Here is a 57,671-nt window from a genome sequence, read left to right as displayed (position 1 = left end):
CCGCAACACAAAGGGCATTTGGAAAAAATACAGTCCCAATTCCGGAGCGAATAAGCTATGAAAGAGAATGCCTTTCTGAATCGGCGAAAGTTCGTAAATATCCTCAATGTTTTCTACTTTCATGAATGTTTACCTGCGTTGGTTGATTTTCGCTAAGAAGCGATCGAGATCTTTTTGACTCAAATTTGCTTTTGGGAAGTCAGAAGGCGTGTAGGTTCCTGCTTCGACAGACTGACAGTGGGCAGCAAGCGATCGCAAATTAGCCACAAAATCTTTAGCTAGTTTTTCGATGGTGGTTCGCCGGTAGGCTGCTTCGCTATACCTCCACTCTAGTTGCAGCCTATTTTCTCGCACGCCGGAGTCAATTTCGATCGGATAGCGCCGATTTCCTAGCAGGCTGCTGCTCGCGCTTTCAACTAGCTCAAACGCAAAAGATTCAGGGACAATTGGATCGAATTGCTCGCGGTAGTTAAATCTAACCTGCGATCGCTCCAAGGCTTGCAGGTGCGCCGCTACTTCTGCGCCATCGCCCAAATAGCGCAGTACCCCAAAGCCAGCACCTCGATTGGGTACGCCCCGCACCTGCTCTTTAATCGCCTTTAAAGCTTCCCCAGGCCCAGAGATTCCCTTGAGAATGAGCTGCACCGGAAAAATCGCCGCAAAGCAGCCGATCGTGCGCGACAAATCGATATCTTTGGCAAAAATTTCTCGCCCCGAAGCCTCCAAATCCACCAGCAAGGAATCCGCTTTCGTCCATTGATTAAAAGTTTGCACCAATGCAGTCAGCAATACTTCGCTCGTTTGGGTTCCATAAGCTGCTGGCACTTTTTGCAGTAAAGTGCGAGTTTCTTCAACATCGAGCAAAACTAATACAGCGTTTGCCCGATCGTTGCTTGGAGAATCAACAGGCAGTAGTTTTGAGACTTCTTGACGCGCAGCGAGCCAGTAATCTCGCTCTTGCTGAATTTGTGGCGATTTGGCGTACTCTTGCAGAAATTCTGACCACCGTTTAAAAGTTGCTGTTGTGGGCGGTAATTCTATGGATTGCCCCTGACTCAACTGCGCGATCGCCGAGAAAAGTTCCTCTAGCAAAATTTGCCAAGAAACGCTATCTGCCACCAGTTGATGAATCGTTAATAGCAGGCTGTTGGGGCGATCGTTTCCCTGGTTAAACAAAGCGACTCGCCAGAGAATTCCCTCGACTGGATTCAAACTTTCTTTGAGTTCGGCTGCTGTTCGTTCTAAAGTCATTTCTCGTTCGCTTACTGGCAACGCCGATAAATCGATGTATGAGAAAGGTTCTGTTTGAATTTCCTCTAAACTACCGTACATTTGCTGCCAGCCCGATTCTGTATGGAGAAATTGCAGGCGAAGAATGTCGTGGCGATCGAGCAATTTTTGCACTGCTTGCTGCCATAGTTCAGGAGCGATTGCCGAGTCTGTTTTAAATAAAAAGCTCTGGCATTTACCGGAAATTTTTTCTTCTAAAAATTCCTGCTGTATTGGGAGAATAGGCAGTAGTTTTTCTGCCGTCTCAATTGTGCCTGCAACGGCTGCAAGCTCCGCCACAGTGGGACACTCAAACAGTTGTTTGGGCGTCACGCGCAAGCCGGCTTGATTGATTTTGGCGACGATGCGAATACTGGATATCGAATCTCCGCCTAACTCGAAAAAGTTATCGTAAATTCCTACTTTTTCGACCTCTAGCAGTTGCCCCCAAATCTGGGCGATTGTTTCCTCGGCAGGCGTGCGAGGTGCTGCGAAAGTTCCTTCTAATTTCGCTCTGGCACTGTCGGGTTCTGGGAGCGATCGCCGGTCTACCTTTCCATTAGGAGTTAAAGGCAAACTTTTGAGGGTTACAAAAGCCCAAGGCACCATGTACTCAGGCAATTTTGTCGCTAAAAAACGGCGAATTTCGCTGCTGTTTGGTGCTTGTTTCTGATTAGAAACAAAATAAGCCACGAGGCGCTTTTCACCAGGCGCATCTTCCCGCGCCACCACTACAGCCTGCGCGATATCTGGATGCTGCCCTAACGCTGCCTCAATTTCTCCCAATTCAATGCGGAAGCCCCGGATTTTTACTTGGTGGTCAATTCGCCCGATGAATTCGATGTTTCCGTCTGGCAAATAACGAGCCAAATCACCCGTTTTATAAAGATGTGCTTCAGGCGCACCGAATGGGTTCGGAATAAATTTTTCTGCCGTCAATTCGGGGCGGTTGAGATAGCCCCGCGCCAGACTGCTGCCGCCGATGTGCAGTTCCCCGGGCACGCCTACTGGCACTGGCTGCAAATGGGAATCCAGTAGATAAATCTGGGTATTTGCTATTGGTCTGCCGAGTGGAACTGTCTCGGAAATTCCTTTCAATTCCTCGCCATACACTTGATAGGTTAGTACGCCCACCGTCGCTTCTGTTGGCCCGTAGTGATTGAAAATAATGCAATCTGGATTGATTTTACGAATTTCTTCAATCAATTCCCAGCTTGCAGCTTCACCGCCTAAAATTAGCCGTCTTCGTGGCAAAATAGACTCGGCTTGAGAAGAAGTTAAAAGAGCAGCAAGGTGCGAGGGAACAATCTTGAGGCAATCGATAGAATGGCGGCGGAAATATTCACCCAGCGCTTCTGGATCGGTGGCGCGTTCTTGGGATACTATATGGAGGCATCCACCCGAACAAAGTGCCGGGAAAATCGCTGTATTGCCCAAGTCTGCCGCGAAGGTAGAAACGGTGGCGAAACTAGCACCTGATGGCAGGTTTAACTTTTCCTGAATACTGTGTAGGTAATTGAGCAGTTGCCCGTGTTCGATCGCTACTCCCTTGGGCGTGCCAGTGGAACCGGAAGTATAGATGACGTAAGCTAAATTGTCAGAAGAAGCGCGAGGCGTGTAAGAGGCAGAAACAGCGGGAATGTCTGTATCGATGCAAACAATATTTACCTGAGTTTTCGGCAAGCTTTCAGCGAGTCGCTGTTGCGTTATCAGCACCTGAACTCGGGCATCTTCTAGCATGAGTGCCTTGCGATCTGCTGGGGTTGCCGGGTCTATGGGTAAATACGCGGCACCTGCTTTGAGAATGCCCAGCATTCCTACGATTGTTTCTAAGGAGCGATCGAGGCAAATGCCAACAACTACCTCTGGTTCAACTCCCAAGTTTTGCAGGTGATGGGCGAGTTGATTGGCGCGATCGTTGAGTTCTCGGTAGGTGATTTGTTCACTTTCAAACACGACGGCAATGCTGTCTGGGTTGCGTTCTGCTTGTTCTTCAAAAAGCTGATGAACGCATTTATTTTTCGGATGATCTTTTTGAGTTTGGTTAAAGTCAATGAGAAGTTGCAGCCGATCGCGATCGCTCAGTATGTCTACCAGACTGATAGCGACTTCTGGATTTTTGACTGTGCTTTCTAAGAGCGCCTGAAAGTGTTCTGACAAGCGCTTTATATCTGCCGCACCAAATAAAGCGGAATCGTAGTGAAATTCAGCGCTTAGGGAATTGCACAGGCGGAGGCAGGAGAGCTTGAGTTTGAATGGCTGTAGGCACGCATCTTGCCGAACAAGGGAAAATGAAACGTCTGAATTATCATAGTTCTTAGGCTCTTCTTGGAACTCAAAGCAGACTGGCCAAAAGCTGCTGCTTTTTTCATTTTCTAAGCTTTCTTCCCAGCTAAAATATTCTTGCCAGTTGTACATCTCGTTGAGATTAAGCTCAACTTGCTGCCTCACTTGTGAGAAAGTCAACTCGTCTTGCACTGGGCACTGTAGGGGTAAGTATTTGCACAGCAGCCCCAGAGAGTGTTCTAATTCTTCATATTTTCTGCCGTCAATCGCTACGCCGATTATCGGGTTTGGCTCTCTGGTAAGCCGCCAAATGAGAATTTGCCAGCAAGTCAGCAGGAAGGCAGAAATATCGCTTTTGTGCTTTGGGGCGATCGCTTCTAGGCTGTTCAACAAATCACCCCGAATTTCCACCCTTTCTACTAGCGGCTGAAATTCTGCTTTGGAATTCTTATTTTCCCAAGGAAGCGTTAATAAATCCCCAGATTCAATGTTCAGCTTTCGCCAGTATTCTTGGCCGATTGCCGTTTCTTCTGATTCGAGTAACTCATTTTGCCACTCAGCAATATCGGCATATTGCATTGGCTCATCGGCTTGTTCTTCACGGCACGCAAAGGCTGAGTAGGAAAGACTGAGTTCGCGGGTAAAATTTTTCAGGGTGACGCTATCTGCAATTAAGGCAGAGAAGTTCGCCAACAATAGGTGCTTGTTTTGCGCCAGAGTGACTAAAGAGATGTGCCAAAGTGGGCCGCGCTCAAAATCAAAAGGAAGCAGACTTAGTTGCTGAAAAAGCGCTGCGATTTTAGCTTCTTGTTCTTCAGGATACAAACCGCTTAGATTGTATTCCGAGATAGGAACTTCACCTGTGCTGGCGATCGCTTGCAGGGGTAGTGTCATCCCAGGCAAGCAGTGAAAGCTAGTACGCAGAATTTCGTGCCGATTCACGACATTTTGCAGCGCCTTTTTAAGAATCTCTCGATCGAGGTTTCCTGTAATTAAAATTTCACCTCGAACGCGATAGGTCTGTTGGCGCTTATTTTGCTGTAATTCCCACAGGTGCCGTTGCTGTGGAGAAAGTCTAAACCCTTCGATTGTTTCCTTTTGCATATCTACTGTTCCTTTCATGGGTCTAAATGTCTTGACAGCTAAACGGTTCTGCCATCCCGACAACAACTCGACGCGAACCAGAAAATGGGGTGCGTCCGTGCGCGGCTAGCATATTATCTAGCAGCAAGACATCTCCTTCTTCCCAAAGGAAAACAATTGTTTCTTGCTGATAGCAGCGACGAATTTCGTCTAATATAAAATCTTCAATGGGCGAGCCATCGCCGTAATAAGCATTGCGGGGTAAATCTTCCTGCTTAAAAGAAGTTAAAAGCTCTTTGCGAACGACGGGTTCGAGATTGGAAATGTGGAATAGGTGAGCTTGATTAAACCACACCATTTCGTGGGTTTTTGGGTGCTGAGCGACAGCTTGACATATTTGGCGAGTTCTCAAGCGATCGTCACTTTTCCATTCTAACTCAATTCCCGCTTTTTGGCAATACTCTTCTACCTCAATTTTGCTATCAGTATTGAAGACATTTTGCCAGGGTAAATCTACGCCACCGCCGTAATTTCGCACATACATAACCTTTTTTTGGGCAAACTTTTCTCTAATCTTTGAATCCAAGCTTTCAAACACTTTGCGGCTGTTAGCAATCGGGGTTTCTCCTCCCTGTTCAGCTTTCTTGACGCAGAAAAAAGCGATTTTCAGCGGCCAATTTCGAGAATAAGCCATTTCATTGTGCAGTGGGATGAATTGCTCGGCAGGATACTCGGTGGAAGTGTAGATATTTCCGCTCACTTGGCTACGGGGAGTTGAGCGAAAAGAATATTCCAACAAGTCGCCAGCAAGATTTTGAATAAACTGCTCGAAACCATTCACCCCGCCGACTTCAAAGCCTCGAAAAAGTATTCCTCCGTGCTTGCATAACTGCGTTTCAATTGATGAGCGATTGTTCGCAGCCCAACCCGCGAGATTTAATTTTTCTACTGTGGGCTGAACAACTAGAGGTAGAAAGTTTTCGGGCTGGAGGTAGGCGGTTTTGACTAATTCCTCTGAGGACAGGCTGACGGCTTTTCGCCTAACTGCTCCTAACTTTTGGGAATTGAGATTTTTTGTTTCTGTATTTGTCATGATTTTGGCAAATTGGGTGAAAATTTTATCCTTTTTTTTCAAGAAAACATGAAAGATAGATCCATCACTTCACACTTTTCATAACTTGGCGTTTAGCCCTTTTTAATTTTTGAAGTCCAGAAAGATTAATTTGTTTTTCCTGCTCGATTTTGTGCTGCCTTTCTGCTTCGGCAATAATTTCTGCCAAGTCGTCGATCCTGATATCTGGCTGGGCAACCACTTGGTTGAGAAGAGTTTCCCAACCTCTCACGATTCGGGCAATAGTCGCAGCCTCAAATAAGTCGGTTTTGTAATCAAATAAGCCTTGGATTCCTTCTGAAGCCTCCCAGAGAGTGAGGCTTAAGTCGTGTCTCGACATACCGACATCGAATTCCAGAATGCTCAAGGTCAAACCTGCTAACTCCAGGGGTGGCATGGGTGCATTCTGGAGTACAAACCACACTTGAAACAGCGGGTTATAGCTGAGATTTCGCTCTGTCTGCAATTCCACGACGAGCTTTTCAAAAGGGACATCGGGGTGAGCGTAAGCTGCTAACGCTACCTCGCGCGTTCGACCGAGTAGTTCGCGGAAAGTTGGATTACCTGCCGTGTCAATTCGCAGGACTAAAGTATTGACAAAAAATCCAATTATTTCCTCTAATTCGAGGAGGTTGCGGTTGGCAATAGGAGAGCCAATAGCAAGGTTATCCTGCTTTATTTGGCAGTATAGCAAGGATTGAAATGCTGCCAACAAGGTCATAAATAGGGTGACATCTTGTTGCTGAGCGAGCGTTTTCAGCCTTTCAGTTAAAGAAGCAGAAATAACAAAAGATTGCTGCGACCCTCGGAAAGTTTGCACGGGAGAGCGCTGCTTATCTGTTGACAGCACAGCTAAAGTGCCTCCCAATTGCTGTTTCCAATAAGCGAGCTGTTTTTCTAATTTCTCTCCCTGGAAATGCTGCCGCTGCCAACTGGCGAAGTCGGCATACTGTAAGGGAAGTTCAGGCAGCGGAGAGGGTTTGTCAGTGGAAAAAGCTTCATAAAGTGCGGCCACTTCTCGCACCAACACGCCCATAGACCAACCATCAGAAATAATGTGGTGTATCGTCAGAAGCAACACATATTCTGCCGAACCAAGTTGCAGCAAAGTGCCCCGCAGTAAGGGCGATCGCGTTAAGTCAAAGGGGCGTTGAGCTTCTTCAAGAGTACGCTGCTTTATTTCAGCTTGCTGCTCAGTTTCTGGTAAATGTCGCAAGTTTACCACCGACAAAGCGAAATCCAATGAAGGAGAAATCACTTGAACAGGTTGCCCGTCCACTTCTGCAATAGCAGTTCGTAAAACTTCGTGACGCCGGACAATTTCATTGAGTGTTTGCTGCAGTGCCGACAAATTCAATTGCCCTTGCAAACGCACAGCAGCAGGAAGGTTATAGGCAGGGTTTTCGGGAGACAATCGATCGAGAAACCACAGCCGTTGCTGGGCAAAAGAAAGGGGAGCAGGATTTTGCTGCGATCGCCTGGGAATACGCTTAGATTGCTCAGCCTGTACTGCCTCTTTGCCTAATGCTTTGAGGAGGAGCGCTCGCTTCTGGGGCGAGAGGTTTTTCAGTCGTTCTGAACGATTAGTAGACATCATGATTCACCTCCTCGCAGTGGTCGCTGTTTGTGATAGTTAAGGAAAGCTTTGCTGCTATGTTTAGCTGGTCGTTTAAAACAACGTTGATATCTGCTTCAGTGGTGAGGGGGTTGGCAAGGACGACTCGAAAAGCAACAATGGGAATGGTTTTGCCATAACAGGTGTTTTGCACGGTTGTTCGCGATACGAAGGTTTGACCGGCTCGCCGCTGGACTTCCTGAAGGTGCTCGTTAAATTGATTAATGAAGTGGTTGTCTGCTTCGGCTAGTTGTTTTTTGGCTGCTTGTTCCCTGAATGTTTCTGGAATGTAGCGGTATAAAAGAATATTAATTTCTGGTTCTAGCAGCAATTCAAATGCTGGATTTTCCAGAATTAAATTAGCCAAGTGCTGCGTTTTATGGATGCCTGAATCTATCAAAAACTCATAGCCTTGATGGCCGATGATATTCAACGCTGCTTGCAAGAACAAACTCGCACCTGGTCGAGAGCCTTCGAGAGAGCGCTTGCCTAGATCGATGGAATCTTTTCGCACCGTGTAGGGCGCGTGTTTTTCAATAACTTTGGCGCTTTGGGGATTGCGGAATAAAACCATACCGATTCCCATTGGCAAATACATTTGTTTGTGTCCATCTATGGTGACGGAATCTGCTAGTTCAATGCCTGCGAATTTGTGCCGGTGACGTTCGGAAAAAAGCACGGGGCCGCCCCAAGCGGCATCGACGTGAAAGTGAGCGTTTGCTTCTTGCGCGATCGCCGCTATTTCTGGAAGCGGATCGATACTTCCCGAATCGGTGCTGCCTGCAACACCGATAATTGCCAGAATGTGCAGATTGCGATCGCGGCATTCGGCTACAGTTTGGCGCAGCGCTGCCAAATCCATGCGGTGATTGGCATCGGTGGGGACTTTTAGGAGACTGCGATCGCCAATGCCTAATAAACCGGCAGCCTTTTCAAAAGAGTAGTGCATCAAACGAGAGCCGATAATAACAGCTCCCTTGTAGCCGTAAAACTCTAAAGCTGCGTGCAAACCTTCTTTTTCAATGCCACTAAAGTTATTTTTTGGCCCTAAAGAAGCGTTGCGAGCGCACCACAGGGCTGTGATATTAGCTAGGGTGCCGCCCGTTACCATGATACCGAGCGTGCTATCACTTTTTTGAATGTGCTGGTTATAAAAATCCTCAGAAAAATCGTAAATTAATCGGTGCATCATTGCCAAAGTCTGGCGCTCGCAGGGGCTTAAAACTTTGGCAGTTTCCATCTTGACTAAATTTTGATTCATCGCCGTTAAAAGCTTCCCAATCGGGCGCACAAAATAGGGAAGCGCGCTCGTCATGTGACCGATATATCGGGGGGAAGAGGTGTGAATGGAATGGGCAACGAGGGTTTGGGCTAAATCATCGATATAATTCCCCACATCTGTAGGAAGGGCGGGAATTTTGTTTTCCCTAAACTCCTGAATAATTAACTCTAAGTCAAAATCTGTACTAGCGGTTTTTGCGTACAAAAAGTCTTGCACAAGGGCAGAAATTCGCTCCTCCATTGCTTCCTCAGCCAAAAACGACTTTTCTGAGGCACTGAATAGCTCCATTAACTTTTCTTCAAGTGGGGTAACAGAGGCTTTTAAGGGCTGCATTACATCTTGAGAATCTTTGGCTTTTACTGTTAGTTTACTCATCCGAATCAATCCTGTTAAATGGGCGTTTTTTATCTCCTGTCCCCCAAGAAAGCCTTAAGGAGAAAAGGTCTTTTTGTGCTTTTTTACCAAGCCGATATTTACTCAGTCAGCATCACAGTTTGTGCTGACTCTCCATCACTCTTTTCTAAGAGATCGAGCAATTCATCTATCTGGTTAGCATCGGCGTTTGCCAAAATTTCTTCCTCAACCAGTTCAGCTAAATTCTGAATGGTGGGAGCGCCAAAAAAATCGCACAGCGCTAACTCTACCCCAAAGCACGATCTCACTCGCGATATTAACTGTGTTGCCATCAGAGAGTGACCGCCGAGGTCAAAAAAGTTTTGGTTAGTTCCTACTTTTTCTAGCCCTAAAAGAGCAGTCCAAATCTCAGCAATTGCTTCCTCTGTGGGCGTTTGTGGCTCATTGAAGACTGTTTCATCAGAAACGTAATCGCACTTTTGAGATAAGGCGAGGCGGTCAATTTTTCCGTTGGGGGTTAGTGGCAGCGCATCTAATAGCACAAAAGCTGAAGGCACCATGTAATCGGGCAGTTTGTGCTTCAAGAATGAACGCAGTTCGGAAATAACTTCTGGGTACTGATTTCTGAACCCTGGGTTAGGAACTAAGTAAGCGACTAGGCGCTGACTGCCCGGTGCATTTTCCTGAAGCAAAACAGCAGCAGTGGACACAGAAGAATGTTGAGAAAGTGCTGCCTCTATTTCTCCGAGTTCGATGCGGAAACCGCGAATTTTTACTTGGCAATCGCCACGGCCCAGAAATTCTATATTACCATCCGGCAGGTAACAACCGATATCGCCTGTTTTGAACAAAACTTTTTGATGAGAATTACCGAGAAAATCTAATTTTTCTTGCCCAAACGGGTTAGAAATGAATTTTTCGGAGGTTAAGTCGGGGCGGTTTAAGTAGCCCTGTGCCAATCCATCGCCGCCGACGTAAATCTCGCCGGGACTTCCGATCGGAACTGGTTGCAAATTGCGATCGAGCAGATAAATTTGCGTGTTGGCGATCGGGCGACCGATTGGCACTTTCTCGACACAGTGAGTTGCATCGTACCACGTCACGTCCGCAGCTACTTCAGAAGAGCCATAAAGATTGATTAATACCCGTTGGGGCATCTGCTCTCGAAATTGCTGGCAAAGTTCCATCGGCAGAGTTTCTCCGCTGCAAATCCAATACTTTAATTGAGGCAAACGGCTGTCTAAATCAGGGAAGGAATTTAAGAGAGCGCGCAACAAAGAAGGAACCAGCACCAGTCGGGTTACATTTTGCTTTGATAAGGTTTGAAGGAATTGGTTAATATCTTTGACGGATCGATCGGGAATAATCACTGTTGGCAACCCATGCAGCAAAGGACCAAAGATTTCCCAAACCGAATCGACAAAATTTAAGGACGTTTTTTGACAGCAAATATCTTCTTCGATAAAAGGGTAGGGGTTCCAAAAACAGCGATTGACTGTGCCTCGGTGGGTACCGAGTACGCCTTTGGGAGTGCCTGTCGAGCCGGAAGTGTAGAGGACGTAAGCGAGGCGATCGGCTTCCACTTTAACAGCAGGGTTGCGATCGCTCTGCCGAGAAATTTCCTGACATTCGGCGTCGATACAGACGACTTTAGCGCTGTGTTCGGGGAGGGTTTCTAGGAGGTTTTTTTGAGTCAAAAGCACCGGAACTTTTGCGTCGGCCAGCATGAAGGATCGGCGTTCTTGGGGATAAGCAGGATCGAGAGGAACGTAAGCGGCACCGACTTTTAAAATGCCCAAAATGGCCACCAGCATTTCCAGCGATCGCTCTAAGCAAATTCCCACCAAAACTTCGGGTTTTACGCCTAGAGATTGCAGGTAATGCGCGATTTGGTTGGCTTTGGCATTCAATTCGCGGTAAGTCAATTGTTCATTTTCGCAAATTGCAGCCACTGCATCTGGGGTTCGCTCTGTTTGCGCTGCAAATAATTCGTGAATTGAGGAATTTTTGGGGTAATCCGCTTGGGTGTCATTCCACTTTATCAACAACTGACGTTGCTCTCGCTCGGAAAGAAGCGAGCGCAACTCGTAACGCTCGGATGACTCGCGCGCGATCGCTTCTAGGGTTCGGGCGTAATAACCTCCCATTGCCTCAACCTGTTCGTCGCAAAACTCTGCACTGTCGTATTCCAGAGACAAATGTACTTTCGCGGACAAAGCATCTAGGCTGAATTCGACAAATAAAGGAAAATTCGTTTCTAGTAAAAACTTTCCCCCTAGAACTTCAAGATTTTCTAGGGTTTGCACGGCCTGATAAACGTGAATATTAACGTAGTTAAACGCTGTCTCGAACAACGGCTGACCGCCCAAATCTCTCTGTATTTCTGCCAGCGGATAACGCCGATAAGGCAGCAATTCTCGCTCCGCCTCAAAAACCTGCTGCACCAAATCTATCCAAGTACCGCCGGATAGTTGCAAGCGAAATGGTAGAGTATTCAGAAAAAGTCCGCAAATTCGCTCTCCATCTGTCTCTTCAGGGCGTCCGTTCGCCACGAAACCTGTCAGCACGTCTGACTGTCCGCATAGCAGGCTTAAAACGCGCAAATGAGCAGCTAACAAAACGCTTTTAAGAGGAACTCCGGCCCTATTGGCTAGCTGTTTGAGCCCTTCGGAAATTTCCGGCCCAATCGCCACATTGTGGGTGCAAATTTGCCGGATTCTCGCCTCGCGCGGGTTTTTTTGCCAGCGCGGCAGCACCGCGATCGTGCAGTCGCTTAACTTTTCCTTCCAAAAGCGCTGGTGTTCCTCAGATGCAACGCTCGATCGCTCCATCGCCACAAAATCCCGGAACGCGCTTTGAGGTAGCGGAGTGGCAGAACCGCCTGTTTTCCCCAGCAGTAAAAAATATTGCTGAAACAACTCTGTCAACACCAACCCCACACTCCATCCATCGAGAATCACGTGATGAAATGCAAAAGTTAGCTGAAAAGTCTTCTGAGTATAGCGGTGAATCTGGAACAGCATCAAAGGAGGAGTTTTCCAATCAAAATGCCGATTTCTTTCTCCTTCAAGCCAAGCATTTAAAGCCGCTTCTTGCTGGGAATTGGAGAGGTGGCGCAAATCTTCCACCTGCAAGGGAATTTCAACTTTTTGATGAACCAATTGCAGGGGTTCGCTGAAACCAGTTAACTGAAATGAAGTCCGCAGCACGGGGTGACGCTTTACCAAATACTCTATCGCTGCCTGCAAAACCTGAATTTCGAGAGGAGCTTTTAGGTGAAAGCTAAAGATATCGTGATAGATAGCGCTTTCCTGGCTGTACTCGCTGTGAAAAATCATGCCCATCTGAAGGGCAGTTAAGGGATAGGCATCCTCTACATTATCAGGTATTTGCTGTTTGTCTGCTGGTAAAATAAAACTGAAAGCTTGACTTTTTGAAGGTTCTAATTCTTTAAATTCTGTTGCTTCGATCTCCCGAACGATCGCCTCAATCGTTGGATGCTGGAACAGTTGTTGCAAGGAGAAGCCCAAGCCTTGTTTTTGAGCTAAAGACTGCACCTGAATGCTGCGGATAGAATCGCCTCCTAATGCAAAAAAATTGTCACGGATGCCGACTTTTTCCACGCCGAGAATTTTCTCCCAAATTTCTGCCAATGCTTTTTCTTCGGCAGTGCCGGGAGCGACAAAAGCTTCCGCTAAATCGGGTCTAGCTGTGTCGGGAGAAGGCAGCGATCGCCGATCTACCTTACCGTTAATGGTCAGGGGCAAAGCTTCCAAAAGCACGAAGGCCGCAGGCACCATATAGTCCGGCAAGTTTTCCTTCAAGAAAACGTGCAATTCTCCAGTGGTGAGCGTTGTTTCTGAGTTCGCCACTATATAGGCTATTAACCGCTTGTCTCCCGGCGCGTCTTCCCGCAGCAAAACTGCGCTTTCCCGCACGGCTGGATGCCGGTTTAGCTGCACTTCAATTTCTCCCAATTCGATGCGGAAGCCTCGCAGCTTGACCTGAGTATCTATTCGCCCCAGATATTCAATATCGCCATTGGGCAAGTAACGCGCTAAATCTCCGGTTTTATACAGTCGCGCTTCTTTCTTTTCGCTAAACGGATTAGAAATAAATCGTTCGGCTGTTAAGTCAGGGCGGTTGAGATATCCCCGCGCCACTCCCGCGCCAGAGACGTACATTTCCCCGGGAATCCCCACCGGAACTAACTGACGATTTTTATCTAAGATATAAATCTGTAAATCGGGAATGGCACACCCAATAACGCTACCAGATCCGTTTAAATCAGCTAAACTCAGCGGGCGATAAGTGACGTGAACGGTGGTTTCGGTGATGCCGTACATATTCACTAATTGCGGAGTCTGATCGCCGTGTCGCTCGAACCAGGGTTTTAAGCTTGGCAATTCTAAGGCTTCGCCGCCGAAAATGACCCAGCGCAGACTTAAATTGTTGCCAGTTTGTACCGACTCTTCGGCTTGCATAAGCTGGCGGAAAGCTGAGGGAGTTTGGTTGAGTACGGTGACTCGCTCTCGACAGAGTAATTCATAAAATGCCATCGGCGATCGCGCTACGAAATAAGGCACAATTACGAGGCGTCCGCCGTAAATTAAAGCGCCCCACAGTTCCCACACTGAGAAATCGAAAGCGTAGGAATGAAACAGAGTCCACACGTCACCTTCGCTAAAGTTGTACCAAGATTGGGTGGCCGCGAACAGGCGAACGACGTTGGCATGGGTTACTAAAACGCCTTTGGGTTGACCCGTTGAACCGGAGGTGTAAATAACGTAAGCGAGATTTTCAGCCGTAGCGTGGCTGTTAGGATTGTCAGTGGAATTTTGAGCGATCGCCTCCGAATCGGCCTCTAAACAGACAACTTGGCCGCTATATTCGGGGAGAGTTTCTAATAGTGTTTCTTGAGTCAATAGCACCGATACCGAGGCATCTTGAAGGATGAAAGCCGTGCGATCGATTGGATTTGCCGGATCGAGCGGCACATAAGCGCCCCCGGCTTTGAGAATGCCTAAAATTCCGACAATTGTTAACAACGAACGCTCCACGCAAATCCCCACTAGCACTTCGGGTTTGACGCCTAGTTGCTGTAAGTAATGCGCGAGTTGGTTCGCTCGTTCATTCAGCTCGCGGTAGGTGACTTTTTGGTCTTCAAATACTACGGCAACCGCATCGGGAGTTCGCTCTGCCTGCTGTTCAAATAATTGATGAATACAGCGATCTTGGGGATAGTCAGCTTTGGTGCCGTTCCACTCAACAAGAATTTGCTGCTTTTCGGCTGGCGTTAGCAGCGGTAAATTTTTTAAAGGCTGGTGAGGGTTTGCCGCCATCCCTTCTAGTAAGACCTGCAAGTGTCCCAGCATCCGCTCGATCGCGCTAGGTTCAAAGCGGCTGCGATCGTACATAATTTTGAGCGCTAACTCCGATTGCGCGATCGCCATCAATACGATGGGGTAATTCGTGCTGTCAACCGATCGCACGTCGCCAATCTCTAGGCCACTTTTTCCTCGCTGCAATGAAGGATCGATGGGGTAATTTTCAAATACGACGATACTTTCAAATAGTGGCGTATTGAGAGGAATTTCGCTCCACCGCTGCTGAATTTCTACCAGAGGCGAGTATTCGTACTGGCGCACTTCAATGCTGTGGTTTTGCAATTGCTGTAACCACGAAATAATTGAGTCTTCAGCGGACACTGATACTCTGACAGGCAGAGTATTAATCAGCATCCCAACCATCGATTCCGCCCCGATTAATTCAGGCGATCGCCCCGAAACCGTTACACCAAAAATTATGTCTCCTTCACCGCTATATCGGCTCAAAAGTAGCGCCCAAGATCCCTGTACGAGAGTATTTATAGTCAGCTTGTACTGTCGCACCAACCCTTGTAGAGGCGCTAGATCGGGAAGTTTGATTTCAGCTTCGCCCCGGTTCCCTTCACCGCTTTTGCAACTCAATTTTCCACCGACAACAAGCGACGTGGGTGTCGTAAATCCTTGGAGCGTTTGCCGCCAAAACGACTCCGCCTTAGCTAAATCTTGCTGCTGCAACCAGGCGATGTAATCTCGATAAGAGCGAGGGCGCTTGAGTTGCAATTCCTCGCCCTGGCATTCTGCTTCGTAAAAGGCAAAAACTTCCTTGAAGACGATCGCCTGTGACCACCCATCTAAAACTAAGTGGTGGTGGCTCAATATAAACTGAAAAGTATCTGTTTCTAACTGCGCCAGTGCAATGCGAATTAAGGGAGCTGAGGTCAAGTCAAAGCCCTGCTCTCCATCGGCTTTTAGGAAGGTTTCTAGCTGCTGTTGTTGTTCGGAGGTCGAGAGCGATCGCCAGTCCATTTGCTGCCAGGATAAGGGAGCCTGCTTGCGGACAACTTGCACGGGTTCTTTTACGTTCTCCCACAGGAAACAAGTCCGCAAAATGGGATGCCTGTCTACAACTTTTTGCCAACTATTTCTAAACGCAGAAACATTGAGATCGCCGCGCAAGACGCACAGCAGTTGCCCGAAATATACGCCCGATTCTGGCTGGTAAAGGGAATGAAAGAGAATGCCCTGCTGCGCTGGGGAGAGGGGATAAAAATCTTCGATATTGCCTTTGCTCATCTTACAGCTCTCCCAAAATTGCGGTAATGTTGTCTAAATCGTCCTGGCCCCACTGGCTCCACTTAAACTCTGCAAAGTCAGAAGGAGTGCAGCCGCCGGCGTCGGGGGACTGACAGTATTGAATTAGCGATCGCAGCGATTCTATAAAGCCCGTTGCCAAATTTTCAATGCTTTCTCGTCGGTGAATGTTTTCGCTGTACGTCCAATCTAATTGCAGCTTGTTGCTGGCAATAAATCCGTTAATTTCCAGCAGGTAACGCCGATTTCCGCGCGGGCTGCGAATGGGGCCACTAGGCTCGGAGGACAGCATCAATAAAGAAGATTTTGGCAGCACTTGGTCAAACTGTCCGAGATAGTTAAAGCTTACCTCAGCTTGCGGCAATTTGTGCAATTTTTTAGCAGTTTCTGGGTTTAAATATCCTAGAACACCGCACCCAATACCGCGATTTGGCACTGCGCGCAACTGCTCTTTCACTGATTTGATCGCATCCCCTAAATCGGAATGTTTTTCTGAATTTAACAGGACGGGGAAAACTGCGGTAAACCAGCCAATTGTGCGCGACAAATCTACTCCTTCAAATATATCTTCGCGCCCGTGACCTTCTAAGTCCAGTAAAAGTGAGTTATTGCCAGTCCAGCGTTCAAATGCTTGAGCTAAAGCAGTTAGCAATACATCATTAATTTGAGTGCGGTAAGCGGCAGGTACTTCTTGTAAGAGCAGTTTGGTTTCTTCAACACTCAAAGCAACGGATACTGTCTTTTCAGATGCAACTAAATTAGCTGTTGTGGGGAAATCCACCGGCAAGCGAGAAGTTGGTTGGTGAGAAAGGGCGAACCAGTAATCGAACTCTCCCTGCAATTCGGGCGATCGCGCCCACTCATGCAAGCGTTCTGCCCACTGCTTAAATGAGGTTGTTTTGGGCGGGAGCGCGACAGTTTCGTCGCGGCTAATTTGCTCATAAGCTGTCTGGAAATCCTCAATTAAAATTCGCCACGAAACCCCATCAACCGCTAAGTGATGAATAACCAATAACAAGCGATTTGGCTGATGTTTGCCCAAGTCAAATAGGGCAGCGCGAAGTAATGGCCCCTCTGACAAATTCAAACTGGCTTGCAACTGAGTGGCGGCGGTTTGGAAAGCCGCTTCTCGCTCCTCTGAAGGTAGCGACGACAAATCAATGTAGGTAAACGGAGCAACCTCGTCGGGATTGGCGAGCTCCTGCTGCCAGCCAGATTCTCCTCCTGCAAAACGCAGGCGCAGCGCGTCGTGGTGCTTCAGCAATTCTTGCAAAACTGACTCAATTAATGCAGGTTCGAGAGGTTGCCGCAACTCTAAAAGCACCGCCTGATTCCAGTGGTGCGGATCGGAGAGATTTTGTTCAAAAAACCAGTGCTGAATCGGTGTCAGAGGAACTTCGCCAATGATTAATCCCTGTTCCGATTGTTGGGTTCCAACTGTATCGATGACGGCTGCTAATTGTGCAATAGTTTGGTGTTGAAACAGTTGTTTTGGAGTGAGCCGCAACCCCGCTTGATTGGCTTTAGAAATGACTTGAATGCTGAGGATAGAATCGCCGCCCAATTCAAAGAAATTGTCGTCAATTCCCACTCGTTCTAACCCCAATACTTGCGCCCAAATTTCTGCCAGGATTTTCTCAATAGCCGTGCTTGGCGCGGCGAATGCCTCTTCGAGTTCTGGGCGATCGCGATCCGGTGCAGGTAGTGCCTTGCGGTCGAGTTTTCCGTTGGGAGTTAGAGGCAGCGATTCCAGCATCACGAAGGCAGCAGGCACCATGTATTCTGGCAGCTTTTCTTGCAGGTAGGCACGCAGGTTGCTGATGCTGGGAAATTTGTCTGGGTTAAGCACTACATAAGCGACTAAGCGCTTGTTACCGCAACCGTCATCGCGCGCGATCGCCGCCGCATCTTGCACAGCGGGGTGCTGTCTGAGAGTTTCGTCAATTTCTCCTAACTCAATTCGATAACCCCGTACTTTCACTTGATGGTCGCTGCGCCCCATAAATTCAATATTTCCGTCGGGGAGATAGCGAGCCAAGTCCCCAGTTTTATAGAGGCGTTCTGATTGAATGAAGGATAAAGGATGAAGGATGAATGAAGCATATATTCCACCCTCTGCAAAGGGGTTAGGAATAAACTTCTCTGCGGTCAGTTCCGGTCGGTTTAGGTAGCCTCTGGATAAGCCAGCCCCCCCGATATGCAGTTCGCCAAAAACGCCAACGGGAACCGGCATTAAATAGCGGTCTAAGATGTAAATTTGAGTGTTAGCAATAGGGCGACCGATGGAAACTGATTCATCTTTGCGGTCAACCTGATAGACAGTAGACCAGATGGTGGTTTCTGTCGGGCCGTATAAATTCCACACGAAAGCGCCCCGCAACCGCAACTGATTGGCGAGCTGTTGAGGTAAAGCTTCTCCCCCGCACAGTATTTTTAATCGCTCGCTTCTCTGCCATCCCGCTGCTAAAAGCATTTTCCAACGGGCTGGAGTAGCTTGCATAATGGTTGCCCCAGAATTATTTAAGGTTTCTAACAGTTTTTGTCCGTCAGATGCCACTTTTCGGCTGGCGACAACGACGCGAGAACCTGTTGTAATAGGCAGGAATAGCTCCAGCGCTGCAATGTCAAAAGATAAGGAGGTGACTGCCAGCCAAATATCTCGGTCTGCAATCGCCAGTTGCTGGCCCATAGAAATCAAAAAGTTGACGACAGCAGCGTGGGAAATTTGCACCCCTTTGGGTTTTCCTGTTGAGCCTGAAGTATAGATGATATAGGCTAAATTGGAAGAATTTTGTAAGCCAGCCGCTGGCTCGGTACTGCTCGATATGGCTTCCCAGTCGGCATCTAAGCAGGCGACGCGGGCGCTATTTTCCGGCAGGGTTTCTAACAGCCGTTTCTGAGTTAAGAGAATTGGAATTGCCGCATCTTTTAGCATGAAGGCGAGGCGCTCTGGCGGATATGCCGGGTCGAGGGGAACGTAAGCGCCACCAACTTTGAGGATGGCAAGAAGTCCGACCACCATTTCTAGGGAACGCTCGACATAAATTCCCACCAAAACTTCTGGCTTGACGCCGAGTTTTTGCAGGTAATGCGCGAGTTGGTTGGCTCGTTCATTCAGCTCGCGGTAGGTGAGTTTTTGGTCTTCAAATACGACTGCAATGGCATCGGGAGTTCGCTCTGCCTGCGCTTCAAATAATTGATGAATGCAGCGATCGCCCGGATAATCGGCGCGGGTGTCATTCCACTCTACTAATAACTGATGCCGCTCTTTTTCCCCCAGCAACGGTAGCTCTTCAATCCGCCGCTCTGGGTTGGCAGCTATGCCCTCCAGCAACGTGAGAAAATGCCCCGCCATCCGCCTAATAGTGACCGCATCAAATAAATCTGTGCTGTATTCAAACTGACCGCTAATTTCTTCCTGCTTTTCTTCTAAATACAGCGTTAAGTCAACTTTTGCTGTCTGATTCTCAACATCTAAAAGAGTGAGATTGAGTCCGGCTATTGATTCCGCAGCAACAGGTGGAGTTTGCAAAACAAAAGCAACTTGGAACAGTGGATTGTAGCTCAAATTTCGCTCGGGTTGCAACTCTTCAACCAGTTTCTCAAACGGCAAATCCTGGTGAGCGTAAGCTTCTAAACTCACCTCCCGAATGCGAGCGAGCAATAGCCGAAAAGTGGGAGTACCTGACAAATCAGTTCGCAATACCAAAGTATTGACAAAAAACCCGATTAGCCCTTGAATTTCCGCTCGGTTGCGGTTGGCGATGGGAGAGCCAACGGGGATATCTGCCTGTCCTGTATAGCGATAGAGCAGCGTTTTAAAGGCTGCTAGCAGTGTCATAAACAGGGTGGCATTTTCCTGGCGGCTGAGCTTTTTGAGGGTTTCTGTTAGGGTTTTGGGGATGAGGAATGATTCTTTCGCGCCCCGATAGGTTTGCACCGGGGGGCGGGGGCGATCGGCTGGCAATTCCAGCAAGGGGGGAGCGCCACTGAGCTGCTTTTTCCAGTAGTTAAGTTGAGTTTGCAAGCGATCGCCCGCCAGCCATTTCCGCTGCCAAATAGCAAAATCGGCGTACTGGATGGAAAGTTCGGGAAGTGGGGATGGTTTGGCCATCAAAAACGCTTCGTAAAGTGCTGCTAATTCTTGCAGGAAGACTCCGATTGACCAGCCATCAAAAATAATGTGGTGTAGCGTCAGCAGCAATACATATTCCTCAGCCTCTAACTGTAGCAAACTAGCTCGCAACAGCGGCCCTTTGGTTAGGTCAAAAGGTTTGCTAGCTTCTTCAGCAGCCAGTTGTTTTACTTTTTCTTCTCGCTCAGTTTCCGCCAATTGTTGCAGGTCTAAAACTTGCAGCCCGAAATTAAAATTCTCACCAACCACCTGCACGGGTTGACCGTCTACAGTGGCAAATGTCGTCCGCAAAGCTTCGTGACGGCGCACAATTTCCTTGAAACTTAGCTCTAGCACTACTACATTTAGCCTGCCTTTGAGTAACACAGCCGCCGGAAGGTTGTAAAAAGGGTTTCCCGGTTCAAATTGATCGATAAACCACAGTCTTTGCTGGGCAAAAGAGGTGGGAAATGCAAATACTTCTTCTTCGGAAGCATTCGCAGAGTCGCGAGTATCTGTTGGAGGTTTTTCGGAAAAATGCACCGTCATTGGATTAGTAACTGGTAATTGGTAATTGGGATTGCAGCCGATATTTGGGGAGTGGTTATGAGTTATTGGCTGCAATCCCATGACTCATCACTGATTTGTGCTTAGCGCAAAGATGACAGCGACCTGCGGTACGCCGATCGCGAAACGGGCGCGATCGCAGGTTCTTCAACGGCCGCATTTTGGTTTTTGGCTTCAGAAATATTTTCTGCAAGTACGGCAAGCGATCGTCCTGCAAAAATATCGCACAAAGGCAATTCTAGGTGACAAGATTCTCGTACCTTTGCTGCTAATTGAATTGCCAGCAGCGAATTTCCTCCTAGTTCAAAAAAGTTATCAGCAATGCTTAACTGTTCAATGCCGAGAACGCCACAGCAAATTCTCGCCAGCATTTCCTCAACGGAGGTGCGCGGTGCGACAAAAATCTTTGCTTCGGGAATAGCGGCATCCGGTTCGGGCAGTGCCTTGCGGTTAACTTTGCCGTTCGCAGAAAGCGGCAGCGCGTCCAGAATTATAAATGCAGAAGGCACCATATAATCGGGCAGCTTTTCGCTCAGGAATTGGCGCAATTCTTCAACCGCCGGGGCAGCGTTTTGTTGTGGAACGATATATGCTACTAAGCGCTTTTGACTGTGCTTTTCTCCGAATGCGGTGACAATGGATGCCTTGACTGCTGGGTGTTCGTTCAAAGCAGCCTCAATTTCTCCTGCTTCGATGCGGAATCCTCGGATTTTAAGGCGGAAATCTTCTCGTCCTAAAAATTCGATGTTGCCGTCAGGGAGGAAGCGCCCTAAATCTCCCGTTCGGTACAAGCGATCGCCCGTGACGGGGTGCGTGAGGAAGCTGGCGCGAGTTTTTTCTTCATTCCGCCAGTATCCTTTTGTCAGTCCAACTCCGGCACAGCACATCTCGCCGGCAACCCAGACGGGAGAGTCTTCTAGCCTTTCATTCAAAATGTAATAGCGTGTATTGGCGATCGGCGATCCGTAGGGAATGCTCTTCCAAGAAGGGTCAACCGTTTCTACCGGATACCAAATATTCCAAAGGGTGGTTTCCGTTGGCCCGCCAACGCTGACAACGCGACACTCTTTGACGATCGCCCTTAACCTCTCAGGCAACGTTACTGGAATCCAGTCTCCGCCGAGAAACGCCCAGCGCAAGCACTCTGGCAACACCTCAGAACGTCCGCCAGCGTAATCGAGCAGCATTTCCATCATCGGGGGAACCGAGTTCCAAATGGTGACGCGCTCTTTTACCATCAATTGCGCCCAGTGAGCGGGGTCTAGCCGTTGTGCGGCATCGGTAATGACGATCGCTCCTCCGGCCGCTAGGATGCCGAAGATATCGTAAACCGACATATCGTGGTGCAGTGCGGTGAGTGCGATCGCGCGATCGCACTCGGTCACATTAAACACTTGGTTGGTCTGAGCGATCGCATTGACTGCACCTCGGTGCGCGATCGCCACGCCTTTCGGCAAGCCAGTTGAGCCAGAAGTATAAATCACATACGCTAAATCTTCCGGTTCCTGCACCGCCTCTAAAGCTTTGCTGCTTTCTGCAGCCAATTCGTCGGTATCGAGACAAATTCGCCGCACATTTTCCGGCCATTCCAATCGCTGATTTAACTGAGATTGCGTCAAAACAATCTCAACTTCGCCATTTTCCAGCAAATACCACAGTCGCTCTTTTGGTAGCGCCGCATCTACGGGCAAATAAGCTGCCCCAGATGCGAGAATGCCCAGCACAGCGACGATTTGCTCCCATCCTTTTTCCATGACGACGGCAACCAACTGGTTAGGGCGAGCTCCCAGCTTCCGCAATCGGTGAGCGACTTGATTCGATCGCAGATATAGTTCCTCGTAGGTGAGGGTGCGATCGCGCGTAATGATGGCGGGTTCGTGCGATCGCGACGCTACTTGCTGAGCAAACAACTCGTGCAGCAATACATCGGGAATCGGTGCTTCGATGTCGTTAGCGACGGCTTGCTGCGGCAACTGCGCCGTTCCCTGCCAAGCTGACTCCGAGCTTGCGAGGCGCTCCAACAGGTGGCAGTAGGCGTCAAACATATCGTCGATTAGCCCTTGGGGGAAGAGTTCTTCCACCACATCCCAGTTCAAGAATAGAGTGCCGCCAGCTTCGCTGTACTGATTGTCTATCCAAACTTGGGGAGTTTGACCGACGACGTAAACAACCTCTCCGATTTCTGCGATCGCGCCCAGTATGGAAGAATCGCTTTGTCCGGGGTTATTCTGCGGATTAGTCGTGAATACCACTGGCATCGGTGCCGCCGATGTTCTTCCCAGCAGTTGCGCCAATTCTCGCAGAACGCGCACGCCGCTGACGTACTGGTGCTCTAAATCGTGCCAAAGCTGCTGAGTCAGGCGTTTCGCCCGAACTTCAAAACTTTCTCGGCGCGAGTTGTCTACCTCCAGCAAAGTAAACGAGGCAAACTCGCCGATAATGTCGTTGACTTGCGGGTGCAGTACAAGGCGGTTGAAGCGCGGCACGTTGAGGGTAAACCGAGGGCTTTTGCTCCACAGGCCCAGAACTTCGGCATAAGCAGCGAGCAAAACGCCTGTCGGAGAAAGCGCCGATCGCGCGGCTCTGGCTTTAAGTTTTTTCCACGTTTCCGGCTCTAGCTGAGCGCTCCAGCGCTTGAAGCGAGGCTGTGTCAGGGAACTCGGATGCTTGGCTAAGGGGAGTTCGGGCGCTGGCGGCAAAGTGGCGAGGCGATTTTTCCAATACTCTAAAGATTGCTGGAAAAATGGGGAATCTTGGAGCGCGATCGCCGCTAAAACGTAGTCGCGGAATGACAGTTGCAAAGGCGCGATCGCTGCGTTGGGATTGCGGTAAAACGTCACCAAATCTCCGAAGAGAATTTGATAGCTCCAACCGTCAATGCACAAGGCGTCAATGCTGACGTGCAAGCGGATGCGGCGATCGCTAAGCAGCGAGGCGCGAATCTCGAAAAGCGGCCAGCGATCGAGCGGCAGCACTTGGTGAGACAGGGATTCGCGAATTACTTCGAGTTGGGAATTCACCGCCTCTGGGCTTTGTCCGCGCAAATCTAATAGTGGAATTGCATAAGCTGGCACTGTTTCTAAAATTTGCTGTTGCCCGTCTGGATGGACGATGACGCGCAGCATATCGTGGCGTTCCACCAATCGCTGCCACGCGAGCCTAAACCGCTCTAAATCTATATCGTCGCCTTCAATTTCTACATAACCGTGAATGGCGACATTCCCCATTTCAAAAAAGCTATTTCTCCCGATCCAGTAAGCCTGCTGCATTTCGTTGAGCGGAAAAGGTTTGCAGCGATTTTGGGGATCGGGGACGATTGCAGGCAGTTGCACAAGGGCGCGGGGTTCGATCGCCTGCTGCGCTTTAGCGATGGCGATCGCTTCTGCCAAACTTTCCACCGTCGGGGATTGAAACAAACTGCGTAGTGGCAACTCTACCTGAAACGCTTCTCGCACTTTAGCAATCAGTTGCGTTGCCAGTAGGGAATGTCCTCCTAGCTCGAAGAAATTGTCGCCAATTCCTATTTGTTTGACGCCGAGAACCTGACTCCAAATTTCAGCGAGTAACTGTTCTTCCGGAGTGCGAGGTGCAAAAGCTGCGTTTAATTCCGAGCTTTCTACATCGGGCGCTCTGAGCGATCGCCGATCGATTTTTCCATTAGATGTTAAAGGCAGAGCCTCTAGCAGCACGAAGGCTGAAGGGATCATGTATTGTGGCAGCTTTTCTTTGAGAAAGCCGCGCAGGTTGCTAATTAAAGAGGGCTGCCCAGTGCTGAATTCTGAGCTAGAAACGATATAAGCCACCAAGCGGTTTTCGCCTGAATTATCCTCCCCAAGCAGCACTACACTTTCCCGCACTGCTGGATGCTGGCTCAGTACCGCTTCAATCTCGCCCAGTTCAATTCGGAAACCGCGAATTTTGACTTGATTGTCGCTGCGGCCTACAAATTCAATCGTTCCATCTGGCAGGTAGCGGGCAATATCTCCAGTTTTGTACAACCGCGCCTCGATTTCCTGACTGAAGGGATTGGGAATAAACTTTTGGGCAGTTAGTTCGGGTAGGTTCAAATAGCCTCTGGATAAGCCAGCGCCGCCGATATAAAGTTGGGCCAAAACCCCTACAGGAACCGGCTGCAAATTTGCGTCCAGAATGTAGAGCTGGGTGTTGGGAAGCGGGCGACCAATCGGGATCGAACCGCGCTTTGATTCAACGGATTTTATCGGATGGATGGCTGTCCAGACAGTGGCTTCTGTGGGGCCGTAAAAGTTCCAAAGGGGGATGTTCCACTCAAGCAACTCAGAGGCGAGTTCTGCAGGCAAAGCTTCTCCGCCGCACATAATTAGGCGGAGGCTCCATTTTGGCTCGCGATCTGCAGTTTTTTGAGCGTCAATCAGTTGGCGAATTGCTGAAGGAGTTTGATTGAGAATGGTAACTCGCTCAGAGCAAAGCAATTGGTAAAAAGCCGAGGGCGATTGAGTCACTTCGAGGGGGACGATAACCAGCTTTCCGCCGTGAACAAGGGCTCCCCAAATTTCCCATACGGAGAAGTCGAAAGCGTAAGAGTGAAAAACAGTCCAAGCGTCGCGCTCGCTAAAATTAAATAGGGGGTAAGTGGCTGCAAAAAGATGAACGGCGCTGCGATGGTTGACTTGAACGCCCTTGGGTTTCCCTGTCGAACCTGACGTATATATTACATAAGCGAGACAATCGGGTGTTACATCGCTCAAACAATTTTCTTTGCTTTCGATCGCGATGTTTTCCCAGTCTGAATTAAGGAAAACTACACTCTGCACCCGATCGCGAATCTTCTCATCTAAATGCGACTGCGCCAGCAGCACTTGAACCTGGGCATCCTCCAGCATGAAGCTCAAGCGTTCACTTGAATACGCCGGGTCGAGCGGAACATAAGCGCCGCCAGCCTTGATAATTCCCAGCAATCCCACCACCATTTCTAGGGAGCGATCGACATAAATTCCGACGCGGACTTCAGGTTTTACACCGAGTTTTTGCAGGTAGTGCGCGACTTGATTCGCTTTTTGGTTGAGTTCCTTATAAGTGAGCTGTTGGTTTTCAAACACCACTGCAACGGCATCCGGCGTCTGCTCTGCCCGATGTTCAAACATCTGGTGAATTGTAGAATCTTTTGGATAATCGACTTGCGTATTATTCCACTCCACCAACAGTTGATGCCGTTCGCGATCGCTCAGCAATGGCAACTCGTCCAGGCGCCGATCGGCATTAGCGATAATTCCTTCCAGCAAAATCTGAAAATGCCCGTGCATCCGCGCGATCGTGCTGGGTTGGAACAGGTTCGTGCTGTACTCCCACGTCGCCGTCAACCCCCGCTCGGTTTCTTCCAAAAATAGCATCAAGTCGAAATTAGCGGTTCCGGTATCAATTTCATGGGAATTTAAGGTCAGCCCTGGCAATTCTAGAGTCTGCGTCAAGCCGTTTTGCAAGGCAAAGGCCACTTGAAACAGCGGCGAGTAGCTCAAATCTCGCTCTGGCTGCAACTCCTCGACAAGCTTCTCAATCGGTACATCTTGATGCGCGTAAGCGCCTAATGCCACCTCTCGCACGCGACTGAGCAACTCTCGAAAAGTCGGATTTCCATTTAAGTCAGACCGCAGCACTAAAGTATTGACAAAAAACCCAATTAATGATTCTATCTCACGGAGATTGCGGTTGGCGATGGGAGAGCCAACTAAAATATCTGTCTGCCCCGTGTAGCGATAAAGCAGCGTCTTGAAGGCTGCCAGCAACGTCATAAATAGGGTGGCTTTTTCTTGCTTACCCAATTGGGCCAGCGCCAAGCTCAAATCTTTGGGCAATTCCCAAGTTTGTCTCGCACCCTGGAACGTTTGAACGGCGGGGCGAGGAAAGTCTGTTGGTAAATTTAGAATCGGCAAGCTGCCGCTTAACTGCTGCTTCCAGTAACCCAGTTGCGTGTCTAATATTTCTCCTTGCAACTGCTGGCGCTGCCATGCGGCAAAGTCGGCGTATTGAATTGGCAGCGCGGAAAGCAAGGGTAAATCATTGCTAGAAAAAGCTTGATAAAATTCTGCCAACTCCCGGAGAAATACGCCCAGGGACCAACCATCAAAAACGATATGATGCACGGTTAGAAGTAAGACGTGCTCTGTTTCATCGAGGCGCAGCAGTTTGGCGCGCAGCAGAGAGCTTTGCCCCAAGTCAAAGGGATCTCGCGCTTCTTGGGCCGACAGCCTTTGCACCTCGGCCTCGCGATCGTCTGGGGAGCGATCGCTCAAATCTATCAGCGGCAGCGTCCAACTCTGCTCGCCCGCAGCAGCGACAACCTGTATCGGTTGCCCTTCCACAGCGGCAAACGCAGTTCTCAAAACCTCGTGCCGATCGATAATTTTCTCAATACTTTGCCTGAGTGCTTCTGCATTAAGTTGCCCCGTCACCCGAACCGCACCGCAGAGATTGTAGAAGGGGTTTCCCGGTTCCAATTGGTCGAAGAACCACAAGCGTTCTTGGGCAAAAGACAGGGGAAGATGAGGCGATCGAGAAACTGGTCCAATAACGGCTGCTTTGGTATTTCCTGTTAGTTGCTCTAGAATTTGCACTGCCAGTCGAGCAATGCTCCTATCCTCAAACAAATCGGCAACAGATACAGTAACGCCCAAGTCACTCTCTATTTGATTTTTTAACTCAAAAATTCTTAAAGAATCTAGTCCAAAGCTACTGAGGGGTCGATCGATAATATCTTGTGTTTTCCCGCTGGCACTCAAGTGGATTGAAGATTCCTCTTCCGCAGGCTTTAGCCGACTTTGGCTATTAGCCGGAGAATTCATTCCCCGGCGGTTTACCTGCTGCCAAAGGTAAGCCTCAAGCAGCGGCTGCCGTTCTTCTAACTCTGCTGTCACCAGAATTTCTCGCGTTAGTTGATTGTCTATTTGCACCAAATCAGCTAACTCTAAAATGCTACTGGCGACAACTTCCAAATTGTCAGCTAGAAAGTCAGCACAGGCGGCGCGACGTTGAATTTTACCGCTGGTCGTTTTGGGAATGCTTCCCGGCTTAATCAGCACTACTCCATAAACTTGCACTTCATATTCTTGAGCAATGGTGGAGCGGATGGCGCTGATAATTTCCTCGGCATTATCCGGCGCTTTGCGAGATTGTAATTCTTGCACGATAACGAGCTGTTCTTCGCCTGCGACTTCCACCGAGAATGCCGCGATCGCCCCTTGCCGCAAACTGGGATGGCTGCGCTCTGCCGTTCTTTCTATATCTTGGGGGTAAAGATTGCGACCTCGGATGATAATCAAATCTTTGAGTCGCCCTGTAATAAACAGTTCTCGATCGCGTAAAAAGCCTAAATCTCCTGTTCGCAAAAATGGCCCTTCGCTGGTATCTGAAAGATATGCTTGAAAGGTTTTTTCTGTCTCTTCTGGGCGATTCCAATAGCCTCGCGCAACTGTTTCGCCAGCTACCCAAATTTCTCCGACTTCCTGCGGCTGGCACTGCGTCAGAGATTCGGGATTGACGATCGCAACTTTAGTGCCAAATTCAGGGAAACCGCAGCCGACTAAAGTTCTGGCGCCACGATCGCCTTCCAAAACTTCTACAATCTGATTATTTTCCAGTGCCCCAGCGTCAACAGGTAAGAAAGTTGGTGTTGTCCTGCTGCGAACCGTGGCAATTTTTAGCGTGGTTTCTGCCATTCCGTAAGCAGGACAAAAGGCATCCGCCTGAAAACCGCAGGGTTCAAAAGCTTTGGTAAATCGTTCTAGGGTTTCTTTGTGAATCGGTTCTGCGCCGTTATAAGCCACGCGCCAACTACTCAAGTCGAGCATTTTTTGGCGATCGCCCAAGATTTTGCTTATTTTGCTAGCACACAAGTCGTAAGCAAAATTTGGCCCCCCGCTGTGGGTAGCTTTGTAGCGCGAAATCGCTTCCAACCAGCACATCGGGTTCTGAATAAACGCCGCTGGCGGCATGAAGTAAGAGGGAATTCCCAGATACAAAGGTTTGAGCAATCCGTCAATTAACCCCATGTCGTGAAAGGGTGGGAGCCACGTTACGGCAACGCTTTCGGAATCGTGGTCAAAGCCTCGGTGAATGTATTCGATGTTGTACAAAACGTTTGCGTGGCTCACCATTACGCCTTTGGGGGTGGAGGTTGAGCCCGAAGTGTACTGAAGATAAGCCACTTCGTCGGGATGGATGGATGGCTGCTGCCACTTTTCGCCGTCATCGGAGAGCTCCTCTGCACTCAGCCAGTGAATCGCTTTGAGTTCGGGCGCTTGCTCGCATAGCTGCTCTAAATTTTCCAGGTGTCGCGCGGGAGCGATCGCAACTGTTGCTCCTGCGTCTTTGGCGATCGCACTAATTTTCGCTAAATTCCGCTTCAGCTTCGGCGGATAGAGGGGAACCGCGATCGCTTTGGCGTACAAGCATCCAAAAAAGGCGGCGAGATAGTCCAATCCTGGCGGGAAAAGCAGTAAGGCTCGTTCGCCAGTGACTCCCAATGTCTGAAGTCGCACGGCGTGCGATCGGGCGATCGCATCTAACTCTCGATAAGTCAAACTGGCGGTTTCAGTTTTTCCGTCTAACAGAAATGTATATTTCTGCTCTGGTTGGTGTAGCGCTCTTTTTTGTAGCAGTTCTACTAAATTGGTACAACTTTCGGTGAGTTGGTTTCCCTTAATGTTTGCGTCACTCATCTATTCTTTTTATCTAATAAATCTTGTTTGCAGTACGCCAACCAGTTCCGCCAAATTCTTTCCACATAGACTTTCTGTGAACAGTTGTCGGGCGTTACGAGTCTCCCATCAGCGCGTTTGAGTCTTCAATTCGTGTATTAGCGCTTGTTTTCACGTTTTGTTGTCGATCGGGCTGTTCGGCAATGGCTCCGGGGCGATTTCAGTCCGAGCCAGCTTCGATATCAGCTTCAGGGGCTTTACGGCTATCGACTTTAAGCATAGTAAGTTAGATGAGATTAATTGTCAAGAGTCTTTGGCAAGTTTGTTGACTCCTATGGTTTCGTATATGACAATCTTTTCTAACTCTTGCCCTAGCATTTTAGGCGATCGTTGTCTAGCCCTGACAAGCAATCATAATAGGCAAGTGGTACCCAACTAGATAGAGGGGTCTGACCCCCTATCCGAAAATGAAATTAGTTTTCATTAGTTAACTCTTGACAGATGTAAGTGCTCTGTTATCTAATTAAGTCACTTTCTCATTAAGCGCCCAGCGACTACTTCCTTTAACTGAGCAAGGTGCCAACCGTGGTCGATCGTCCAGAGCGCCACCGGACTGAGGAGTTCGCCCTTATGCGCCTCCTGCATTCCCAGACAAAGGCCGCTAGCGACGGGAGAATCGGATCGAACTGCGCCCGACAACGAGGTCGTATTTTCCGCAGGTCAGTTTTAGGAGCCAGAGAAGAGCAGCCATGCTCTCACATTGTGTTGTGCAAACAACGCCAACAACATATCCGAAGTTCTATCAATTGTTGATTCAAGAGTAATGAATAGATCGCAGAAATTATTAAGTAGCCTTGGGCTGGCAGGAGTCGTGTCGGCGGTAGTCGCTCAGTCGGCGTGCGCTTCCAACATCGCGCAGGTGACGGCAGTTCGCCTCAACCCCACGTCAGAAGGCATTGAAATCATCCTAGACACTGAAGATGGAAGACCCCTGCAAGTCTTCAGTACCAGCTTTGGCGAAACTTTACAAGCTGATGTCATCACCGCTCAACTGCGACTGCCGGGGGGAAATGAGTTTCGTCAAGACAAGCCGGCTGCGGGAATTGCTTCTGTCACCGTTACTCGTTTAGATAACAACAGCATCCGAATCAAAGTCATTGGCGAGAGGGGTCAACCAGTAGCACGGGTGATTCCTGGTGCTGCGGGTCTGATTCTCAGCTTAAAACCCACCTCGGAGATGACTGCTCGCCCGCCTGCACCGGCTCCTGCAACACAGCGGCCGGGGACACCCGGAGAACCCTTGCCACCGACAGGGCAGCCGGTAGAGATACCCGCAGAACCCTTGCCACCGACAGCGCAGCCACCAGGAACGCCCGGAGAACCCTTACCGCCTACAGCGCAGCCACCAGGAACGCCCGGAGAACCCTTACCGCCGACAGCGCAGCCACCAGGGACACCGGGAGAACCCTTACCGCCGACAGCGCAGCCACCAGGGACGGCACCACGGCCACCCGCTATAACGCCACAGGTAGGGAGAGACCCGATTGAAATCGTCGTCACTGCAACACGAACCGCAGAAATAGTGACAAACGTGCCGCGCTCTATAACGGTGATAGACTCAGAAGAAATTCAGCAGCAGGCAGGGCCATCGAGAAATATCGGGGAAGCTCTGGCAAATGAGGTTCCCGGTTTTGCGCCCCCGACTCAAAGTACGGCAACTTATGGACAAACTTTGCGGGGTCGCGACGTTTCCGTTCTGATTGACGGCGTGCCACAAACGACTAATCTTCAATCTTTTGGCAGATTTTTTAGAAACATCGATCCCAGCGCGGTCGAACGCATTGAAGTAGTGCGAGGGTCTACCGCAATCTACGGCGCTCAGGCTACAGGTGGCGTGGTTAATATTATTAGTCGCCGGCCAACTGAGGAAAGGCTAACTGCTATTACTGAAGTGGGCGTCAGTAGCGCTTTAACAAACACAGAAGATGCTCTAGGCTTTAACGCTCAGCAAACTATTTCTGGCCGATCGGGCAATTTCGATTTCACCGGCACTGTCTCGCTCTCTAGAACTGGGGCTTTTTATGATGCCCAAGGCGATCGCATTCCCTTTTTTGAACTCGGCGGAGATAGCAGCACTCTCTTCAACGTCCTGGGCAAAGTCGGGGTAGATTTGAGCAGCCAACAGCGGCTGCAACTAACTGTCAATCACTATCGGGAAACCCAAGATCCCAATGTGATCGGAGACTTTAGCGTTGACGACCAGGAAGGACGGCAAAAAGCCCGCGCCCTCCGAACCGGAGATTTCGATATCGACGGGGAAACACCGGGAAATAAAAGTACACAGCTCAACCTAAGTTACACCAACCAAAACCTTTTTGGCAGCAGCCTTCAAAGTCAAATCTACTATCGAACGAATTCCAATGTAGGCGTTCCTTCAGATTACCGCCCGTTCGAGTTCTATGGTCCGTTTGTCGGCGTTACTCGTTCGCGAGCCGAGAGCGAACAGATAGGAGGTAGACTGGCGATCACCACCCCTTTGTCCCGTGCCGAAAATCTTCGATTAACTTGGGGTTCTGACTATGTTACTGAAGATAGCAAACAGCGTTTCGACCTGTACGACCCGCAGAGATTTGACGAAAGTCGTGGTCGGGTTTACCGGAAAATCTCCGAGCGTCCTTTCGTTCCTCCTTACACTTACAACAGCCTTGGCTTTTTTGGTCAATTGGAATGGAATATTGACGATATCGTCATTCTAAGTGGCGGGATACGTCACGAACGCATCGGGTTAGAAGTCAATGATTATACCACTTTTAACGATCGCCAGATCCAAGGAGGCGATCGCAAATTTAACGCCACCCTATTTAATACAGGGGCTGTCTATAAAATTAATGACAACTTCAACGTATTTGGCAACTTTGCTCAAGGTTTCTCAGTTCCCGATTTCGGCCGCATCCTCCGCGAACCCCCCGAGAATTTTGTCGGAATTGAATCTTCGTTAGAAGTAACTCAACCGCAAAAAGTCAACAGCTACGAAATTGGCATTCGAGGAGCGTGGGAATCCGTGCAAATGTCGCTTGCCGCTTTTTACAATACCTCCGATCTAGGAGTGAATTTTCAACCAGTTGGCAACACAGGTCGCCTGGAACTAAAGCGCGCCCCAGAACGCATTTACGGCTTAGAAGGGACTGTGGATTGGCAACCTGCACGAGCATGGTCCCTCGGCGGGACTGCTACTTATATTCAAGGCGAATATGACGAAGATGGCAAGTCCATCGCCCTCGATAGCGTCCGAATTCCACCGCTCAAGCTAACAGCTTATCTCGAAAACGAAACTTTGCAGGGATGGAACAATCGGTTACAGTTATTGTATTCTGGAAATCGCGATCAAGCCTTCAAAGATGGCTCGGATGGTGGTCCAATTAGCAGCTATCTCACAGTGGATTACGTCAGCACAATTCAACTGGGAAAAGGGCTGCTACAAGTCAAAGTCGAGAATTTATTGAATAATCAATATTTTCCCGTGGTTTCTCAATACTTAGCTGGATTTGGCTCGGATAGCTCTAATTATCCAGGCAGAGGTTTGACTCTTAGTGTTAATTACCGCCTTAACTGGTAATTATTTATCGGCTGGGGATTTCATGCTGATGAAAAAGTTGGGACTTGCGAGGAAAGCGCTGGCCGCCTAACTGTCGCTATCAGGTGTTTTTCTGGTAATGATAACAAGGGTGGCTCTCCCTCTGAGAGACCCTTGTTGCTAGTTACAAATCTACCCCCAAGCTTCGGAGGGAACTCTAAAAGCCCTCCGCAAAATTGGGAAGAATACTCTAAAAACCCCCGAAAATTTCGGGGTTGGGGGGCGTCTAATTATAACTAGCAACTTGGGTTAGATGATGAGAACAGTTAACGGTTTCGAGGAAAATTTCGAGATGAAATTCCGCAAACTCGCATTCAAACTGCACTTGTATTTGGGGTTGGTGGTAGGAATATTTCTAGCAGCAATTGCTTTAACCGGCAGCTTGCTGGTTTTCGGTCCCGAAATCGAGCGGTTCTTCAATCCCCAACTCCTGCAAGTAATTCCTCAAGCCGAACGGATACCGCTGGAAAATGTCCTGCAAATTGTCGAAAAAGCTTATCCGCAAAATCAAGCTCTTAGTATCTTGCTGCCGCGAGCAGCGAGGGAAGTTTGTCAAGTTTCGATGCTTTCAAAGAGTGAGGAAATAGTTAGTGTTTATGTCAATCCTTACAGCGGAGAAATTAATGGTGCGCGCCTTTGGAAAGAAACTTTTACAGGTTTTATTTTTACGTTACACGCGGAATTAGCTGGAGGAGAATTAGGTCATCTTGTTGTCGGTATTTGCGGTATAGTAATGCTAGGACTAACTTTTACGGGCTTGGTATTGTGGACTGGTTGGCGCAATTTGGCTCGCGGATTTTCTATTAATTGGCAAGCTCATTGGCAGCGCACTGTATTTGATTTACATAACGTTTCTGGGATTGTATCGGTCGCTTTTCTCATACTCATCTCCGCTACAGGGACAGCGATAATTTTTTACGCGCCAGTTGAATCGACTCTGTATTGGCTCACGAATGAAAAGCCACAGCCAGCATTGACTTCTCATCCCCACTCTAGCAGTTCGAGGCAAAACCTCGATAAAATATTACACCAAGTTAATACCGTTTGGACGGAAGCTAAAACCACTTTTATTTCTCTGCCTTTGACACCTGAAGCAACTTTTCAGGTACGGAAAAAATTTCCCAATGACGCGCACCCAAACGGGGTTAGCACCATTTATCTCGACCAATACAGTGGCGAAATATTGCAGGCTGACAGTGTAAATTCAGCTTCTGTAGCAAATCGAATTCTCAACTCGCTTTATCCGCTACATATTGGCAGTTATGGCGGAATTTACTTGCGGTTGGCCCACGCGATCGCAGGATTAGCAGCGATCGTACTGTTTGTTACGGGCGTACTAATGTGGCGGCAGCGGCATTTGGCGCAATTTTACCGCAAGGAGGCGAGACAGCAATATGAAGAATTATCTCCCCTTAGCCAGCAATGGCCTTGGTTTTAATGAGAGCGGCGTGCGGTTTTATGCGGGTGTCATTCTCCTGCCTAAAAACCCCGACCCTATGAATTTTAAATCCTATTAATCGCGTATTTCATGCAAAAATTTATTCAACTCTGGCTCGGACAAACTGCTTCGATGATTGGCAGCGCTATGTCCGGGTTTGCGCTGACTATTTGGATTTGGCAGTCCACCCATCAAGCGACAGCTTTGGCTTTGTTGATGTTTTTTACTCAATTGCCGCGCATCTTGCTCGCTCCGGTTGCTGGCATTCTCGTCGATCGCTGGAATCGAAAATTTTTGATGGCGATCGGTGATGCGGTTGCAGCTCTGTTAACGCTCGCTATCCTATTACTTTATATCAGCCAAAGCCTGCAACTATGGCATTTATATGTAGCGGCTGCGATTAACGGAATTTTTGACCAAATTCAGCAGTTAGCTTACTCAGCAGCCATCGCCACAATGATGCCAGAAAAGCATTACAGCCGCGCTAGCAGTTTAAGTTTTTTGGCAACTTACGGCGCGAGTATTATTGCCCCGACGCTGGCGGGGATTCTCTATTCTGCGATTGGGTTGAGCGGGATTTTTACGATCGACCTGGCAACTTTTACAATCGCGATCGCCACGCTAGTATCTGTCAAAATACCCCAGCCCGCGATCGCCTCCAATCGCCAGCCGGCTCGCTTTCACCTATTGCAAGAACTCAGCTTCGGATTCCGCTACATCGTCGAGCGTCCCAGCCTGCTTGCCTTGCTGGTGTCCGTTTCGCTATTCTGGTTCGCTCACGACATCGGCGCGGCCCTCTACTCACCGATGATTCTGGCACGCACCGGCAACAATGCCAGAATCCTAGGTCTTATCCTTTCAGCCGCCGGCGCCGGCGGCGTTTTAGGAGCATCGCTGATCGGTATTTGGGGCGGTCCCAAACGCCGAATCCGGGGCTTTCTGCTCGGCATGGCAGGCGCGGGCTTGAGTAAAATAGTCTTTGCTTTCGGTCAGGCGCTTTCCATCTGGATTCCCGCTCAATTTTGTTCGTCTTTCAATTTCCCCATCCTCGGCAGTTCCAACGAGGCGATGTGGTTGGCAAAAGTCCCACCAGAAGTACAGGGGCGCGTTTTTGCTACCAGAGCAGTTATCGTGCAATTGGCGTCAGCGATCGGTTTATTGATCGCAGGGCCACTTGCCGATCGCGTCTTTGAACCCGCCATGCAACCGGGAGGTTTTTTAGCAGCTATTTTTGGCCCAATTATCGGGACAGGTGCCGGTGCTGGCATGGCTTTGCTATACGCTATCTGCGCGCTGGGCTTATTGCTCGTTGCAGTCGGTGGGTATGCTTGCCGACTGCTGCGCGATGCCTAAAGGGAAAACGGAGAGAGGTCTTTTAACTTCTTCCCTCTTCCCTCTTCCCTCTTCCCTCTTCCCTCTTCCCTCTTCCTTCTTCCTTCTTCCTTCTTCCTTCTTCCTTCTGCTAAAGTTTCTGGCGCGAACTCAGGTGAGCTTCAATTTCCGATCGCGATCGCCATACGGGGCGCAATTCCTTGCGAGCAAAGAGCTGCAACTGATCGCCTGCGTGGGGCGAACCAGGTTGAGTGGCGTTGCCGTAACTGTTTAGTGCCATCGCTTTCACCGGATTCGAGAACTCAATCGCAGCGACAAAAGAATCGCCCGCAACCGCTTGAAAGCGATCGTCTTTCCCTGGAGCAAACCATACTGAGCGAAATACACCCAAAGCAGCGTCAGCTCCATTTGCCGGCAGATTCGCTACCCCAGGCAATCGGAAGACTTCCCCCCATGCCACATCTAACGCGCCATAAGTTACCTCAACTTTGGTTGCTGTCACTTCCAGCACCCGCACCGCCTCCGCAGGATTTGCCAACCCGTCTGGGGTCGTTAGCGGCGCATCTTCGCTCCAAGGTTTAGCGAATAACCGATCGGCATCCATCGCTTGTTTCCAAAAGGCAAACAGCACCGCACCGCGACTGCCCGCATCGACTTTGCGATCCCAAGTGGCGAGAACTTCCGCAGCGCGACGCGCTTTTTCACTGCCTTGCCGTGCGGCGGGAATTAAATCATCGAGGAGGCGATCGGCGAGTTCTACCTGAGTGGAATGTTTGTATTGCATCAATTCATCGAAAGAGATTTTTGCATCTTCTAAGAGCATTTTTGCCGATCGCTGCGATCGCAAGCTCATCGGGCCGCGCGGTGCCATGTAGGCGGGATAATTATCCGGTGCGATCGCGCTGGGAAACGTCGTCGTCCAGGGGGGATCGTTGGTATTTTGCAACCAACCGCTGGGCGGATCGACAACCCGTGGCAAATCCGCATAGGGATGATTTTTGCTCCACAAAGTCTCTGATGTATTGCCTGCGATCGTGCCTGACCAGTATTTAAAATCTCCTTTTTTGCGTATGGGGACTTGACCGTTAAACAAGTGCATGATATGCCCCTCACGATCGGCATACATGACGGTAAACATGGGAATTTCCAAGCGCTTTAAAGCGGCTTCAAATTCAGAAAAATTCTTGGAGCGTGCCATATCCCACCACTGCTGAAGGGCTGCTGGTTTATCGAGTCCGACAACGCGCAGGGCGATCGCTTTGCGCTGTTTTTCTGTGAGAATCGGGCCGTGAACAGAACGCCGCACTACAAGAGATTCCGATCGCAAATTCCCATTCTTTTCTTTGACTTTTAAAACCTTCTCTTCCCTGTCAAAATTTCGGATTTTGCCATCGAAGCGATAGCCATCGTTAGCGAGGGGCAATTCGTAGGCATCCCAGCCATCGTGAGTGTTGACAGTATGAGTCCATCCCAAATTGTCATTAAAGGCGATCGTTAATACAGGAAATCCGACAAGAGTGGCTCCGTAAGCGTTAATTTCTGGGGCAACCAGTTGTGCTTCGTACCATAAATATAAATCCGACCAAGGAAGGTGAGGATTTGCCAATAGCATGGCATTGCCGCTTTGAGAATGGGAAGGAGCGATCGCCCAACCATTAGAGCCTTTGGGGGTGTCATTTTCAGCGAGATCTTCAACGCGTTCTGGATCGACTACAAAAGTAAAATTGATGACGCGTTGCGCGTGTGCCAATACATCTACCGGTTTGAGGGGCAATGCTACCTTTAATTCTTCGGTGAGCGCCTCTGGGTGTTCTTTTGCATAGGCATTCATTCCGCCAACAAAAGCATCGATATAGTTGCGAAAAATGGGATTTTGTGATTCATACCACGAATTTGCGCGATTAGGAATTCCCATAGTTTGCACCCAGCGGTCGGATTCCAGATAATCTTCGCCCCAAAATTCGGCAGCTTGCCCGCGAGCTTGCCCGTAAAGACGCAAAATCAGATTACCGTGACTTTGCATCTGCGCCCACCCGAAAGCGTAGAAAAGACTTTTAGTATTCTCTCCGTAAATGTGTGGAATTCCATAGGTATCCCAAAGAATTTGAGTACCGGTTTGAGGGGCGGCTTGAACCCAATTATTGAGGAGCAAAACTAAGATAAAACTCATTAATAACGAGACAATCCGCCGGCCTTGTTTTTTTAGTTGTATAAACACGGGAAATTAATTTGCTAGGGTTAAACTTAGACATTGCAGCCTTTTCAACAAGCTGCACGAACAAAACGCCGAGGATTCAAAGCCATTTTATAGAGAACAAGAGAGAAAATCATACCAAATCCGATGCCCAAAAAGCTAACCTAGCTACGTCTATTTGCGTCCATCTGCAGTTAAAAAAATAATACCTCTTCGAGAAATCCAGAAAATCCGAAAAAACACCCTATGTAAATCGGATGTGAAATTAAAAGCCCTCCCCTACGCTCACCAAATTAAAAAGCGCTATCAAACGCAGGTGTGCCGACTGTAAAGCACATTATGTCATTGGTGAGGAGGGGAGGAAACAAGTAGGGAGAGATAGGTTATAAGGTTATTTTTGAAGCTGCCCTTGTTGCCAATTTCCCTCTACCTTCGTTCCGTCTGCATAGATGTACGAACCTTGACCGTGTTTTTGTCCCTTGAGGAATTCACCTTGATAGCGATCGCCATTGGCGTAAATGCAGGTACCTTTGCCGTTGAACTGACCATCGCTAAATTCGCCTTCGCAGCGATCGCCATTCTTAAAATTGTAAACTCCTTTCCCGCTCATTTTACCCTTGACAAAAGTGCCTTTATAGCTATCTCCATTGGCGAACTCACGGACACCTTCACCACTAAATTCTCCATTGTCAAATGGCCCTTGATAACGTCCCCCTTCTTTAAAAGTAAACAACCCCTGACCTTGAGTGTTGCCCTTCACAAACTCTCCTTCATAGCGGTTGCCGTTCGGATATTCGCGAACCCCTTTACCGTGAAATTGCCCTTCACTAAATTGCCCCTCATAACGACCTCCTTCAGCAAAGGTATAAATTCCCTGCCCGTGAGGTAGATTATTCAGCAACTCTCCTTCGTAGCGGTTCTTATTAGCATATTGACAGACGCCTTTACCGTTAACTTTTCCTTCTTTAATATCTCCTTCGCAACGAGTGCCATTACTGAACGTAAAAGCCCCTCGACCGCTGGGGGAACTATTGGTAAAAGAGCCTTCATAACGAATGCCGTTAGTTGAGGTAAAAGTTCCTGTACCATCGAACTCACCGTTTTTAAAACTTCCTTCGTAGCGGTTGCCGTTAGCAAATTCGCGGACACCTTGACCGTTGAATTCACCCAAGGCAAATTCTCCTTGGTATTTACCTCCTTCTTTAAAGGTATAAATGCCTTGACCGTGAGGTTGGCCGTTGAGAAATTGACCTTCGTAGCGATCGCCGTTGGCATATTGACATATGCTGGGGCCGCTGAGTTTTCCATCACTCAATTCTCCCTCGCAACGTCCGCCATCCGGTAAAGTAATTACTCCTGCCATTGCGCTGTGAGGGTTGGCAAACAACAGAGCCATTCCCAAGTTGGAACCAAGTAATAGAGCGAGTCCAACTCGCTGAAGTTTACTTAATATTGCTGACGACATTCCCAAATTCATAATTCACAAAAAATTCAACTTTTAACTTTGCTATTCCTGGGACGGTGCTATAGAATTCCCAGCCACATTGCTAGAGTCTCAAAAAAATCCCTAGTCATTGAGCCGGAAGGTAATGGATGCTGTTTTTCCTTGAACGCCAGTCTCTGATGAGGCAAATTTCCATTTTTCTACTGTTTTAATCGCTGCGCTATCGAAGTCTTCGTGATTGCTCGAAGTCAAGATCGCGATGTTGAATGCCTTACCGTTGGGGTCAACGTCAAACATGACTTCCACTCGGCCTTCCCGCCCTTGTTTTCTGGCTGCGCTCGGATATTCAGGTTTACCGCAGCTAATGCAAGTGCCGGGAGCCGGGCCTTTCGGGCGCGAAGGACTCCCCCCTCTTCCTGGATTTGTCGGTTTTGGCACCGACCCCGAACCGCTGCCAAATGGCCCTGACGAACCCCCGCCACCATTTCCACCTCCGCCGGGTGATGAGTTGGACGCACTTCCTCCAGGGCCTCCACCTCCAGGGCTACCAGATGAGGCGAGGTTTCCTAAACCTCCGCTCGCATTTCCAGAATTGCCGCCGCCTCCGGGCCTGGTGGTCGTGACTGGCGAACCAGCCCCAGGCGTTCGGGGCGATCGCCCCGAACCAGCCGCAAATGGCTCTGAGGAAGGTATGTCGCCATTTTCGCTGGCACCGGATGGTGAGTTCGACGCACTTCCTCCGGGGCTATCAGAGGAGGCGAGGTTTCCTACATCCCCGATCGCATTTCCAGAATTGCCACCACCTCCGGGCCTAGTAGCTGTGACTGGCGACCCAGGCCCGGGCGATCGCTGTATGGGCCCGGAAGAAGGATTTAATGGCTCTGAGGAAGGCTCCCCGCTACCCGCCGAAGCAGATGAGGAGAGCGGGTTATTTTTTTCAGGGCTGTCGGAGGAGTTGGGATTTCCAGCATCTTTTGTAAAGTCTGGGAGAATCCCTGCACCCTTGGGGCGGGAGGCGATAACGGGTGGTTCGCTTTGTGGAGGAGCGGGCGAGGGGGTTTCGGGTTCCTCGGCGATCGGGGTTTTAGGAGTTTCTGGGGAATTGAAATCCTGTTGAGGTGCGGGGGAAGGCTCCCGAGGAGTTGGTGGCGGAGTTTCCGTTAAGGGCAACTCTTTCTTAATCTCTGGTGGTGGCGTTACCGCTACCGGTGGCTCCTTGGGAATCGGCGGGGGCGTTGCAGCTACCGGTGGCTCCTCTGGAATCGGCGGGGGCGTTGCCGCTATCGGTGGCTCCTCTGGAATCGGCGGGGGCGTTGCAGCTACCGGTGGCTCCTCTGGAATCGGTGGTGGCGTTGCCGCTACCGGTGGCTCCTCTGGAATCGGCGGGGGCGTTGCCGCTACCGGTGACTCCTCTGGGGGAGTTGGCTCTGGTGGCGGTTCTGGTTTGAACGTCTCAGGCGGGGGAGATACCTTTTCTGGAATAGCCGGCTCTGGCTGGGTTTCCTCTACTTTGGGCTCATCAAGCATAACAACTTCAATGGGGTCCTCTGCAAATTCAGCAGGTTTGACCAACTTGAGGCTCAACGGCAGCGCGACACCGTGTAGGAAGGTTGAGGCTAACAGACTGAGCGCCAGAACTTTTTTGAGACCTTCTTCTTGTTGTTGTCTTTGCGTCGCCGAAACATTTGAAAAACTCATGCCTTATCAATCTCCTTTATGGATGGGTTGGCAACATCCTCGCTGGCTCTCCCACATCACCCAAAACAAGCTACCAACTGCCTGTTGAGCTTGCTATCAATGATGAACCTACCCATCCTATAAGAAGACTGTCACCCTGTTCAAGACTCTTGCAATTAATTTTCATTATTCTATTTTGATATTTTGATATAGCGAGTAGACGCTACCAATCAGCATTTCCTTTGGGGACCCCTACCTTGCTCCCATGGGCGCTGTCAATATTCGGATTCTGGCAGGCCAAGCTTCCAAAATGCCTTAAATGCAATACTCTAGCCCGTAATCTACCAACAAATTTCAACATTCTCAAGCTTTTCTGAGAATATTATTTATAAAGAATACTAATTTAATTAGTATTCTTTATAAGCAAATTTTATTTATTTGTGTGCGTGATGGCTTGACAAACCCTGAATTTTGTGGAAATCTAGTTGAGAATCTTTTAAATTATTGAAGATTATTGTCAAGTCCTAACGTAAATCTTTAGCAAGCAAGCACTGGGAGAAAAATCGGTCGGGATCGCAGTAGAAGCATTTTGGGTAAAGACGAAAATAGTCACATACAGGTAGTGCGTTTGTGCGATCGCGATCGCGCTTGAGTGAAACAATTCGCAGTCTGAATCACTGATACCGACTTGACGCAGAAACTCTACCAGCCTTCGATCGGGCTAATTGCACCATTAGGCAGCTTGCGATCATTCAACAGAGCTAGCGAGAGTACAAACCAATGGATAGTCTCATTTACATTTTTAAGGCCGCAGGCATTGTTGCTTGGCCGCTGTTTGCCTCGTCAATCGCAGCAGTAGCGCTGATCATAGAGCGTCTTGCCTTTTGGTTTAGGGTAAATCGGCGGCAGCGGCGAGTGGTGCGGGAAGTGCTACAGATATACAGTCAAAACCCCGATTCCGCCATCAAAAAGTTACAAGTAAACGGCGATTTGCCCCTAGCCCGGATTTTTTTAGAAGCTTTAGAATTAGACTCGCCCAACATCGAAGAATTTCGTTTGGCCCTAGAGAGTGGCGCTCAGGCAGAAATCCCTATCCTGAAGCGATTCAATACAATATTTGACAGCATTATCAGCCTTTCCCCGTTATTTGGGTTGCTCGGAACAGTTTTAGGGTTAATTACTACCTTTAGTTCCCTCAAACTGGGGGATGCCACGGGCACCAATGCCGCAGGCGTTACCGCTGGGATTAGCGAAGCCCTCGTCTCTACGGCACTGGGGTTAGTGGTGGCAATTTTTACGCTCCTATTTGCCAATATGTTTCGCGGGTTTTACTTACAGCAGATAGCTTATATTCAGGAAGCCTCCGGCCAGCTAGAGTTATTGTACCGTCACCGCTACGAAAAACTACCAAGAGAATCTAACTATGCGTCTACCCGATGAACCTGATAATATTCCCCAGATCAACATCGTGCCAATGATTGATGTGGTCTTCGCCATATTGACATTTCTAATTGTTTCCTCTTTGTCTTTATCCAAATCCCAGGGTCTGCCCGTAAATTTACCGAAAGCATCAACGTCTCAAGTTCAGGACTCGCCTGCTAAAATTACCGTTACGCTCGATGCTCAGGGAAAATTCATGGTTGATAAAAAGTTAGTCAACTTAGACCAGATTGAGAGTACGGTGCGACAAGTGATGGGGTCAAATCCGAGCGCCTTAATTGTGCTGAATGCGGATAAAAGCGTTAATCACGGAAGTGTTGTGGAAGTTATGGATCGATTACGCCGAATTAAGGGAGCTAAGTTAGGGATTGCTACCACAAAGTAGACAGCTACTGCATCTTGCATTTATATGTGGCACACTAAATTCAGTATATAAGCGGAAAAAATGAAACCTTATTTGAGGTAGACGAGTGAAAAAATAGTTAAAACATATCAACAAGGTGATACATCAATTAGGAAAGGAGTCGCTCGTTTTGATGTGAGTAAAGTCTTTGTCCAGAAACACTTGAAATAAAAACAAATTACTCGTCATCTTCAATAAAAAAAAAACATGGTGGAAGTATGAAAAGAGTCTTACACCAATTTAATATGAAGCTGCATAGAATAAAGCTTTAAGAATAAAATTGTAAGATGACAACGAACAGATTTGCTCAGGAGTGATGTTTTCAAGAACTTGTTGCAAGCGCTCTCGTAGTTGCCCAAGAGTAGTAAAAACCTCTCCAACAAGTTGCTGTTTGATATATTCCTAGACCCGTTCAATTGGATTAAGTTCTGGACTATGTGAGGGCCCACAGACAGGAATTTAATTTTCTGGCCATGAGAGTTCATTAGTGATATGAGCACCCGCTCGGTCCATTTGAATATGGGCAATATCTTCACCCAATTGTAGAGAAAGAGCGTCAATAAATTGCTGGAAATCTTCTCCATTAACATGGGCATATTCTTGGCAAAAATGCCAGCCACTCATGGGTTCGACTACCCCATACAACCAAAAATTTTCACGCTTCCACAGTATGGGAGCAACTGGTTTTACCCCCCGGGCTGTAATTACTTTTCCCGTCAACGTTTTGAGTCCCAAACGGGTTTCATCTTGACACAAATATCGTAGCCGTTTACCCTTACCAAAAAATTTTTGAAACGTCAAGACTGCTGGGACGATGTTTTTTTAAAAAGTCCCACTGCTTTTACTTCCTGTAAAGCACTTTGCGGACGTGGCACTTTCAGTTTTGCTTGGAGGCGATAATGCACCCACGCATAAACTGTTGCATAAGTCAGTTCTAGATCTGACTCTTTTTTAAGCCATTCAACAATTTCTCCATAGCTTTTGAAGGCTGCTCCTTTTTCTGGCGTTGCTGAATCAAGGGATGATGAACTTATAGTGAGATCGAAGACAAGCGAGAATGATTTCTTTGATTTTGATACGGAATTGGAACATCTGCAAATTTTAGATAGTGAATTAGTAACTGAATTGAATATCTTAGCAACTTGCTGTTTAATTTATAGCCTTTCTCGAAAAGATGAGGTATCATGTTACTCACACTCACTCATGAGGGTCAAACAGAGAAGACACGATCGAATGAACTATAATTAAATGGTTCAGTAAAGCCACGCGAAAGCGATAGCACACATAATAGCATTTTTCTGACAGCACGAAGAAGTGGACTCACAAAAAGTCAACTTGTACTCCTCTTCATACATTGTTAAAAATGAAAACTTATTCGATTGATTTTAGGCAAAAAATCCTAGATACTTATCATACTGAACCGATTTCACAAAAAGCAATAGCTAAGCGTTTTTCTGTAGCTCTCAGCTTTGTACAAAAATTGCTTAAACAATATCGTGAAACAAAAGACATTACTCCCCGAACTGACCGATGTGGAGTCAAAGGCAAACTGAATGCAGAGCAACTACTCATATTGGGGGAATTGATTGAATTAAACAATGATGCAACTCTTGAAGAACTTCGTTATTTACTTTATGGGGAAATTGGATTTTCCGTTAGTAGATCGACAATAGCAAGAATGATAAAACTCTTAGATATTACTGTAAAAAAAAACTCTCTTCCCTTCGGGCAAAGGCACGCCCCCGAGTTCAACTCCTGCGATGTGAGTTCTGGCAAAAAATTAAAGACATTAGTTTGAAAGACTTAATATTCATTGACGAATCGGGAGTTAATTTGGCAATGGTTAGGTTGTATGCTAGAGCTTTGAAAGGTCAAAGAGCTCTCGTGTCCAAAACCAACTAAACGTGGCAAAAATGTCTCAATAATTGGAGCCATGTCAGTCGATGAAATTTTGACATCAGTTAATCTAATAGGCGGAACTGATGCAATTACATTTGAAGCTTTTATTATCAGAAAACTTGTGCCAAAACTATGGAAAGGGGCTTGTGTAGTCATGGATAATTGTCCCATTCACTTGGGAGAAGAAGTGGAAAAAGCTATCGAAAAAAAAGGGGCAAAATTAATATACTTATCTCCTTATTCACCAGATTTTTCACTCCTTGAGAATCTCTGGTCAAAGCTTAAAAATATTCTCCGTTCTATCAAGACTACTAATTATCAAGAATTAGCCAAAGCCATAGAGTTGGCGTTCAGTCAGGTTACATCATCAAATATTTTTAACTGGTTTACACACTGTTGTTATTGTACCTCATCTTTCGCTCGAAAGGCTATATTTCATCTCAAAGTATTAACTCGCTCTGTGGTTATTGCCTGTATTGATGCTTTTTTTCCACAGTACATAAGCCAACGGTAATTGTCACAGATCAAGCTTCTCTTCATGCCAGTGATGCTATTGTTGACAAACTTGAAGAGTGGAAACAACGTAATATTACTCTTTTTGAGTTGCCTTCTTACTCTCCTCAATTAAATTTAATTGAAATTTTATGGCGGTTTATCAAGTATGAATGGATTGATATATCTGCTTACAAAAGTTGGGCAACTTTCGTTGCATCTGTGGAAAAAATCTTGAAAGAATTTGGAGAAAACTATGTAATTAATTTTGTCTAGCTACTTACTTAGTCTAATTGTAACCCCACCAGTAAGAGTGAGTGTGCTTTTTGCTTAATATCGCGTGGTAGAGGTTAAGAACGATCGCCCTCAACCAGACGATCGCATCCTTAAGTTGACACCAATGCGAAGGGGGAAGCTACAACGGCGAATTGATTGTGCAACCGAGGCAGCGGTGGACACGCCTTGCAACAGTTAGAGATGCTGGACACGCACCCACTATATTACCGGCCGGTTCCCCGAATGTGAAATGACTTATCCCCAGTATGAAACGCCCCCGGTGCATTGGGATTGCCCGGAGTGCGGATGGATGGATGATTCGGTTTGAAGTGATGGTTCACAACGATAATTATCAGCAACGGGAAAACACTCGCTCGATACCCCACTTGAAAGTGCAGCCGACTAATCCCCCAACAAACACCCAAAACGCGCATTGAGGCAGCACAGTTAACAACACAATCTCATGAGGCCACAATTGCCAGAAGCGAAACATGGGATCGCTGTTGTTGAGTAAATTACTATGTTACAATCAGCTTCAATAATAATTAAGTAAGTCGGCGCGAAAAAATGCAACTATGTAAACGATGGTAAAGTATCCAAATGCTCTCTACTGGCTGGGTTAAAGCTGTTTACATAGTGTTACATTATTCGGTTTAATCCCGCCTACTTACTTAAGTTTTAAAACCGGCCTTAACCTCACGCTCAATTCCCTTGCGATCGGTAGAATAACAATGACTATCAACTTAGCTGGCTATCAATTCGTTGAAACCCTCCACAGTGGCATAAGAACTTCAGTCGATCGCGTTCGGAAGGAGTCAGATATTTCCAGCGCGATCGTCAAAACACTAAAGGCTGAGTATCCCACTCTTTCTGACATCACCCGCTTGCGGCACGAATATCAAATTCTGCAAAGCTTGAACGTAGAAGCAATTATCAAAGCCATTAGTTTAGAAAGCTATAAAAACGGTTTAGCACTGATCTTAGAAGATTCAGGCTCTGAGTCTCTCAACGATTGGATGAAGGGTAAAAAAGTCGCGATCGTTCAGTTTCTTTCTATTGCCCTCCAGCTTGTCTCTGCCTTAGCAGAACTCCATAAACATAAAATTATCCATAAAGATATAAAGCCACAAAATATTATCATCAACCCAGCCACAGAAAAAGTTCAAATTATTGATTTCAGCATCGCTTCCCGCCTAGATCAAGAAAATCCAGCACTGTCGCATCCAGACTTGCTCGAAGGCACCCTCGCCTATATGTCGCCAGAACAAACTGGCCGGATGAATCGGTCACTTGACTACCGCACTGACTTTTATTCACTGGGCATCACCTTCTATGAAATGCTCACAGGTGAGTTGCCCTTTAATTCCATAGATCCGATGGAATTGGTACACAGCCACATTGCCAAAACCCCCATTCCCCCTCACCATATCAATCCTGAAATCCCGCCACAAATTTCAGCGATCGCGATGAAATTATTAGCCAAAAATGCCGAAGACCGCTACCAAAGCACTGATGGGCTAAAATTTGACTTAGAAACCTGCTTGGTAAAACTACAGGCTAGCGGATCTATTTTCAACTTTGTTGCCGGAAGTGCTGACAAAGCCGGTCAATTAAATATACCGCAAAAGCTCTACGGTCGCGACCAAGAAGTTGATGAACTTCTAGAAACCTTCGATCGCGTAGCCGATGGAACCACCGAATTAATGCTAGTTTCCGGTTATTCCGGGATCGGCAAAACAGTTTTGGTCAATGAAATTCACAAACCCATTGTGCGGCAACGGGGTTATTTTATTGCCGGGAAATTTGACCAGTTCAAGCGAAATATTCCTTATGCTTCCCTGATTCAAGCATTCCAGTCCTTAATTTTGCAACTGCTAACCGAAGGTGAAGCAGAAATCCATATTTGGAAAGAAAAACTATTATCTGCTTTAAGCGTTAACGGGCAAGTTATTGTTGACGTTATTCCCGAAGTAGAACTGATTATCGGCAAACAGCCTCCCATCCAGCAACTAGGGCCCACTGAATCTCAAAACCGTTTTAGTCGAGTCTTTAAACAATTTATTGGTGTATTTACAACCTTTGAACATCCCCTGGTTGTATTTTTGGATGACTTGCAATGGGCCGATTCAGCATCCCTCAAATTAATTGAACTGCTGATGACCGATCCCGATAGCAAATATCTATTGATCATTGGTGCCTATCGAGATAACGAAGTTTTTCCCACCCATCCGACGATTCAAACGATTGATAGAATTCAACAAACTGGTGCCACTGTCAGTAAGATCGTACTCGGCCCGTTACAACTCCTTCATGTTACAGAATTAATCGACGATACTTTAAATGATGAATCAGTCAGGTCAGAATCTCAGTCTGTAGAGACCCAAAATTTTGCATCTCTACTGTTCAATAAAACTCAGGGAAATCCCTTTTTCTTAACTCAACTGATCAAAACCCTTTACCAAGAAGATTTACTGATTTATAACTTATATTCAGGTCAGTGGCAGTGGAAGATTGAGCAAATTCAAGCCATTGGTATCACTGATTATAACGTGGTCGAACTGATTGCCAGAAATATTCGCAAACTGTCTCCTGATACCCAGAAAGTCTTAAAACTGGCAGCTTGTATTGGCAATACGTTTAATTTAGACGTCCTGGCGATCGTCAATGAAGAATCTTCCTTAATCACGGCTGCACAATTGTGGTCAGCACTTCAGTCTGGGTTGATTTTACCTTTAAGCAATGAGTACAAAATTCCCCTGGTATTTAGTCAGGAAGAATCAGGTGAATTTACTTTAACAGATATCAAGGTTGACTACAAGTTTTTACATGACCGCGTGCAGCAAGCCGCTTATTCTCTGATTCCAGATGAGCAAAAAAAACAGACTCACCTGAAAATCGGGCAACTATTACTGCAAAATACAACGCCGGAAGAACGAAAAGAAAATATTTTTGCACTGGTTAACCAACTGAATTACGGCACGGATTTACTGAGCTTTGAATCAGAAAAATATGAGCTAGCTTCTCTCAATTTGATAGCGGGTCAGAAAGCGAAAGCAGCTACAGCATACGAGTCGGCTGTCAAATATTTGAATGTGGGTTTGGGACTTCTCGCTTCAGATAGTTGGGAAAGTCAGTATGACTTGACGTTAAGCTTGTATTTGGAAGCAGCAGAAACTGAATATTTAAACACCAATTTTGAGCGATCGCAACAGTTGTCTGATGTCATTCTGAAACAGGCGAAAACAATCCTGGAAAAAGTCAAAGTATACGAGCTAAAAATTCAGGTTGAGTTCTCTGGCAACCGGATAAATTCGGTCATAGATACCGGAATCGAAGTTTTAGAAATGCTCGGCGTTCGTTTGGAGCAAGAACTTCCTCAAGAACTGATACTTGACGATTTAGCTGACTTACCGCTAATGACAGATCCCGATAAAATCGCGGCTATGCGGATATTAATGAGCATCGTAGTAGCGGCTTATCTGGCCAATCCAGATATGTTTCAGCCCATTCTTTTTACAATGATAAAGTTGTCGATCGCTTATGGAAATTCCCCCGAATCCGCTTACGCTTATGTTTGGTATGGCGTGCTCCTGTGTGGGCCACTGGGAGACATAGAATCTGGATATCGATTTGGCAAACTAGCCTTTCCTTTATTGGAAAAATTTGCGACCAATACACTAAAAGCTAAGTTAATTTCTATATTTTATGTACTTATTCACCACTGGAAAGATCCAGTAAAGGAAAACGAAGAACCTTTTATTGATGGCATTCAAAGCGGCTTAGAAGTAGGAGACATAGAATATGCTTGTCACAATGCGATGAGTTCTTGCTATTTTAGATTTTTCAGTGGGCAGGAACTGGAAAAAGTGGAGCTATCTCAGGCTAAATATGCCACTATGACTATAAAATACAAACAGGAATACGATATTGGGGGGGTAAAAATTTACCAGCAGCTTGTTAAGAATTTCCTTGGAAAAGCCCCGGATAAATTCTCTTTAATTGGCGATAGCTTTAATGAGGAACAAATGATTCCAGTTATTAAAGAAGCTAATAATAATACTTTATTATTATTTTACTACGTCGCTAAAACAATTCTTTTTTATTCATTTAAAGATTACAAAGGAACAATAAAAAGTGCCAAGCTGGCATCAGAATATGCCAGCTTTGGTGTCGGAACCATTCAAAGTACTGTCTATATTTTCTACTATTCTCTTGCCCTCCTAGCTTTGTATTCAGAAGCTCAGCTAGAAACGAAAAAAGAATATCTAAATCAAGTTGCAGAAAATCAAGAAAAAATGAAGATTTGGGCATTCCATGCACCGTGCAATTTCCAACATAAGTATGACTTAGTAGAGGCAGAAAAAGCGCGGATTTTATGGCAGAATGACCAAGCAATGGATTATTACGAACGAGCCATTCAAGGAGCAGCGGAACAAGGATATATTCAAGAAGAAGCCTTAGCCAATGAACTGGCAGGAGAGTTTCAGCTATCCCTTGGAAGAGAAAAGATTGCTAAGACTTACATGACAGATGCCTATTATGGCTATATCCGCTGGGGAGCAACAGCCAAAGTTGAAGATTTAGAGGAACGCTATCCCCAATTACTCGCAGTCGTCCTTAACCAGAAAATAAGCGAAAAAACCGGCGAGACAATTATACAGACGCTCCAGGGAACCATCACTTCCACCGGCTCGGTAATTTCAGAGATTCTGGATTTGGCAACCGTGATGAAAGTTTCTCAGGCGATTTCTAGTGAAATTGTTCTGGCTAACTTAATCGAGAAGTTAACAAAAATATTAATAGAAAATGCGGGGGCTCAAACCGGAGCGCTTATTTTGTCAAAAAATGGACAATTTTTTCTAGAAGCGATCGGAAATAAAGATGAGGTGCGAATGCTGGAATCCGTGTCAGTATCAACGAGCCAGCCGCTACCTGTATCGGTCATTAATTATGTGGCTAGAACTCAGAAAAATGTCGTTCTAAACGATGCCAGTCGCGAGGAAATCTTTAATGCTGACCCCTACATTATCCAACACCAAACAAAATCTATTCTGTGTGCGCCGATGGTTTATCAAGGCAAACTTACGGCGATCCTTTACCTGGAAAATAACCTGACGGCTGGCGCTTTTACGCAGAAACGGGTAGAAATTTTGCGGATGTTATCAGCGCAGGCGGCGATCGCCTTAGAAAATGCCAACCTCTATCACACCTTAGAAGTCAAAGTCGAAGAGCGAACCGAGGAATTAAAAGCTAAAAATACGCGCCTGGAAGTAGAAATTATAGAGCGGCAGCGAGCCGAGCAAGCCGCAGAAGCTGCAAACCGCGCCAAGAGCCAATTTCTTGCCAACATGAGCCACGAACTTCGCACACCGCTCAACGGCATTTTAGGTTATACCCAAATCCTCAAGCGAGACAAAAATTTAACCAATCAGCAAAATTCTGGTATTAACATCATTCATCAGTGTGGCGAACACCTCCTAACTCTGATCAATGACGTTCTAGACCTCTCCAAAATCGAAGCCGGAAAAATGGAACTCTTCCTCACCGAGTTTCACCTGTCAGACTTTCTCCAAGGCATTACTGAAATCTGCCAGATTCGCGCCAAACAGAAAGGAATCTCTTTGATTTACGAACCGCTAACTCAACTTCCCCCGTGCGTCCACGCCGATGAAAAAAGGTTGCGGCAAATTCTCATCAACTTACTGGGCAATGCCGTCAAATTCACCGAAACAGGAGGCGTTAGTTTCAAAGTAGACATACTCAGAACTGCGCAATCTGTGTCATCACCAATCGGTAATCGCCAATCCCCAACAGCCAAAATTCGTTTCCAAGTAGAAGACACAGGCATTGGCATCGAGTCCGGCGAACTCTCAAAAATATTTTTGCCCTTCGAGCAAGTCAATGGGTCAGTTCGCCAGATAGAGGGAACAGGATTAGGGCTGGCAATTAGTCGCCAATTAGTAGAGATGATGGGCAGCGAACTGAAAGTAGAAAGCTCTTTAGGTAAAGGCAGTATTTTCTGGTTTGAGTTAGAGTTGTCCATTGGCGAAAGCTGGGAAGGGTATCAAAAAGAACCTGAAAAAATTATCAGGAGTTTCTCAGGTACTCGGCGGAAACTTTTAGTCGTTGACGATCGCTGGGAAAATCGCTCTGTCCTAGTTAATCTTTTAGCTCCCATTGGGTTTGAATTGATGGAGGCAACCGACGGTGAAGACTGCGTGAATAAAGCCCTACTATTTCAACCGGACTGTATTATAATTGACTTAGTAATGCCAGTGATGGACGGCTTTGAAGCGGTGAGGCGTATCCGAAAAATTACTCAATTGAAGGATGTAATCGCGATCGGAACTTCTGCTAGCATTTTAACCGCCGATCCCCAGGGCAGCTTCCAGGCTGGTTGCAACGGTTTTCTCCTGAAACCTATTCGGGCAGAAGAGCTATTACAATGCTTGGGCAACCATTTAGGCTTAGAATGGATTTATGAGGACCAAACAACTTTTAGTTCGGAAGATAACTTCACTGCTCCCCCTTCACAAATCCAAGACCAAGAACTGATTGCTCCTCCTTCGGAAGAAGTTGCAGTCCTGTTCGATTTAGCCATGAAAGGCGAACTCTTCAGTATTGACCAGAGAGCCAGGAAGCTGATAGCAATGGATATGCGTTATGCACCTTTTGCCAATCAGTTGATTGAATTAGCTAAAAGCTTTGAAGAAGACAAATTAGTAGAATTTGTTCAACAGTTTAGATGAGGAATAAAAATGAATAGCGAATCTTTAGACAGAGGAACTATTTTAATTGTGGATGATACGCCCACTAATTTGGGTTCAGTCTTGGATTTTTTGAGCGCATCTGGCTTCACTGTTTGGGTAGCCCGCAGCGGGGCCAGCGCTCTCAAAAAAGTGCAATATTCCCAGCCGGATTTAATTTTGCTGGATGTTCTGATGCCGGAGATGGATGGGTTTGAAACCTGCCAACATCTAAAAGCAAAGGACTTAACTAAAGATATCCCAGTCATTTTTCTAACGGCGCTCGACGATACAGAAAGCAAGGTCAAAGGCTTTGCGGTAGGGGGAGTAGATTATATCACTAAGCCCCTTCAACACGAAGAAGTTTTAGCTCGGGCTGTCACGCATCTGAATCTCCGAAATCTGACTAAAAAGCTTCAGGCACAAATTGTCGAGCGCGAACAAGCGCAAGCTGACTTGCAAGTTTTGGCACAAGAGCTAGAGACGCGAGTAGAAGAGCGTACCGCTGAACTTTCCCAAACAAATGAACGCCTCAAGCTGGAGGTTGCTGAGCGCAAGCTTGCAGAAGCAGCTTTGCAAGCATCGGAAGCGCGAGAGCGGCAGAAGGCTATACAGCTCGAAAATTCCCTGCACGAACTCCAGCAGGTGCAAAGCCAACTCATTCAGAGCGAAAAAATGTCCGCGCTAGGCCAACTCGTGGCTGGCGTAGCCCATGAAATCAATAATCCAGTTAATTTTATTTATGGGAATCTCTCCTTTGCCTTGGAATATTCAAAAACTTTGGTCAATATCCTTGACCTCTATGAAAAGCACTATCCTAATCCTGCCCCAGAGATACAAGCAGAAATCGAAGCAAGTGAGCTAGAGTTTCTCAAAGACGATTTGCCTAAAATGTTCGACTCGATGCACTTAGGAGCCGATCGCATCCGTGAAATTGTTTTATCTTTGCGCCACTTTGCACGGCAAGAAGTATTTGAAATGAGTTCGGTCAACCTTCACGAAGGGATTGACAGCACGCTGATGATTTTACACAGCCGACTGAAATTTAAGGCAGACCGCCCCTCGATTGAAGTGGTGCGGGACTATTGCCCAAACCTGCCCGAAGTGGAGTGTTATGGGGGAGAAATGAATCAGGTATTTATGAATGTACTTGCAAACGCGATCGATGCTATTGACGAGTGGAACAGGCAGCGATCGCCAGAAGAAATTAAAGCGAATCCTAGCGCGATCCGGATTAGCACAGAACTAACAAATAGCAATTGCGTAGTTGTCCGAATTAAGGACAATGGGCCTGGGATGTCGGAAGAGGTTCTTCACCACGTATTTAACCCGTTTTTTACGACAAAACCCCCTGGTAAGGGCACAGGGATTGGAATGTCGATTAGTTGGCAAATTGTAGTGGAAAAACACGGGGGAAGTTTGGGGTGTATTTCTTCACCAGACAGGGGGACAGAGTTTACTATTCAGATTCCGATTCGGCATCATTCTCCAGTCTTGTCGCTGTCAGCTTGATGCTCTGCAAGAAAGTTAGTGAATCCATCGGGTTGATTTTTTAGACTGCGCCCCAATCTAGCAAGCTTAACAGAAGTTGTGCGGTCGGTGCTTGTCAAGTTTCCTCACCAACGCTCATCATCCCAGGAGTCACAAACTAAAAAACCCAGGGGTCGCCGGGACTGTGTGCGATCGTCAAGCGAGTTTCTGCTGCTGTGTATTTGGTGTGCTCTCACTTGGCGATCGCTCAAGAGTGAGACAAGCGTGAAATGATGGTGAGATAGGCACTAAGAAATATGGAATCCATCAAATGACTGACTGGTCGATCGAACCAATCAATAGACCTCTTGCGAAAGTCTCAGGCGAGTGCTAATTTGTCTTCAAATAAAGTTCATAATTATAAATACCAGCGATCAAATTAAATCTTAATCCTAAGCGTCTTCTTCGATTCCGGTATCTTGATGAAACTATTCTAAATATATTTAAACTTCGATGTATATTTTAAATGATAATTCTGTCTTTTCTCCGTTGCCGATTAAAGATTTTTTCGGCTTGACTCAGTTTTTTATTTTTTATTTTTTTGAGCGATGTTCTACTATTAGTATGAATCTTTTTGATTCCTCGATCACCTTGCTTGATCGCCTAAAACTTCAAGTTCTTTATTCATCCCGATCTTGCTTTTTTTAAACAAACTAAAATCATGCGTTTTCCTGTTACTAAAAGCTGTACATATTATTTCGGTACTTTTTGTGTTGGCTAAAACTTGCGATTTTATTGTATGATATTTTTGCTGGCAACTATAATATTTATTTTGTTTTTTTTTTGACGCTCTATTTCATGTTCTGGCACATCCACCGCTACAGTTTCTATCTCCTGAATTTGACTTGGATCGAGATATTTTTTGCTTGATAAATTAAATAAACCTAAATTTATTAAAGCTTTCTCAGTTCTAATTACAATTCGATAAGCATTTGATTCATTAATACCCATTTAATTTACAAATGAAAAAAATTAGGATATTCTCGCAAATAGGATAATGTCATTAAGATTTGGCCTTCTACGCACAATTTACTTGGTCTTCCTGATTTTTTTTGAAGTATTTTTTCCGCTTTGACTATTTTTACCATCTGTTTGAATGTCTCTTGATGTACTCCACAGTAGCGTTTAAAGTCTTTGGGGGTTAACTTTTGTAATTGTTCGTAATTCATATTATTAAGCTAATTTTTTCTTTTATTTTACCGAGAATCGCACTTTCGCAAGAGGTCTATTGAATGGGAACTGGTTCTGGTGCCGATCCTTCCGGCTGCGGTGGTGTTGGAGTTGGCAATGCAGCTTCCTGTGCCGGTTGTGTGGGCGGTGTTTTCGCTATTAGTGATGCTGTGGGTGTTGTTGCTAGCGATACAACTTATGGTGGTGCTTGCACACCTGTTTTTATGTGTGTTAGCTTATTACGTAGAAGGGCTTATGTGTCAACGATTACCGTCCGTCGTCGTTGTTCGAGGATGAGGAGCGGTTGAATGCTTCTGATTCGGGGCCGGTGGTTGTTCCGGTTAAGCCATCCACTCCAGCAAAACGGAAAGCTTCAACAAAATGTACTTTTGAGGGTTTTCCACTTCTAAATTTTCGGACGTTAATAACAAATTTATCGACAATCGCTAAAAATCGAGTCTAGCCTAAATTGCGTCGGGTTTCAGTTAGTTTCGACAAGCTGACAATGCCGGCTCCTTTGCAACAGAGAACTTTGGATTTACTGAAGGTTTTCCTAATATTGTAGTCATCTATTAGGCGAGGGCATTAGCGCTATTGCCCGACTGATGGGGTTTTTGCTTGGATGCGATCGACCACTTGGGGGAAGTTCCGCTAGAAAAGTTGAGACTATCTCAACTTTGCGACAGTTTTCGGGAAAGCAACGCTTACGCATGACACCAGGAAGCAAAGCGAGATCGCTTTCTATTTAGCTACCCTTAAACAACGAAACTATACTTAAATCTTGCACCAGTCGAATAATCTCACATTCCGTCTGCCCTGCTTGACAACAGGGGTTAAAACCCAAAGTTAATTTCTGGCTTCTCTGACTGGGGTGAAACTTCCTAATTGGTGCATTGTCTTACTTAGAGGCATCCAGCACATCCATGAATTTTCCATTCAAAGCACGTTTGAAGAGCCAGAAGAATTCACCAAAAATGGTGATGCCGTTAATTAACCAACATTGGTTGGTGCGGATCGTCCTGCGCTCTATTTCCTACTTCCGCAAAGACTTATGGCTGATCGTCACGCTCTTGCTTTTGATCGGGGCATCGGTGCTTTTCAACCTTCTCAACGCGTGGCCGGTGGCTATTCTAGTCGATACGGTTTTGTCACCAACTCCGAAATCCAACTGGATTCATACGCTGTTTCTTGCCCCGTTCGGTGAAGGCACGCTGAACCGAATTTTCGGAATGGCGTTCGTCGCGATGATTATCAGAATCCTGAGCGATACCGTTTTCATGCTCCGTAGGATGTTGAACTACCGCATCCAGTACAACGGAACCTTGCGGGTTCGCACCGAACTCTACGACAAAATGCAGGCGCTTAGCCTCGGCTGGCACGGCTCCCGATCGCAGGGTGACGCAATCTATCGGTTGAGCTACGACAGCCTCGGCCCTTGGGGGGTGATCGATACGCTCATCGGCTCCACCGCCGCATCGGTGACGCTGACGGCGATGATCTGGATCATGCTGTCGCGCCACGTCCTTCTCACCGTGTTTGCACTTTCATTTACTCCGCTTCTAATACTGGCGAATTGGTACTTCGAGGGAAGAATTAGGAGTCGAGCGTTGGAGTCGAAGCAGACCGATGCGGTGATGACCTCAACCATGCAGCAAGGTATAGAGTTGATCGGGCTAATCCAGTCCTTCGGTCGAGAAGCAACGGAGTCGCGGCGCTTCGGGCAGATGGTCGAACACAGCGTCAAGGCCTCCATGCGGCTCAACTGGCAAGAAAACCTCTATCCGCTAGCGGTTCAGGTAGTCTTCGCCCTGGGAAGCGGGGTAATCTTAGGCTACGGCGGATACCTAGTTTATCGCGACCAATTCTTGCGTCCGGTGCCGAACGGCGTGAGCATCGGCGATCTGCTCGTATTCATGGCGTACCTGGGGCAGTTCTGGGACCCGATAGGTTGGGTGTTGGGGTTCACTACTAAGATTCAAACGTTTGTAGCTTCATGCGATCGCGTCTTTACTGTTATTGACGAGCCACCCGCCATAAAAGATGAGCCTGATGCGCGATCGCTTCCCGTCTATCCCCGCACACTAGCACTTGCCGACGTGAGCTTTGAGTACAACTCTGGGCAACCCGTCTTGCGGAACATTAGTGCTAGTATCGAGCCGGGTCAGATGGTAGCGTTTTTGGGCCCTAGCGGGACGGGAAAGAGCACGCTGCTCAATCTTTTGCCTCGCTTCTACGACCCGACATCGGGCAGCGTCCTCCTCGACGGCTTCGACCTCCGCACCCTTAAACTTGCCGATGTCCGCAAACACATGGCGATCGTCTCGCAAGGCAGCCCACTCTTCCCCGGAACGATCGCAGAAAATATTGCTTACGGTCGCCCGGATGCTCTGATCCTCGATATTCGGGAAGCGGCGATCGAATCCGGGGCGGCCGAGTTCATCGAAACCTTGCCGGAGCAGTACGATACTTTAATCGCTGAGGGCGGTAAAAACCTCTCGGGCGGACAGCGACAGCGCTTAGCTATTGCGCGAGCGCTCGTCACTAAGGCTCCGATACTCATCCTCGACGAACCCACGAATGCGCTGGACTTGAAACACGAGCAGTGGGTCCTAGAGACTCTGCAACGTCTGCGGCGCAAGAGAACCATCATCTTGGTCACGCACCGACTCGAAACTGCCGTAGACTGCGATCTGATTTTTGTGATGCAGGAGGGCGAGATTGTCGAATCTGGCACTCACACCGAACTCCTTACCCAGCAAGGGTTATATTACCGAATGTTGGGCTACAAGCCAGTAAGGTCAATAGGGCTTACTGATAAACCCTCCATAGAGTAGGAGTACGACATAAAGAACTTATTCTTATCCTTTTGCTCCAATCAGTTGGCTGTCTGGCTAGAAATAGGCGCGCATTAACTGACCCAGAGGTAGTGAATTGGAGTTTAGACTAAGCAGGTCAAAAAGTGCGCTCGCCCAAAGACCGGCAAACGTCCATACTCCAACGGCAAC

At 47.4% G+C, this 57,671-nt stretch carries 24 protein-coding genes and 2 pseudogenes (1 of these 26 running past the window's edge); 11 read left to right on the top strand and 15 right to left on the bottom strand.

Going from position 1 to position 57,671, the window contains the following annotated elements:
* The 9 genes from QUA13_RS09155 to QUA13_RS09115 all read right to left on the bottom strand — a co-directional run.
* Positions 1–123: the 5' portion of a condensation domain-containing protein gene (locus tag QUA13_RS09155; RefSeq protein ID WP_333198057.1), read on the bottom strand. Its footprint begins 1,296 nt before the window's first position; the window shows 123 of its 1,419 coding nt (coding positions 1–123); it begins with the start codon at positions 121–123; its stop codon lies off the left edge, out of view.
* Positions 124–129: 6 nt separating this feature from the next.
* On the bottom strand, positions 130–4,659 hold the full coding sequence (locus QUA13_RS09150) for an amino acid adenylation domain-containing protein (RefSeq protein ID WP_333198056.1): 4,530 nt from the start codon (positions 4,657–4,659) through the stop codon (positions 130–132).
* 22 nt (positions 4,660–4,681) lie between these two features.
* The gene (locus QUA13_RS09145) at positions 4,682–5,731 is read right to left on the bottom strand and encodes a TauD/TfdA family dioxygenase (protein ID WP_333198055.1); all 1,050 of its coding nucleotides are present in this window, start codon (positions 5,729–5,731) and stop codon (positions 4,682–4,684) included.
* A gap of 64 nt (positions 5,732–5,795) precedes the next feature.
* Complete coding sequence (locus QUA13_RS09140; RefSeq protein ID WP_333198054.1) at positions 5,796–7,346, bottom strand: condensation domain-containing protein; 1,551 nt, start codon at positions 7,344–7,346, stop codon at positions 5,796–5,798.
* Positions 7,333–9,021, bottom strand: a complete 1,689-nt coding sequence (gene panP, locus QUA13_RS09135) for a pyridoxal-dependent aspartate 1-decarboxylase PanP (protein WP_333198053.1) — start codon at positions 9,019–9,021, stop codon at positions 7,333–7,335. The genes QUA13_RS09140 and panP overlap by 14 nt, the downstream gene beginning before the upstream one ends.
* Positions 9,022–9,119: 98 nt before the next feature.
* Positions 9,120–15,620, bottom strand: coding sequence for an amino acid adenylation domain-containing protein (locus tag QUA13_RS09130; protein WP_333198052.1), 6,501 nt, complete (start codon positions 15,618–15,620; stop codon positions 9,120–9,122).
* A gap of 1 nt (position 15,621) precedes the next feature.
* Positions 15,622–20,382, bottom strand: a complete 4,761-nt coding sequence (locus QUA13_RS09125) for an amino acid adenylation domain-containing protein (RefSeq protein WP_333198051.1) — start codon at positions 20,380–20,382, stop codon at positions 15,622–15,624.
* Positions 20,383–20,402: 20 nt separating this feature from the next.
* The gene (locus QUA13_RS09120) at positions 20,403–29,012 is read right to left on the bottom strand and encodes an amino acid adenylation domain-containing protein (protein WP_333198050.1); all 8,610 of its coding nucleotides are present in this window, start codon (positions 29,010–29,012) and stop codon (positions 20,403–20,405) included.
* Between the two features lie 507 nt (positions 29,013–29,519).
* Positions 29,520–29,690 carry a hypothetical protein gene (locus QUA13_RS09115; protein ID WP_333198049.1) on the bottom strand — a complete coding sequence of 57 codons (171 nt, stop codon included), beginning with the start codon at positions 29,688–29,690 and terminating at the stop codon, positions 29,520–29,522.
* Between the two features lie 124 nt (positions 29,691–29,814).
* On the opposite strand from QUA13_RS09115, the gene QUA13_RS09110 reads away from it, so the two are divergent.
* The 3 genes from QUA13_RS09110 to QUA13_RS09100 all read left to right on the top strand — a co-directional run bounded on the left by QUA13_RS09110 (position 29,815) and on the right by QUA13_RS09100 (position 35,416).
* Entirely contained in the window at positions 29,815–32,607 is a 2,793-nt protein-coding gene (locus QUA13_RS09110) for a TonB-dependent receptor domain-containing protein (RefSeq protein ID WP_333198048.1), read from the top strand.
* A gap of 271 nt (positions 32,608–32,878) precedes the next feature.
* On the top strand, positions 32,879–34,063 hold the full coding sequence (locus tag QUA13_RS09105; RefSeq protein WP_333198047.1) for a PepSY-associated TM helix domain-containing protein: 1,185 nt from the start codon (positions 32,879–32,881) through the stop codon (positions 34,061–34,063).
* 90 nt (positions 34,064–34,153) lie between these two features.
* Positions 34,154–35,416 carry an MFS transporter gene (locus tag QUA13_RS09100; protein ID WP_333198046.1) on the top strand — a complete coding sequence of 421 codons (1,263 nt, stop codon included), beginning with the start codon at positions 34,154–34,156 and terminating at the stop codon, positions 35,414–35,416.
* A gap of 109 nt (positions 35,417–35,525) precedes the next feature.
* Here the strand turns inward: QUA13_RS09100 and QUA13_RS09095 are convergent, their stop codons facing one another.
* From QUA13_RS09095 to QUA13_RS09085, 3 genes are all read right to left on the bottom strand, one after another.
* Complete coding sequence (locus QUA13_RS09095) at positions 35,526–37,613, bottom strand: acylase (RefSeq protein WP_333198045.1); 2,088 nt, start codon at positions 37,611–37,613, stop codon at positions 35,526–35,528.
* A 367-nt stretch (positions 37,614–37,980) separates the two neighbouring features.
* Positions 37,981–39,066 (bottom strand): hypothetical protein, encoded by a 1,086-nt coding sequence (locus QUA13_RS09090; protein ID WP_333198044.1) that lies wholly within the window; start codon positions 39,064–39,066, stop codon positions 37,981–37,983.
* Between the two features lie 90 nt (positions 39,067–39,156).
* The gene (locus QUA13_RS09085; protein WP_333198043.1) at positions 39,157–40,731 is read right to left on the bottom strand and encodes an energy transducer TonB; all 1,575 of its coding nucleotides are present in this window, start codon (positions 40,729–40,731) and stop codon (positions 39,157–39,159) included.
* Between the two features lie 759 nt (positions 40,732–41,490).
* On the opposite strand from QUA13_RS09085, the gene QUA13_RS09080 reads away from it, so the two are divergent.
* Positions 41,491–42,150, top strand: coding sequence for a MotA/TolQ/ExbB proton channel family protein (locus tag QUA13_RS09080; RefSeq protein ID WP_333198042.1), 660 nt, complete (start codon positions 41,491–41,493; stop codon positions 42,148–42,150).
* The gene (locus tag QUA13_RS09075; RefSeq protein WP_172193093.1) at positions 42,134–42,535 is read left to right on the top strand and encodes an ExbD/TolR family protein; all 402 of its coding nucleotides are present in this window, start codon (positions 42,134–42,136) and stop codon (positions 42,533–42,535) included. Before QUA13_RS09080 ends, QUA13_RS09075 begins: the two co-directional genes overlap by 17 nt.
* A gap of 477 nt (positions 42,536–43,012) precedes the next feature.
* Here the strand turns inward: QUA13_RS09075 and QUA13_RS09070 are convergent, their stop codons facing one another.
* Entirely contained in the window at positions 43,013–43,354 is a 342-nt protein-coding gene (locus tag QUA13_RS09070; protein ID WP_333198041.1) for a transposase, read from the bottom strand.
* 562 nt (positions 43,355–43,916) lie between these two features.
* On the opposite strand from QUA13_RS09070, the pseudogene QUA13_RS09065 reads away from it, so the two are divergent.
* The 5 genes and pseudogenes from QUA13_RS09065 to QUA13_RS09050 all read left to right on the top strand — a co-directional run.
* Positions 43,917–44,864 (top strand): annotated as a pseudogene (locus tag QUA13_RS09065) (IS630 family transposase); the annotation flags it as partial.
* Between the two features lie 89 nt (positions 44,865–44,953).
* Positions 44,954–45,220: pseudogene (locus QUA13_RS32715) on the top strand (transposase); the annotation flags it as partial.
* Between the two features lie 266 nt (positions 45,221–45,486).
* Positions 45,487–45,657, top strand: coding sequence for a hypothetical protein (locus tag QUA13_RS09060; protein WP_333198040.1), 171 nt, complete (start codon positions 45,487–45,489; stop codon positions 45,655–45,657).
* 294 nt (positions 45,658–45,951) lie between these two features.
* The gene (locus tag QUA13_RS09055; protein WP_333198039.1) at positions 45,952–51,969 is read left to right on the top strand and encodes an AAA family ATPase; all 6,018 of its coding nucleotides are present in this window, start codon (positions 45,952–45,954) and stop codon (positions 51,967–51,969) included.
* Between the two features lie 9 nt (positions 51,970–51,978).
* Positions 51,979–53,478, top strand: a complete 1,500-nt coding sequence (locus QUA13_RS09050) for a response regulator (protein WP_333198038.1) — start codon at positions 51,979–51,981, stop codon at positions 53,476–53,478.
* Positions 53,479–54,228: 750 nt separating this feature from the next.
* Here the strand turns inward: QUA13_RS09050 and QUA13_RS09045 are convergent.
* Both QUA13_RS09045 and QUA13_RS09040 read right to left on the bottom strand, forming a co-directional pair.
* Positions 54,229–54,447 (bottom strand): hypothetical protein, encoded by a 219-nt coding sequence (locus QUA13_RS09045; protein ID WP_333198037.1) that lies wholly within the window; start codon positions 54,445–54,447, stop codon positions 54,229–54,231.
* 5 nt (positions 54,448–54,452) lie between these two features.
* Positions 54,453–54,665, bottom strand: a complete 213-nt coding sequence (locus tag QUA13_RS09040; RefSeq protein WP_333198036.1) for a hypothetical protein — start codon at positions 54,663–54,665, stop codon at positions 54,453–54,455.
* Between the two features lie 924 nt (positions 54,666–55,589).
* Here QUA13_RS09040 and QUA13_RS09035 point away from each other — a divergent pair.
* Positions 55,590–57,500, top strand: a complete 1,911-nt coding sequence (locus QUA13_RS09035) for an ABC transporter ATP-binding protein (RefSeq protein ID WP_333198035.1) — start codon at positions 55,590–55,592, stop codon at positions 57,498–57,500.
* Positions 57,501–57,671 lie beyond the last annotated feature (171 nt).

Origin of the sequence: Microcoleus sp. S28C3 (assembly GCF_036700785.1) — a bacterium.
Classification (GTDB): domain Bacteria; phylum Cyanobacteriota; class Cyanobacteriia; order Cyanobacteriales; family Microcoleaceae; genus Microcoleus; species Microcoleus asticus.
Note: the sequence above shows the minus strand (reverse complement) of the source record. Positions and strands in the feature narration are given on the sequence as shown.

What these genes read in the sequence shown, in the direction of transcription:
- QUA13_RS09110 (WP_333198048.1), top strand. Translation starts at nt 29,815, where the DNA reads ATGAATAGATCGCAGAAATTATTAAGTAGCCTTGGGCTGGCAGGAGTC.
- panP (WP_333198053.1), bottom strand. Translation starts at nt 9,021, where the DNA reads ATGAGTAAACTAACAGTAAAAGCCAAAGATTCTCAAGATGTAATGCAG.
- QUA13_RS09125 (WP_333198051.1), bottom strand. Translation starts at nt 20,382, where the DNA reads ATGGGATTGCAGCCAATAACTCATAACCACTCCCCAAATATCGGCTGC.
- QUA13_RS09035 (WP_333198035.1), top strand. Translation starts at nt 55,590, where the DNA reads ATGAATTTTCCATTCAAAGCACGTTTGAAGAGCCAGAAGAATTCACCA.
- QUA13_RS09145 (WP_333198055.1), bottom strand. Translation starts at nt 5,731, where the DNA reads ATGACAAATACAGAAACAAAAAATCTCAATTCCCAAAAGTTAGGAGCA.
- QUA13_RS09060 (WP_333198040.1), top strand. Translation starts at nt 45,487, where the DNA reads ATGAAACGCCCCCGGTGCATTGGGATTGCCCGGAGTGCGGATGGATGG.
- QUA13_RS09045 (WP_333198037.1), bottom strand. Translation starts at nt 54,447, where the DNA reads ATGGGTATTAATGAATCAAATGCTTATCGAATTGTAATTAGAACTGAG.
- QUA13_RS09080 (WP_333198042.1), top strand. Translation starts at nt 41,491, where the DNA reads ATGGATAGTCTCATTTACATTTTTAAGGCCGCAGGCATTGTTGCTTGG.
- QUA13_RS09120 (WP_333198050.1), bottom strand. Translation starts at nt 29,012, where the DNA reads ATGAGTGACGCAAACATTAAGGGAAACCAACTCACCGAAAGTTGTACC.
- QUA13_RS09075 (WP_172193093.1), top strand. Translation starts at nt 42,134, where the DNA reads ATGCGTCTACCCGATGAACCTGATAATATTCCCCAGATCAACATCGTG.
- QUA13_RS09130 (WP_333198052.1), bottom strand. Translation starts at nt 15,620, where the DNA reads ATGAGCAAAGGCAATATCGAAGATTTTTATCCCCTCTCCCCAGCGCAG.
- QUA13_RS09050 (WP_333198038.1), top strand. Translation starts at nt 51,979, where the DNA reads ATGAATAGCGAATCTTTAGACAGAGGAACTATTTTAATTGTGGATGAT.
- QUA13_RS09085 (WP_333198043.1), bottom strand. Translation starts at nt 40,731, where the DNA reads ATGAGTTTTTCAAATGTTTCGGCGACGCAAAGACAACAACAAGAAGAA.
- QUA13_RS09040 (WP_333198036.1), bottom strand. Translation starts at nt 54,665, where the DNA reads ATGAATTACGAACAATTACAAAAGTTAACCCCCAAAGACTTTAAACGC.
- QUA13_RS09105 (WP_333198047.1), top strand. Translation starts at nt 32,879, where the DNA reads ATGATGAGAACAGTTAACGGTTTCGAGGAAAATTTCGAGATGAAATTC.
- QUA13_RS09090 (WP_333198044.1), bottom strand. Translation starts at nt 39,066, where the DNA reads ATGAATTTGGGAATGTCGTCAGCAATATTAAGTAAACTTCAGCGAGTT.
- QUA13_RS09100 (WP_333198046.1), top strand. Translation starts at nt 34,154, where the DNA reads ATGCAAAAATTTATTCAACTCTGGCTCGGACAAACTGCTTCGATGATT.
- QUA13_RS09140 (WP_333198054.1), bottom strand. Translation starts at nt 7,346, where the DNA reads ATGATGTCTACTAATCGTTCAGAACGACTGAAAAACCTCTCGCCCCAG.
- QUA13_RS09055 (WP_333198039.1), top strand. Translation starts at nt 45,952, where the DNA reads ATGACTATCAACTTAGCTGGCTATCAATTCGTTGAAACCCTCCACAGT.
- QUA13_RS09150 (WP_333198056.1), bottom strand. Translation starts at nt 4,659, where the DNA reads ATGCAAAAGGAAACAATCGAAGGGTTTAGACTTTCTCCACAGCAACGG.